This window comes from Pseudomonas sp. RIT-562 (assembly GCF_026241895.1).
Taxonomy (GTDB): Bacteria; Pseudomonadota; Gammaproteobacteria; order Pseudomonadales; family Pseudomonadaceae; genus Aquipseudomonas; species Aquipseudomonas mandelii_F.
In genome coordinates, this window is record NZ_JAPJIV010000026.1 from 57,672 (window position 1) to 105,200 (window position 47,529).

The window sequence follows — 47,529 nt, forward strand, 5'->3', positions numbered from 1 at the left end:
TCGTCACCCATACCCGTATCAACGCGTTCTACGGTACTCCACTGGACACTCTGCTGCGCCAGCTCGACGCCAGGCAATTATTGATCGCCGGAGTCGCCACCCACTCGGTGGTCGAGAGCACGGTGCGACATGCGGTTGATTGCGGATACGAAGTCACGGTGGCCGCCGATGCCTGCGCCGCTGCGCTCCCCGCGACCCACCAGGCAGCGCTCGACAGCATGCGCCTGATCGCGACCGTCACGGACGTCAACAGCGCGCTGGAGTCGATGTCATGAAGACAACCCCCATCGCCAATCTGCAAGGCCAGGTGGCAATCGTCACCGGCAGCACCCAGGGCCTGGGCACCGACATTGCCCGGCAACTGTTGCACGCCGGCGCCAGTGTGATGCTGGTCGGGCGTAACCGCGAAACAGGCACGGCACTCGCCCGCGAGCTGGGTGATCGCTGCCGTTTTGTCGCCTGCAATGTCGAGCTGGATGAGGACATCGACCACTGCCTCGACGAAACCCTGGCCGCTTTCGGGCGCCTGGACATCCTGGTCAATAACGCCTGCGTCTACGACGACCAGGGCTTGTTGTCGGATCGGGCGCAATGGCTGCAGACCCTCAACATCAACCTGGTGTCCGCCGCGATCTTTGTGCAGAAAGCCGCTCCGCACATGGTGGACGGCGGCACTGTCATCAACATCGGCAGCACCGGCGGCAAGTTCGGCGTGGCCGGGCGAGCGCTGTATCCGGCGTCCAAGGCCGGGCTGCTGCAGCTGACCCGCAACCTGGCAGTGAGCCTGGCGCCGGCATCGATTCGGGTGATCAGCGTCTCCCCGGCGTGGACCTGGTCGCCCTCGGTGGCAAGCATGAGTGGCGGCGACCTCGCGGTGGCCGACCGGGTCGGCGCGCACTTTCACCCGCTGGGCCGCGTGGGTCGTGGCGAGGAAATCGGCCAAGTGGTGGCGTTCCTGTGCAGCCATGGAGCGTCGTGGATTACCGGGGTGGACATTCCGGTGGACGGCGGCTTCTCCATTCTCGGCCCGGACCAGGGCCTCTCGCCGCGAGCGTGGTTCGAGCGCTTGCGTGATCCGGCCTGAACAGCATCCATAAAAACCTGATGATGAGCGAGGCAACAACATGGGCAAGATGATCAGCGTGAACGCCGGCGACGGCAGCGGCAGCTTCGCCGGTTACCTGGCATTACCCGCCAGTGGCAAGGGTCCCGGCGTGGTGATCGGGCAGGAGATCTTCGGCATCAACGCCAACATGCGTGAAGTCGCCGATTTTTATGCCGAGGAAGGTTACGTCGCCTTGGTACCGGACCTGTTCTGGCGTCAGCAGCCGGGTATTGAACTTGGTTATACCGAGGCCGATTTCGCCCGGGCGATCGAGCTGTTCCAGGGCCTGGATGTCGACAAGGCCGTTGATGACATCGCCGCCAGCTTCAAGGCATTGCGCGACCTGCCCGAAGTCGAGGCTGTCGGTCTGGGTTATGTGGGCTTCTGCATGGGTGGCAAGCTGGCTTACCTGACGGCGACTCGAACCGACGCTGCTTGCTGCGTGGGTTACTACGGCATGGGCATTGAGCAGTTGCTCGATGAGGCCGACCAGATCAAGGGTCGCCTGGTGCTGCATTTTGCCGAACAGGATGTTTACTGCGATGCCGCTGCCCGTGCGCTGATCAGCCAGCGCCTGGATGGCCGTGACAATGTCGAGATCTACACCTACCCCGACGTCGACCACGCGTTCGCCCGCAACGGCGGCATGCACTACAACAAGCCCGCCGCGTTGATGGCGCACCAGCGCAGCATCGCGGCGCTGCGGCAGGCGATCGGCCCGAACTACAACTTGTCGCAGTTGTGGGACAAGCACATTGAATTCGAGTTTGCAGTGCGCGATGTGCCGGCGACCATGGCGACGATGGTTGCCGAGCCTTACGTCAATCACATTCCGACCATGACCGGTGGCGTGGGTTATCGCGAGTTGAGCCGGTTTTACCAGAATCATTTTGTGCACGCCAATCCGCCAGACATGAAGCTGGTGCCGATTTCCCGCACGGTCGGGGCCTCGCAGATTGTCGACGAATTTGTGATGTGTTTTACCCACACCAGTGAGATTGACTGGATGTTGCCTGACGTGGCGCCTACGGGTCGGTATGTTGAAATTCCGATGCTGGGGGTGATCAAGTTCCGCGGAGATAAGCTTTGCCATGAGCATATCTATTGGGACCAGGCGAGTGTGCTGGTGCAGATTGGGTTGCTGGATCCTGCGGGGTTGCCGGTGGCGGGGGTTGAAACGGCCAGGAAGTTGCTGGATGAGCGGCTGCCTTCCAATACGTTGATGGGGAAATGGGTGGCGTAGGAGCCTGGCTTGCCAGCGATGGCGTCCGCAAGATCGCCATCGCCGGCAAGCCGGGCTCCTACGGATTTGTGCCAATCTCAATCCCGCATACACACCATCCCTGTAGGAGCCTGGCTTGCCAGCGATGGCGTCCGCAAGATCGCCATCGCCGGCAAGCCGGGCTCCTACGGATTTGTGTCGAGCACCGATCCTGCCAACACCCCGGCCTCTGCCTGATAACGGGCAGAGTTTTGGTTATTTACCGCAGCCAGTCTGATGCGGCAACTCGCCAAACCGCTCACGGTAATACTTGGCAAAGCGCCCCAGATGGCCAAAGCCATGCTCCAACGCGACTGCAGTAACGCTCAGGTCACGACAACTCAGCAAACGCTCACGCACCGATTCAAGGCGCAAATTACGCAAGCGCTCCATCGGAGTTTGCCCATAACAGCGCTGGCACAAGGTGTTGAGGCTGCGCACACTCATTCCGGCTGCAGCCGCCAGTTCGCCCAAGGACAGTGCTTCACCCAGGTGACTGCGCATCAAGCCTTCGATCTTGTGCAAATGGCGCAAGGCCTGGCGCTGTGCAGGTGATTCGATCACTGCCAATGGCATCGTGGCCACTTGAGGTGGGTGGGTCAGGAGGAACAGCGGCAGGCTTTCTTCCAGATGGCGCAACCAGTGCGCATGCACCGCAGCGCCCTCGCTTGCGCCAAGCTGTTCCAGCAAGTCATCGACCAGACGCAGCCAGCCACGCGCCTGGCCAGTGTCGAGGCAATAAGCCGCCGGCAGGACAAAATCCGCAGCCAGCCCGCCCTCGTCCACCAAGCGTTCCTGCATCACTCGCAGTAATGAGCGCGGCACCTTGAGCAGCAATTGTTCGCAGCCCTGATGCCACACCAGGCGCGCCTGGCGATTAGGCGAGAGTACCGCCACCTGCCCGGCTTCCAACTCCAGCGCCACTCCATCGCACTCGATACTGGCCCGACCGCGCAGCGGCATCTGCATCAGCACAAAATCGGTAAACGGCCGAGGTCGCACCTCAACCTCGGCGCCATAGCGCAGGACAAATAATTGGCATCGCCCCACTTCAGCGCGAAAGAACGCCGTGTCGACATTGCCCGTGCGCCAGCTCAAGTCGTGCTCGACCAACTCACGGGCCAGCAGCCGATGACTTTCCTGGCGTGAGCGACTGGTGAACACTGGCGTTTGGCACAACCGCGACAAATCGAGCCCCGCGCCTGATAACGCCGGCATGCTCAAAGCGACCGGCTGCGGCGAGCTTCGTTACGCTGCAAGGTGGTGCTCGGTGTTTCGTCGAACAACTTGCGATATTCGCTGGAAAAGCGCCCCAGGTGAGTAAATCCCCAGCCCATGGCGATCACCGAGATATTGCGCGCCGAATTATCTTCGAGGATTTCCTGGCGCACCGCACCCAGCCGATGCTTTTTCAGGTACGCCATGGGCGACATGCCGAAGTACTTCCTGAAGCCTTCAAACAGCTTGAACCTCGACACTCCGGAAATCGCCTCGATGTCTTCCAGGTGCAGCGCTTCGCGAGCGTTCTCGTGGATGTACTGCTTGGCGCGGATCAGGTAGTGCGGCAGCTTCACGCCCAGCACATCGCGCAGTTCCTCGGAGTAGTTGTTCGGCTGGGCAAGGATCAGGCCCTTGATCAGCGAGCTCTCGACATCGCGGGTGAAAAACGTCTGGTCATACAGTTCGCGACTGCGCTCCAGCTCGCCGATGAAATAACGCGCCATGCGCCACCAGGATGCGGAAGAACCGTTGACGGCGTCCATCACCGGCTCGAAACGCAATGGGGTTTCCAGGGGCCGCTGCAACATGTCTTCCAGGGACTTGCGCATGGCCGCTCGAGTGATGACCACCTGGATTTTGCGGCAGTCTCCGTTGATCGCCAGCTCCTGGTTCTCGTGGGGCGAGACGATGATCGCGCAGTCGCGATCGGAGGTCATCTCACAGCCGTTCTTGAGCAGATGCTGCTCGCCCACCAGGGGCAGGCTGAGGCTGTAGCTATTCAGGTGTTCGGCGTCTTCGATGCCCACCGTCACGTCGGTGCCGTACTCGATCACCCCCAGGGTAGTCGACATCGACTTGAGCACATTGCCGCTGTGATGGAATTGAATACGGTTGGGATGGCTGGTCTTGAGCAAGTGGGGGCCGCAGATTCCGGCCATCCACTGGCGCGCGCCATTGAGGTCATAGCGCTCGATACGAATGTCACGAACATGTACATCAGGACTTGTACTCATCACGGGGCACCCACGGCTGTTTTTTTGAACGCGCTCTAACGGCACGCCTCTGCGGGAAAGAGCAATGTTCATGCCGCCAGGGTCCGTGGCAGGCCCTGCCGAAATATGCGGATAACATTCGTCGATTAAGCGGATAGGGACCGCTCAAGATCGCTCTCCTCCTCCCCGACGAACATCCTTCGCGCCCCGCAAACACTGGAATCACGCGGCAAAAAAGCGCACATCGCCATCGACTGCACAAAAGTCAGGCAAGGTGCGCAGGAGTGATTGGGTATTACCTGCCCAGATGGGCAGGCAGGTGTTACCCCGCGCTTACCAGAACTTCCAGGTGTAGGTAGTGATCACGCGGTTTTCGTCGAAGTCATTGGCGTGGCGGAACTTGACGTTGATGTTGCGCAACTCGACGCCGAGGTTCTTCAAGGGACCGTCCTGGATCACGTAGGACAGGTAGATATTGCGCTCCGATTCGCTGCTGTCGCTCAGGGCCCCGCGATCGATATCGGTGCCGCGCAGGTAGCGCGTCATCAGTTTCAAACCGGGCACGCCGACTCCGGCGAAATCGAAGTCGTAACGCGCCTGCCAGGATTTTTCGTTAGGTTTGATGAACGCAATGGCCGACCAGTTCACCAGGTAAGGCTGGGGTGCGTAACCGTTGAGTGTCGGGAATGGACTGTCGCCAAGCATCCGCTGGTAACCCAGGCCAAACGCGTGAGGCCCTTTGCGCAAGGTGGTCATGGCGCCGTAGGAACGGTTGTCGATGCGGCCGTACAGGGCGTCGCCATCTTGCTTGTTGTTGAAGTAGCGCACATCGGTTTTCAGGCCGTAACCGCTGCCCAGATCAGCCAGGTAGGTTCCCCCCAGGTAGTGCTGGCGGTAGATGTCTTCCAGCTGCCCGTAGAAGTACGTGCCGGTCAGCGCTGGCGTGAACGCGTAGCTGGCGCCGCCGAAGTTCAGGCCGTCGCTGCGGCGCTGGATGTCCGGTCCGTTGAACAGGTACATTTTCTCGCTATTGGAAGATTCACGACCGCTGATTTCGGTGAAGCGTCCGCCGGTCAATGTCAGCTTGTCCACTTCCTTGGACTCGATCAGGGTGCCATGGTAAGTGGTGACCAGCTGCCGCGAATCATCCATGTAGGCCACCGGCAGGGTCGGCCGGTGTTCACCGAATTTCAACTCGGTTTTCGAATAGCGCACCTTGGCCGTGTAGCCGCCGCGACCGTACTCGGTGGCCTGCTCCTGCTTGCTGACGCTGTAGGGAATGATGCTGTCTGGCCCCCTGCCGCCACCGCCATCGAGCCGGTAGGCGTACTGCATCGAGGCGTCCAGGCCGAACTGCAGCGGCCCTTCGGTGTAGCCCGAAATGAAACGCAGATCGAAACCCTGGGTCCAGCTGCCAATGCGCGAGTTTTTCGGATTCTCACCCTTGTAGTCACGGTCGATATAAAAGTTTCGCAGGCCCAGGCCCAGGTGGCTGTCTTCGACGAAGTCGGCCATGGCCATCATCGGCGTCATCATTCCGGCCAGGCTGGCCGTCTGCACGCAGCGGGTAAACCAACTCGCTTGAAACATAACTTTCCCCTCCCTTTTAATGTGCGAACACATCAAGTAGCGGCGCGACCAAAGCGATCACCCCAATCGTCGGCAGTTGTTTCTTTATTAAAATAATCAGCGTCAGTCGTTATTAAAGATGTGCGTTGGGTAAAACCCCAACAGGACTGATTAGGCCGTATTAATTCTTGACTCTCTATCCTGTTAATTCGCGAGTCATATCCGTTTACTTCGAATTACCGAGCACCACCCGAGCCCACCGCCAAAGCCGCGAGCCCCGTGCTGGCCGGCCAATTTTATGGACTGTGTTTGCCGACAAAGCGGATAGACCCCGGGCCGGGCAACTTATTTAATAAAGGCACACACCAATTATTTAAATGCACGAATTAGCCCGATGCAACGAGGTATCGATTAATGAACAGTGCAAAAAGCCTGGAACAATGGAAAAGTTTTATTGAGGGCTGCCTGGACTTTCGCCCGGCGGACGGGGTGTTCCGGATTGCCCGGGATATGTTTACCGAGCCGGATTTGTTTGATCTGGAAATGCAGTTGATCTTCGAGAAGAACTGGATCTACGCCTGCCATGAAAGTGAGATCGCCAACAAGCACGATTTCATGACCATGCGCGCCGGACGCCAGCCGATGATCATCACCCGCGACGGCGACGGCCAACTCAATGCACTGATCAACGCTTGCCAACATCGCGGCACCACCCTGACGCGCGTCGGCAAGGGCAACCAGTCGACCTTCACCTGCCCTTTCCACGCCTGGTGCTACAAAAGTGACGGCCGCCTGGTCAAGGTCAAGGCGCCTGGTGAGTACCCGGAAGGCTTCGACAAAGCCACCCGCGGCCTGAAAAAAGCCCGCATCGAAAGCTACAAGGGGTTTGTCTTCATCAGCCTCGACGTAAATGGCAGCGACAGCCTCGAAGACTTCCTCGGCGACGCCAAGGTGTTCTTCGACATGATGGTCGCGCAGTCGCCCACCGGTGCACTCGAAGTGCTGCCGGGCAAATCCACCTACACCTACGATGGCAATTGGAAACTGCAGAACGAAAACGGCCTGGACGGTTATCACGTGAGCACCGTGCACTACAACTACGTGGCCACCGTGCAGCACCGCCAGCAGGTCAACAGCGAAAAAGGCCTGGCCGGTGCCGACACCCTCGACTACAGCAAGCTGGGCGCTGGCGACAAGGAAACCGATGACGGCTGGTTTGCCTTCCACAACGGTCACAGCCTGCTGTTCAGCGACATGCCCAACCCCGCCGTGCGTCCCGGTTACTCGACGATCATGCCGCGCCTGCTCGAAGAGCACGGCCAGGGCAAGGCCGAGTGGATGATGCACCGGCTGCGCAACCTGAACATCTACCCGAGCATGTTCTTCCTCGACCAGATCAGTTCGCAGCTGCGCATTATCCGCCCGATCGCCTGGAACAAGACCGAGATCAACAGCTTCTGCCTCGGTGTGGTCGGCGAGTCTGACGCCGATCGGGAAAACCGCATTCGCCAGTTTGAAGATTTTTTCAACGTTTCCGGCATGGGCACCCCGGATGACCTGGTGGAATTTCGTGAAGCCCAGCGCGGTTTCCAGGCGCGCCTGGAGCGCTGGAGCGACATCTCCCGCGGCACTGGCAAATGGGTCGAGGGCGCCACGCCCAACAGCGAAACCATCGGCATTTCACCGGCGCTGACCGGCACCGAGTTCACCCATGAAGGCCTCTACGTCAATCAGCATGGCAACTGGCAGCGCTTCATGCTCGAAGGCCTGGCGCGCCTGGCCGCCGAAGAGCAACCGTTGAAACTGCGTGAGGTGTGACCATGAATTCGCAACTGCAATACCGCATCGAGCAATTTTTCTATCGCAACGCCGAAGCCTGCGACGCCCAGGATTGGGATGCTTACCTGGCGATGTTCAGCGACGACAGCGAGTTTCACCTGCCGCAATGGGACTCGGAGCACGTCTACACCACCGACCCAAAACGCAGCATGTCGCTGATCTACTACCCCAACCGGGGCGGGCTCGAAGACCGGGTGTTCCGCATTCGTACCGGCAAGGCGGCATCGACCATCCCGATGCCGCGCACCCTGCACCTGATCAGCAATGTGCGCATTGCGCCGCTGGATAACGACGAGCTGGAGGTGCGGGTCAACTGGCACACCCTGTACTACCGACTGCAAACCGCCGAGCAATTCTTCGGCCGCGCGACCTACCACCTGCGACCCGACGGCGATAGCTGGAAGATCTCCCGCAAGCATGTGCTGCTGCTCAACGACACCATCAACTCGGCGCTCGATTTCTATCACCTCTGACTGGCGGAAGTCTGGATCATGAGTCACAAGGTCGCGTTCAGTTTTGCCGACGGAAAAACCCTGTTTTTCCCGGTTCAGAGCAATGAAATCCTCCTCGATGCGGCGCTGCGCAACGGCATCAATATCCCGCTCGACTGCCGGGAAGGCGTGTGCGGCACGTGCCAGGGACGCTGCGAGTCGGGCCTGTACAGCCAGGACTATGTCGACGATGAAGCGCTGTCGGCTGAAGACATTCGCCAACGCAAGATGCTCACCTGCCAGACCCGGGTGCAGTCCGATGCAGCGTTCTACTTCGACTTCGCCTCCAGTCTGTGCAACGCACCGGGCCCGGCTCTGCTCAAGGGCATCGTACGAGCAGTGGAACAGGTCTCGCCGAACACCGCGATCCTGCATCTGGATGCCGGCGCCGATGGCCAGCAACTGGACTTCCTGCCGGGTCAGTACGCCCGGCTGCAGGTGCCGGGCAGCGATGGCAAACGCTCCTATTCGTTTGCCAACCGCCCCAACAGGGGTAACCAGCTGCAATTCCTGATCCGCCTGCTACCCGATGGGCTGATGAGTAACTACATTCGCGAACGCAGCCTGATTGGCGACGAGATCATGCTCGAAGCGCCCCTAGGCGCTTTCTACCTGCGCCATGTCGACAAGCCCCTGGTCTTTGTCGCCGGCGGCACCGGGCTCTCGGCGTTCCTGGGCATGCTCGACGAGCTCGCCGAGCGTGGCGGTTGCGGACACCCGGTGCACTTGTACTACGGCGTGCGCAACGCTGCGGACCTCTGCGAAACCGCACGCATCGCGGCCTACGCCGAGCGCATCCGCGGCTTTCGCTTCACCCCGGTAATCAGCGATCCGACCCCGGACTGGAGCGGCAAGCGCGGCTACATCACCGAGCATTTCGACCTGGCCGAGTTTCGCGATCAGGACCTGGACATGTACCTCTGCGGGCCGCCACCGATGGTCGAGTCGATCAAGCAATGGCTGGCCGGCCAGAGCCTCGACCAGACACGCCTGTACTACGAGAAGTTTACCGATAGCAACACCTGACACTGGAAGCCACAGCCACAACAAAGCTCCAGGCACTCGCACATTTTTTACTGCCCTCCACTAACAACTACGTCTCGCGCGATGCGGACTTCACTAAAGGCGGCATTATGAAAAAACTACTCGTGGGTACATTGCTGGCAGCCAGCTGCGTGGCCAGTCTGCTGGCGCAGGCCCAGGACCCGGTGCGCATCGGTTTCATCACCACCCTCTCGACCCCCGCCGGGTATCTGGGGGAAGACTCGCGCGACGGTTTCCAGCTGGCGATCGACCAGGAGAACGGCAAGCTCGGCGGAGTACCCGTGAGCCTGCTGGTCGAGGACGACGGGCTGCAACCGGCCCGGGCCAAGCAGATCATCGACCGCATGAGCCTGGACGGTATTTCGCTGTACACCGGGGTGATTTTTTCCAATGTACTGGCGGCGGTGGTGAACACCGCGACCAAGGACGGCTTCTACATCAGCAACAACACCGGCCCGTCGAGCCTGGCCGGCAAACAGTGCAAGCCCAACTACTTCGTCGCCTCTTACCAGAACGACACCATCCATGAAATGGCCGGCGTCGCGGCCAACGACCTGGGCTACAAGAAGATGGTGATCCTCGCGCCCAACTACCAGGGTGGACGCGATGCGCTGGAAGGTTTCAAGCGCACCTACAAGGGTGAAGTGACCGAGATCTACACCAAACTCAACCAACTCGATTTCTCGGTCGAGCTGGCCCGGGTACGGTCGCTGGCACCGGATGCGATTTTCGAATTCCACCCTGGCGGAGCAGGCATCAACTTCGCCAAGCAATACGGCAGTTCAGGCCTGGGTAAAACCATCCCGATGGTGGTGCCGGTGTTCTCCATGGATGAGCGCATGCTCGCCGCCACCGGCGACGTCGCCAAGGGCATGAACATCGTGACCCTGTGGAACCCGGCGTCGACCAACCCGGCCAACCAGGCCTTCGTCAAGGCATTCACCGATAAATACAACCGGGTGCCGACCGTGTATGCCGCCCAGACCTATGACACGGCACGCCTGATCGGGGCTGCATTGAAGACCGTGGATGGCAACGTGAAGGACGCCACGGCATTTCGCAATGCCCTGCGCAACGTCAAGTTCGACTCGATCCGCGGCGACTTTGCTTTTGGCAAGAACCAGCATGCGGTCATCGACTGGTATTTGCTGCGGGTAGAAGCCGACGCCAACGGCAAACTGGTCCAGGTGCCGGTGCAGACCATTGCCAAATCGCAAGTGGACAGCTTTGCCGCTGAATGCGCCTTGTAATCCGCGCGCCTGTGGCCAGGTGAGTTCCTGTGGCGAGGGCGCTCGCCACAGGACTGCGCACATTTCCGGCATTTTCCGTAGGATTCCCCATGCTGCTACTCGAACAAATACTTAACGGCCTGCAATACAGCGCGCTGCTGTTCCTGCTCGCCTCGGGCCTGACCCTGATCTTCGGCATCATGGGCGTTATCAACCTGGCCCATGGCGCCTTCTACATGGTCGGGGCCTTTTGTGCCGCCTATACCGCGTCAGCCAGCGGCTCTTTCTGGCTCGCCGGGCTGGCGGCGATTGTCGGTTCTGCGCTGTATGGGCTGCTGATTGAAACCAGCATCATGCGCAGGCTTTACAGCCGCGATCACCTCGACCAGGTGCTGGCCACCCTCGCCGTGGTGTTTTTCACCAACGAGCTGATCACCCTGTTGTTCGGTCGCAGCCCGCCGGCAATGCCGACTCCCGAGTGGTACGGGACTTTCGTCGAAGTCCTGCCCGGCTTGATGTACCCGGTCAGCCGCCTGTTGTTCATCGCGGCTGGAGCCCTGGTGGCGATTGCCATGTGGCTGCTGATCAACCACACCCGCCTGGGCATGTTGATCCGTGCCGGGGCCGACGATCACGAGATGGTCGGCGCCCTGGGCGTGAACATCGCCCGCCTGTACACCCTGGTGTTCGTCTTTGGCTGTGTGCTGTGCGGGCTCGCCGGCTTCATGGCGGCGCCGTTGTTGTCGGTGGAAATCGGCATGGGCGAGAAAGTCCTGATTACCACCTTCGTGGTGATCGTCGTCGGCGGCGTCGGTTCGGTGCGCGGTGCGCTGGCCGGTGCCCTGCTGATCGGCATGGTCGACGGTCTCGGGCGCGCCTATATCCCGCAATTGCTCGACCAACTGCTGCCCGCCGAAGTCAGCGGCACCTTGAGTGGCGGGCTGATTTCCGCCAGCGCCTACATCGTCATGGCCGTCGTATTGCTGGTCCGTCCACGCGGCCTGCTACCGGCCCGTGCCTGAGGAAAACACCATGTCCCGTCGAGTTCTGATCGATCTGCTGTGCCTGGCGACGTTCGCCCTTTTGCCGTTGCTCGCTTCGTTGTTGCACGAACCCTTTTTGGTCAGCCTGTTCACCCGCCTGGCGATCTACGGCATGGCGGCGGCCAGCCTCGACCTGTTGATCGGCTACGGCGCGATGATCAGCTTCGGTCACGCGGCGTTTTTCGGCCTGGGTGGCTACGTGGTCGGCGTGATCGGCTTTCACACTTCCCAGGCGCTGCCGTTGTGGGGCTGGGAAGGCTCCAGCAGCGCGCTGATCGTCTGGCCGCTGTCGCTGCTGGTGTGCGCGTTGTTCGCCGTGGTGGTCGGTTACCTGTCTCTGCGCACCAGCGGCGTGCAGTTCATCATGATTACCCTCGCCTTCGGCCAGATGCTGTATTTCGTGCTCGGCTCACTGTCGCTGTACGGCGGCGATGACGGCATCCTGCTCAGCGAGCGCAATACCCTGCCGGGCCTGGATCTGGACAACCCGGTGCAGTTCTATTACCTGTGCCTGGGACTGTTGGTGGCCTGGCTGCTGTTCTGCCGCCGGCTGGTGAATTCGCGTTTCGGCTACGTGCTGCGCGGCCTCAAGCAAAGCGAGCGACGCAGCGTCAGCCTGGGCCTGCACCCGCTGCGCTATCGCCTGACAGCCTTCGTCATTGCCGGGGTTGGCGGTGGCCTGGCCGGCATCTTGTGGGCCAACTACGCGATGTTCGTCAGCCCGGACATGGGTGCCTGGCACAAGTCCGGCGAACTGATGGCGATGGTCATTCTGGGTGGCGTTGGCACCCTGCTCGGGCCGGTGTTGGGCGCTGCTGTGTACCTGGGACTGGAGCAGGTATTGAGCCTGTGGACCGAGCACTGGTTGCTGATCTTCGGCCCGTTGCTGCTGGTGGTGGTGCTGTTCGGCAAAAAAGGCCTGTACGGTCTGCTCCTCAGTCCTGGACCGCGCTGGCGCAAGTCGCCGGCCGCGCCCGTGATCGTCAATAGCGAGGTGCGTCCATGACTGCGCAACTGTCTACCCAAAACCTGGAAAAATCCTTCGGTGCAGTCAAGGCCACCAACGGCGCAAGTTTCGATATCGCACCGGGTGAACTGCACGCGATCATCGGGCCCAATGGCGCGGGGAAATCCACGCTGATTTCGCAGATCGCCGGGGAGATCCGCCCGGACAAGGGCAGGATTTTTCTCAACGGCCAGGACATCACTGACGTGCCCGCCCACCAGCGCCCTCGCCTGGGCCTGGCGCGAGCCTTTCAGGTCAGCCAGCTGTACCCGGAGTTCACCTTGCTGGAAAACGTCGCCGTGGCGATTGCCGCCCGGGACGGGCAGACCTTCGGCATGTGGCGGCCGCTCGGCACTGACGCCCGCTTGCTGAAACCGGCCGCCGACTATTTGCACCGCGTGGGCCTCGGTTCACGGGGCCAGGCACTGGTCAGCGAGTTGTCCCACGGCGAACGACGCCAGCTGGAAATCGCCCTGGCCCTGGCGCAGGAAGCCTCGGTGCTGTTGCTCGATGAGCCCATGGCCGGAATGGGCGCTGAGGAATCGGCGCGCATGACGCAGTTGCTGCTGGAGCTCAAGGGTCGCTACGCGATCCTGCTGGTCGAGCATGACATGGACGCGGTGTTCGCCCTGGCTGACCGCATTACGGTATTGGTTTACGGCCAGACCATCCTCACTGGCAGCGTCGAGCAGGTTCGCAACGACCCGCAAGTACGCGCCGCCTACCTGGGAGAAGAACATGCTTGAAGTCAGTGGATTGCAGGCCGGCTATGGCCTGAGCCAGGTGCTGTTCGATATGCACCTGAAGATCGAGCAAGGCCAGGTGGTGTCGCTGATCGGGCGCAATGGCATGGGCAAGACCACGACGGTGAAGTCGATCATGGGTCTGCTCAAACCCACCGCTGGCAGCATCCTGGTGCATGGCCGGGAGATGCGCGGCGCGCCGCCCTATCGCATCGCCCAGGCTGGGTTGGGGCTGGTGCCGGAAGGCCGGCGCGGTTTTGGCAGTCTGAGCGTGCGGGAGAATCTGCTCGCTACGGCGACCCGCGGCAAGTGGGATCTGGCGCGGATTTACGCACTGTTTCCACGGTTGCTGGAGCGCCAGGATCAGTTGTCGAAGACGCTTTCCGGTGGTGAGCAGCAGATGATGGTGGTGGCCCGTGCGCTTCTGACCAATCCGCAGTTGTTGATTCTGGATGAGGCGACTGAGGGCCTGGCGCCGATCATTCGTGAAACGATCTGGAGTTGCCTGGCGAGTTTGAAGGCCGAGGGCGAGACGATTCTGGTGATCGACAAGAACCTCAAGGAAATGGCCCGGGTGGTGGACTGTCATCACATTATTGAAAAGGGCCGGCAGGTTTGGAGTGGGACGCCGGGGGAGTTGGCTGCTACGCCGGAGTTGTCTCGGCGGTATTTGGGGGTTTGATGGGGGGCATATTCGGGTTTTTGGTTGTGGCTGATATGGGTTCCGCCCTTACGGCGGGTTACTTGGAAATGGCTACGCGCCCCGGCACCAAGTAACCAAGCGCTTTTTGCCCCACCACTTGGCACCTCGCCTAGGCTCGGTGTGCCCTCACTCCGGCATTGCATCGGCGGCGTTACGTGAACGCGAATTTTTGGCACAACCAAAATCCCCTGTAGGAGCCCGGCTTGCCGGCGATGGCGATCTCGCGAGTGCCATCGCCGGCAAGCCGGGCTCCTACAGGGATTGGCGGTGTGCAGATTTCTGCCCCCCACGGACACTGTGGGAGCTGGCTTGCCGGCGATGGTCGTTAACGATAACGCGTGCTCACAGGACAAACGCGCCGTGACTTACTGCAACGGCGAAAAACTCGCCGGCAGGTAGATCGTCGAATGCATGTCAAGCAGCTGCGGGCCCGAATTTTCCGGGGGCCAGACTCCGTCTTTCACGGCGCGGGTGCGTACGTCCAGGCGCTGTTCGAGAGAGGCGTAGGGCCAGATGTGCAGGTAACGGGGCAGTTGCCCGTCGGTGGCATAAAAAGCCGCATACACCGGTGAGTATTGCTCGGCGGTTCTTGGCCTCACGGCTTTTTCCCAACCCGCTATCGTCGGTGCCAGGCCCGAGGGCACCAGGTCGTACATGCGCAGTTCGTAGAACGGCCCGTGCTGCCCGGCCGGCAATGGCTCGATAAAGGGAAACAAGGTGTAGTTTTCCACACGCATGTTCAACTGGTAAGCCTCGACACCAAACGCGTCCGCGCTCGACAGATAACGTTCGCGCTCGGCCTGACGTGCGGCCTCATCGGTAAAACCGCGCAGCACCGCGATCTGATTCAGCGGGCCGATCTCCGAGGCCCAGCACCCCATCAGCTGCACCCCGGCGTCGGCGTTGTGCAGTTTTTGCTGCAGGCACTCCATGGCAGCGGCAACAGTGCGCACGCGCACGGTGAACGTGATCAGTTCGTACAGCTTCATGACAACCTCGATTCCAGAGTAGACAGGTATTTTTTTACGACTGCTGCGTCCGAACGCGGCCCGAGCCGGACGCAGGCTTCGCCAGCTGCTACATGAGTTGTGTAGCGCAACATGGGTTGTGCGCGCCCTGTAGCAGCTGGCGCAGCCTGCGTTCGGACGGAGCAGGCGCCATGTCAGGCGGCGCGGTGTTCCAGGTCAGGACGTCACCACCGCGCCATTGAACACCGGCGACAACCCCATCAATTCAAGCTTGCGGGTGAACTCACCCAGCCTTTGTAATTTGTAGGCTTCCAGGTCTACCTCGCGGTAGTCATAAAATCCCTCTCCCTCGCGTAGCCCGTTGCGCCCTAGTGCCATGTTGTCGGCGATGACCTGGGGCGGCAGGAAGCGCGGGTCGATGGCTTGCGCCAGGTAGTGCGAGGCATAGAACAGGATGTCGCCGCCGCCCCAGTCGATGAATTCAAGCATCCCCAATACCGAGAAGCGCAAGCCGAAACCGACACGAATCGCCGTGTCGATATCCTCGGCACTGGCCACGCCCTCCTCGACCATGCGCGCCGCTTCATTCATCGCCAGCGCCTGGATTCTCGGCACGATGTAGCCTGCTGCCGGGGAGCACTGCACCGGGACTTTGCCGATGCGCTTGAGCAAGGCCATCAGGCGCTGCAGCACCTGCGGGCAGGTGGCGTCGCTGCGACTGACCTCCACCAGCGGCATCAGGAATGCCGGGTTCAACCAGTGGGCGTTGACGAAGCGCTGCGGGTGCGTGACCAGCGCCGCAAGCTGGGTCACCAGGAAGGTTGAAGTGGTGGACGCAATCACCGTTTCAGCGGCGCACGCCTCGCTCAACCAGGCGAAGGTCTGGGTCTTGAGTTCGAGCACTTCCGGCACTGCCTCGAACACCACTGCAGCTTCTTGCAAACAGGTACTACTGCCCTCGCGGTCGCACAGGCGCACATGGCTCATCGCCTGTTCGGCTTGAGCTGCATCCAGTGAACCGAGGCGCACCAGCGTTGCCAACTCACCCCGCAGATGGTCTTCGACCTCGCGAAAATAACGGGCTTGCGCTGCCGCGTCCCTGTGCTTGATGTCGATCAAGGTCACCGGCAGCCCGGCAAACATGAACGCCAGGGCGATGCCCTCGCCCATGCGTCCGGCGCCGACGATGCAGATGCCTTGCAGGCCGCCGCTCATGCTGGCAACCCCTGGCTCAGGTACTGCGTCATCTGGCTGCGGCTGAGTTGCTCAAGGCCGAGGTTTTCCAGAGTCCGGCCCTGGGCATACAAGTCGATGCCGCTGACCGCCGTAGCCACACTCAGCAGGCCTTGGGCAATCGGGGTCGGCACGCCGGCCCAGCGCCCCACCGACACCAGGAACGACAAGCCCAGGCGCGTGTCTTCGAGCATGTAGCGGTGCTTCTGCAGGTCGATGTCTTCGCGCCAGTCGCCGCTGTCGGTAAGTTTGCCGTGGGCGCCGCGACCGTACATCCATTCATCGCCATCGGTGGCGTAGTGGTCGGCCAGGGGGAAATGCGGTGCGCCGTAACCGAGCGCTTCACGGATTGCGATGCGTTCGGCGTCGAGCGCGTTGGTCACTCGACGGATCGAGGGGACGGTGCCTTCGTTGTGAATGTCCCATGTGTCGAAATGTTCGAGGGGCCCGGCGTTCATCATGATCAACGGCGGATGAATGATCGGCCCGGCGTTCATCAATGCGCCGCTGAGGGCGTCCTCGATCGGCTCGACGCTGGGGTAGGCCTCGCGCAGCACGGCGAACGCCGACTCGCTGAGGCGACTCGGGAAAACCCCGGTCGGCAGGCGAGTCGCGTAGCCGCTGATCACTACCTGGTTATCGCCGTGTTTACGCGCCAGGTAAGGCAAGGTACCGGTTTCGGCGAACGCCACTTCGGCGCGATTGCCGACCCTGACCATCGCCTGGGCGAAGACCATGCTGCCGAACGTGCCCGGTGGCAGGAACACCACCTGGCCGTCGTGCAGCAGCGGCGCGAGTTCAATGGCAAGGTCTTCGTGAGTCGTCGAAGGCAAGGCGATGACCAGCAGCTGTGCATCGACCACCGCGTGTGCCAGGTCGCAGGTCAGGGCCAGGGCGTCGCCGGGCTGGCCGAGGCTGACTTTGCGTTCGCCACGAAAGTCGCGCACCCGCAGATGCCCGAGCCCTTGCAGGGTTTCGAGCGCCGCACTGTCCCTGCGCCACAGGCGCACCGAATGGCCTTTTTCCGCCAACTCTATGGCTGCCGCGTAGCAACCGTGACCACCGCCGATAACACTGATATTCATGGGTTCACTCCTGTAGAAGAGCCTCGATCCTAGCAACGGGGCCAGGGGCTCACTGGCCGAAACGCGCAAGCGTGATTCCGATTCTGCAACGCATTACAACCTGACCTGTAGGAGCGAGCCTGCTCGCGAAAAAACCCAGCGTGGAGTGTCAGGTTTCCCGCGTTATCGTTGACGACCATCGCGAGCAGGCTCGCTCCTACACAGGTGTAAATGTGCAGGTCAATCGGCGCTGGAACAGGCTGTCGCGGTCGAGGTGATTGAGGTGGGTGCAGCCCATCAGGTTCATGCTCCGCGCCAGTTCTTCGCTTAATAAATCCAGGGCGCGGGCCACGCCGGCTTCCCCTGCCACGGCCACGCCGTAAAGCGTGGAGCGCCCGAGCATGACCGCGTCGGCCCCCAGGGCCAGCGCCTTGACGATATCGCTGCCGCGGCGAATGCCACCGTCGAGCAGCAGGCTGAGCTTGCCCCGAGCCTGAGGGGCGATGGCCGCCAGGGCGTCGAGGCTGCTCAGTGCGCCATCCAGCTGGCGACCGCCGTGGTTGGAGACCACCACGCCGTCGAGGCCCAGGGCGATAGCCCGCTCGACATCCGCCGGATGCAGTACACCCTTGAGCAACAGCCGGCCGCTCCATTGTTCGCGCAGCCGTGCCAGGGTGTCCCAGTCGAGCAAGGTGTCCATCTGCTTGCCGATAAACGCCATCGACCCCAGGGCATTGCGTTCGCTCGCCGGCAGGTATGGTTCGAGGTTGCCCATGCCCGGCATCCCCGACGGCCACAGTGTCTGCCTGAGCCAGCGCGGGTGGCGCACCACGTCGAATTTATTGCGCCATGACAGCTGTCGCGGCCTGGCAAAACTGCGCCGGTCCCATTCGCGATTGCCCAGCACCATCGCGTCGCAGGTCAACAGCAGCGTTCGGCAACCGACGGCAGTGGCGCGCTGCAGCAAATCTTTCTGCACCTGAGGATCGCGCATGGCGTACAGCTGGAACCACAGATCAACCCCCGGAACCGCTGCAACCAGGTCTTCAAGTGAGGTGTTGGACGCGGTACTCAAGGTGAACGGCAAACCCCTGGCCGTTGCCGCCCTGGCCAAGTGAATGTCGGCATCGCGGTGCAGCAGGCCGTTGTAACCGGTTGGACCGATCAGCATCGGCATCGGCAACACCTGGCCCAGCAGCAGGCGCGAAGTGTCCGGCGCGTGACACGGCACCATGGCCCTGGCGTGCAGCCCATAACCACTGAAGGCGTCGAGGTTATCGCGCAGCGTCAACTCGGCTTCGGCCCCGCCGTTGAGGTATTCCCAGGCGAAGTACGGCAAGCGTCGTTGGGCCATGTCGGCCAGTTCGGCAATGCTGTGCACTCGATCGAGGTCGGTGCCGGTATGGAAACGGCGCATAGACAGTCCTTTGAACAGAGCAAAAAAATGCCCGGGAGGAGCAATCCGGGCTAAGGAAAACCGTGGTCAAACCGCCCGATGCGCGGGCGGTACTGGAAGCCGCAAGCGACTCGCTCAGAACTTCCAGGTGTACGTGGTGATCAGGCGATTTTCCTGATAGTCCGGGCCGGACGCATTGCCGTTGCCATAACGAGTCTTGACGTCGATGCGTCGCCATTCAAAACCCACGTCCTTGAGCGCGCCGCTTTGCACCACATAACCGAGCACGATGTTGCGTTCGCTTTCGACGTTCTGGTCCAGGGCGTTGCTGCCGCGGTCGATGCCAGTGCCGCGCATGTAGCGGGTCATGAACTTCAGGCCCGGCAAGCCCATGCCGGCGAAGTTGTAGTCGTAGCGCAACTGCCAGGAGCTTTCGCTCGGCTTGACGAACGCCACGGTCGACCAGTTCACCAGGTAGGGTTGCGGCGCATAACCGTTGAGCGTCGGGAACGTCGACTCGCCGAGCATGCGCTGATATCCGACGCCGAAAGCATGCGCGCCCTTTTTCAGGGTGGTCATGAGCCCGTAGGATTTGTTGTCGATATCGCCGTACAGTGCTTTGCCGTCTTCACTGTTATTGAAGTAACGAAGGTCGGTTTTCAAGCCATAACCGGCACCCAGGTCATGGTTGTAGGTCAGGCCCAGATAGTGCTGTTTATAGATATCTTCCAGTTGCCCGAAGAAATACGTACCGGACAAGTTCGGCGTGAATGCATAAGTCGCACCACCAAAATTCAAGCCATCACTACGGCGTTTAACATTGGGGCCATTAAACAGGTACATCTTCTCTCTGTTGGAAGACTCGCGGGAACTGATTTCGGTGAAGCGCCCACCGGTCAGCGTCAGGTTATCGACCTCTTTGGACTCAAGTTGTACGCCATGATAGGTAGTGATCAACTGCCGGGAATCATCGATGTAGGCCACCGGCAACGTCGGTCGAAGTTCACCCACCTTGAGTTCAGTCTTGTTGTAGCGAACCTTGCCGGTCAGCGCCGCGCGCCCGTAGTCGCGGACCTGCTCGCCCTTGCTGGTGTCGTACGGGATGATGGTGTCCGGACCACGCCCGCCGCCGCCATCCAGGCGATAGGCGTATTGGGCCGAGAGGTCCAGGCCGAACTGCAACGTGCCTTCGGTGTAACCCGAGATGGCGCGAAAATCGAAGCCCTGGGTCCAGCTACCGACCCGTGACTGCGGCGCGTCGTGCTGTTTGAAATCGCGGTCGATGTAGAAATTGCGCATGCCCAGGCTGACCTGACTGTCGTCGACGAACTCAGCGTGCGCAAGCAGCGGTGTGAAGACCCCCATCACGGCCGCAGTGGAAAGGCCACGGTTTATCCAGCTGTTCTGAAACATCAAACTTTCCTTCTTTTTTTACATGCGCAAAGGCACGGCTAGTGGAAGCAGATCAATTCAGCAAAGTGCAACTTTGGCAGTCAATCCGCAGTATTGTTTTTATAACCACTTACTGCAAAAAAGTCGTAGCACAGTCATTCGCCGAAACAGCGACAACCGCTTATAGTTATTATTAAATCTTCAACGATATGGGAAAGTTCTATCGTGATCCAAGCACTCAACAGTTCGCTTTGGAAGCATCGCCCAAGCGGTGATAAGCGCGATTGAAATACACTAGGCCTTCCTGGCTCTCGCCATTGCGAATACCCAGGACCTCGCAATAAAAGATGGTGTGCGAGCCGACTTCATGGGCCTGGGCAATCCGGCAGTCGAAACTCACCAGCGCCTCATCCAGCAGCGGCGCACCGCTTTCCAGAGTGCTCCAGGAGGCGCAGGCAAATCGCTGGTCGGTATCGAGGTTGCGATTGGAAAACGCCCCCGACACTTCCTGGTGACCCGCCGTCAGCACGTTGACACTGAGCACGCCGTTGCTCTTGAAGTGCACGTTGGAAAACGACGAGCGATTCATGCACACCAGCAACGTCGGCGGCTGGTCGGTGACGCTGCACACAGCCGAAGCGGTGAAGCCGAAGCGCCCCGCAGGGCCATCGGTGGTGATGACCGAAACCGCGCCACCGAGCATTGCCATTGAGTTACGAAATCCAGTTGTATCGACCATGGTCTTACCCTCCGGTCTATCAGATATCCAGTACCAGCTTCTTGGACTTGGCCCGGGAACAGCACACCAGAATCTGGTCATTGGCGGACTTTTCGTCATCCGTGAGGTAGACGTCGCGGTGATCCGGTTCGCCTTCGATCACGTCGCACAAGCAGGTGCCGCAGACGCCCTGCTCGCAGGACACTTCAATCTTGATGCCGACCGCGGTCAGCGCCTCGACGATGCTCTGGCCTTCGGCAACCTGCACGGTCTTGCCGCTGCGCTGCGCCACCACCTCAAAGCCTGCGCCCGAGGCGTCGACTTCCACCTGGAAGTACTCGCGATGCACGTGATCATCGGCGTAACCGGCTGCCAGGGCCTGGGCAATGACCCAGTCCATGAACCCCGCCGGACCGCAGACATACACATGCACGCCGGCTTGCGGGGTGCCCAGCACTTTGCCCAGGTCGAGCTTCTGCTCGGGTGCCTCGTCATCGAAGTGGGTGTGCAGACGGGCGGCGAACGCCGCGTTGCCGAGCTCGGCGAGAAACGCGCTGCGGCTGCGGGAACGGCCGCAGTAGTGCAGGTCGAAATCGCTGTCACGGGCATTCAACGCATACGCCATGGCGACCATCGGTGTGATGCCGATGCCACCGCCGATCAGGATCGAGCGCTTGGCATCGCTGGCCAGCGGGAAGTGATTGCGCGGCAGGCTGATCTCGATCTCGCGACCTTCCTGCAGCAGCTCATGCACGGCCACCGAACCGCCGCGCGATGCCGGGTCCTTGAGGACGCCGAGGCGATAGGCGCCGGCATTGGCCGGGTCGCCACACAGCGAGTACTGGCGCACCAGGCCGGTCTTGAGGTGGATGTCGACGTGCGCCCCCGCCTCGAAGGCGGGCAAAGGCTGGCCGGCCGGATCACTCAGGTCCAGTACGACCACTCCTTCGCCCTGCTCTTCGCGCTTGCGCACGACGACTTTTAATAATTGATCGCTCATACAGGACCATCCTGAATTTCTGTTCGGGGGACGCCTTTGCGCGCCCCCGCTAGGTGTTCAAAACATGCAACGGTTGACTCAGCGCATGAAGATCCCGCCGTTCACATCCCAGGTCGCCCCGGTCGTGAAGCAGGCGTCTGCGCTGGCCAGTTGCACGATCAGCTTGCCGAGGAACCCGGCGTTACCCAGTTGCCTCACCGGGATCGCCTCGATCAGTTTTTCCAGGCGCTCCGGTGGCACGGCGGCACGCACCGCAGGCGATTCGATCGGCCCCGGAGCGACGGCGTTGACCGTGACTCCGGACGGGGCCAGTTCCTTGGCGAAGATCTTCGTCAGGGTGATGATTGCGCCCTTGGACGCGGCGTAATGCGCACCGGTCGCGGTGCCGCCGTTCTGCCCGGCCAGGGAGGCCATGTTGATGATTCGCCCGTAACCCTGGGCCGCCAGATAGCTGCCGAACACCTGGCAACCGACGAAGGTGCCGCGCAGATTGACGCTCACCACATGGTCGAACTCTTCCGGGCTGATCAGCATCACCGGGGTGGTCATGGTGACCGCGGCATTGTTCACCACCACGTGCAACACGCCCCAATGCGCAACCACAGCCGCCAGCGCCTGCTCGAAATCGGCCTTGCTCGAAACGTCGAGCTTGAGCGCCAGAACCCGCTCGCCAGAGGCATCGAGCTCAGTCGCAGTGGCGTCTGCCGCCTGCAGCGAACGGTCGCTGATCACCACCCGGTAACCGGCGGCCAGCAGTTGTTCGGCGATGCTCTTGCCCAGCCCCTGGGCCGCGCCGGTGACCAATGCAACCTGTGTCATGGCAACGTCCTCAGAGGATGTAGCCGATACCGGCCAGGGTATCGGTGGAGTTGATCAACTGGATCAGCTTGCGCTGGATCTTGAAACTATCGCCGTCGCGCACCAGTTGGAAAGTGACATCGGCGGTGTACTGCTTGAGCACGTCCTTGCGGAATTCGCGCAGGTTCTGCGCACAGCGTACGGTGACTATCCCGTCCTCATCCGACAGCACTCGGAAGCGCGACTGGCTGCGCACGGTACGCGCCCGCGGGGTGGTCGAAATCGACTCGCCGCTGGTCAACCGGGTGACGCGCAACTGGCGCATATGGTGATCGTCGTAGGCGTAGTTCAGGGTGTTCTCGAAATCGGTCTCCAAAGGATCGATCGGGATGATGTAGGTGGCGGTCTCGGTCCACAAGTCGAGCCATTCGACGAAGTCGCCGTGGTCGAGCATGTCCGCTTCCTGCCAGATGAAAGCGCTGACCTGGTTGAGCAATTGCAGATTGATCATGGGGTTCTCCGTCGACTCAGGCCGACATCATCTTTTTCCACTGCTGGTAGCCAGCGCGCATGCCGGTTTCGGCGCTCACATCGCTTACCAGCCCGTCTTCGGATTTGGTTTCGCCTGGCAGACCACGGTTGAGCATGATCCACAGGTCGGTGCCGGCACTGGCGCCACGCTGCACGCGTTCCCAGGCTTCGGAATCGTCCGGGGTGCCAAAGCCCATCGGGCCCTGGAAGTGTTCATGCAGGCGCAGGCGATAGCGGTTGGCCACGGCGGGGCCGCCGTCCATGGTGATCACGGCGTGATGGATTTCGGTCTCGTCCACCGCGATTGGCTGCAACACCCGGAAGAACGCCATGGAGCAGGCAATGTTGGGGAACAGGTTGAGGTTGAAGCCCGACCCGCCCACCGCCCGCACGATGCGCCGCACCGACGATTCGTCCTGGCCTTCGGCGCGCAGCTGGCTGGCCAGCTCTTCGAAACGTTCCGGGATCGGCAGGTCGAGGTTGGCTTCCAGGTCGACCAGGTCGGGGATCATCACCATCACGCTGTGGCCGTTGCCCAGGTCTTCGACGTAGCCAGGCCCTTTGACGAAGTCGAACAACTCCAGGGTCTGCTCATCCACGGACGACAGGAACGACTTGTGCACCAGCGGAAAGTGGTAGGCGTCGGTGGTGTTTTCCAGCTGGATCTTCCAGTTGCCCGGGAAGCGGAAGCGATGCTCGCCACCGACCTTGACCGGGTAGCCGGCACCCTGCTTCATGAACAGGTCGATCCATTTTTTCGCCGGGCCGAGGAAGTCGACCAGGGGCTCGATATCGTCCTTGAACGTGGCGAAGATCATGCCGTTGTACTGCTCGACCCGCAGGCTGACCAAAGGCAGCTCGGATTTGTCCAGGCAGTCGCCGTAGCTTTCCGGATGCGGCACGCCGCGCAGGCTGCCATCCAGGGCGTAGCTCCAGCCGTGGTAAGGACACACGAAGCTGTTGGCCTTGCCCTTCTTGTGTTCGCAGACCGTGGCACCACGGTGGCGGCAGCGGTTAAGCAGCACGTGCACGTCCTTCTTGCGATCGCGCACGACGATGACCGGCTGCTTGCCGACGTAGGTGCTCTTGTAGCTGCCGGACTCGGGAATCTCACTGGCGTGGGCGACCCAGATCCAGGTGCTGTAGAAAATCTTGTCCAGCTCTTGATCGAAGATCTTGGCGTCGGTGTACAGCGAGGTGTGCACGCGGTCAGGCAAGACCAGGTCGGACGGGCTGGTGTCCAGGTTTACGGCGGTTATCAGGTTATTCACGATCACTCCTCGTCGGCTGGCTCGCCGACTCTAAGAATTCTGGTTGTTGCTTGAGGACTGGCCGGACTTGCCGGGTACAGGCAGGTGCGCGGCGCTGTTCCAGCTGTCCACCGGGCGGCTGAACAGGTTCTCGGTCTGGAAGTGCGCCATGCGCCACTTTCCCTGTTCCCGGGCGAACCGCACCGTCAGGCGGGCACTGTTGAGGTGCGAGGCACCCGAGGCAAAGGTCGAGGTCTGCAACATCACCCAGCTGGCATCCGCGGCATCACCGCTGACCCGGATCAGTTCCGAGGTCAGGAAGTGCACGTTCAGCGCAAAGTGCGCCGGTTCGACCATGTAGGTGGCGAACATGGCCTTGATGGCCTCGCGTCCGTGGTAACCACCAAAACTGTCCTGGTACCTGGCACCCTTGCCTTCCCAGATCGCCTCCGCGGTGAACAGCCCGGCCAGCTCTTCAAGCGGCGATTGCACGCCCAGCTCGTCGCACAGAACCATGTAGCGGTTCATGCAGGCACGGATCGCGTTCTCGCTTTCCAGCTGGTCGAGCCGCTGCTCCAGGGTGCGCAAATGCTCTTGTGATGACATGGCGACCTCTCTTCACTCAGCGCTGGATGATCAGTTCGCGGCCGGTACGGGCCTCGACCTTGCAGTACTTCCAGAGTTTGTAAGGGCCGTTGCCGACGTCGGTGGTGCGAAACAGATTGCACGCGGCGTGCACGGTTTCGATGTCCGGGACATCGGCCAGCAGGTACGTGGTCCAGGGCCAGCCGGCGGATGGGCCGACCATGCTCTGGTCGTCGTCCATGTTGCCCAGCACAGTGACGCCCGGCAGGTCGGCGATGCCGTTCCACATGGCGCCGAACGCGGCCCAGACTTCTAGGGCTTCGGGGCGCGGGGCATCGAAGAAGTTCTGGTTGATGCCGATGCAGAACAACACTCGCAGGGCTTTTTTATCGGTCATGGGGTTCACCATTCAGTAGGAAAAAATTTACAGGTAGCCAGGCAACGGCTTGTTGCCGAAGAAGATCGCGCCGGCGTTCTGGTAGGTCATATCGCCCATGAAGGCGTGCTGGGTAATGACTTGGGTGTCGTTGACGAAACGCGACAGCGGACTGGTGCGATACACGCCGCTCATGCCCGAGAGCATTTGCGCGGTGCGCGCGACTTCGGCGGCGATACGCGTGGCGTGGGTCGATGACAGGCGCAGCATGTTGGTCTGCTCGACGCTTACCGGATCGCCAGCCAGGACACTGGCCCAGGCATCGTCGATCGCCTGGTAGAACCACGAACGCGCAGCGCGCAGCGACGCCTCGGCCTTGGCCATTTCGACCTGGGCCAGCGGCCGGTCCGACAACGATGGCGCACCGGTCACGGAAATTCGCCCGCTGGCCATGCCGCTCAACTCGTCGAGCGCGGCCCGCGCCACGCCCAGGCCAACCACCGACAGCACCTGGGTGGCGAATGACAGCGACGGATAACGGAAGAACGGCTCGTCCAGATTCGATGGCCCACCGCGCACGAAGGTCCACTCTTCCGGCACCACCACGCCTTCGACTACCACGTCATGGCTGCCGGTACCCACCAGGCCGACCACGTTCCAGGTCTCTTCGATCCGCACCTTTTCCCGGGGCATGACCGCCAACCGTGGCAGGCCGAGCATGTCGCCGTTTTTCGGGCTGATACCGACGCCGATCAACGAAGCACCCATGCAGCCGCTGGAGAACTTCCAGCGGCCGTTGACCTCCAGGCCGCCTTCGACGAAGGCCGCTGGCTGAGGTGGGAAAATTCCGCCGGCGAACACTACGTCAGGTGAGTCGGCATAGATCTTTTTGATCGTTTCCAGCGGCAATGCCGACAGGTAGACCGGGCTCATGCCGAAGCTGGCCACCCAACCCGCAGACCCGTCGGCGATCGAGATGTCTTCCACCATCTGGCAGAACTCGGCGGGCGAACGTTCGTCACCGCCAAAACGCTTGGGCACCAGGGCACGGTAGACGCCGAGGGTGCGGAATTGCTCGATCACGTCCTGCGAAATGAATTTCTGCTGGTCGAACTCTTCGTTCCGGGCACGCTCACGAATCTCGACCAGCAGCTTCTGAAACGCTTCATTCGCCGTGATCGGCGCGCGGTGCTGTTGATCCAGCTCGCTTGGCGCAGTCATGGTTTTCTCCATAGTCAGCATGTCGATTACTCTTCCAGGCGCCGGACCAGCTCGCGGCCGACTGCACACAGCAGTTCGTCCGCGCCATGGGCGGCAATCAGTTGAAGGCCTACCGGGAGTCCCGAAGCGCTTTCCAGGGGAATGCTCAGAGCCGGGTGACCGGAAAGGTTGAATGCGCGCACCAGGGAGGTCATCCCCAGCGCGGCGCGAGTGTCGGCCGCATCGGCGACCAGCAAGGGAAAATCGGGCATGGTCGGCAGCGCCAGGATCGGCGTGATGGCCAGGGCGGCGTCCACCTCGGCGGTGAACGCACGTCGCACCAGTTCAGCTTCGGCAACGGACTCGGCAGAGGTCAGGCTGGCGGCGCGCAGGCGGTCGGCAACGTCCTGGCCGACCCGACCGGTTTCCAGCAGATGGCCGCACGCAGCCCAGGTTTCGGCGTTGATCACCGCCATACCGGCGCCGTAAGCCGCCGACATGCCAGGCAGTGATTGTTCGGTCAGCGTGAACCGCGAACGCTCCAGCGCCTGGCTCACAACCGCCTGAACCTGATCGTCGGCGGGCACTGCGACCACACCAATGCAGAGGTTTTCCGGGACCGCGGCCACGTTGAAACTAGGATCAATAACGTGCATGGCAGCAATCAGGCTGTCCATGTCCCGCGCCAGCGGACCTACACAATCGAGGGTGCTGCGCGCCGGCATGACACCCTGGCGACTGACCCGGCCGAAGGTTGGCTTGAGGCCGAACACGCCACAGCACGCTGCAGGAATGCGCACCGAACCACCGGTATCGGTGCCCAGCGCGAAGTCGCAAAGGCCCGCCGCCACCGCTGCCGCCGAACCACTGGACGAGCCACCCGGGATGTAACCCGGATAACGCGGATTGGCCGCAGTGCCGGTCCAGGCGTTGAGGCCGGTGGTGCCGAAGGCCAGTTCGTGCAGGCTGGTTTTACCGGTGATCCGGCAGCCTGCATCCAGGACCGCCTGAACCACTTGGGCATGTTCACGGGCGGCGGGTGCATCGGCCAGTGCCTGGCTGGAAGCGCGGGTCGAATAGCCGGCGATGTCGATGGTGTCTTTCACCATGACCGAAGGGCCGCTCCCGCCTAGGGCTAAATCCTCGACAACAATCGACATGCTCTTTACCTGCTCGTTATGTGTCATCAGAACGGACGCCCTCGGCAAGAAGGCGCTGCAATCGCTTAAATCTAAAATCGTAATATTTACGTGAAATGTCAATTGAATTTTACCGAATGAAATAGTGTGTATTTTCGGTGCAGATTTTCCCGACGCGCACCAGCTGCGTGCAATTTGGTAACACCTGCGAAATACGCAAAATCACCGTATAAAACGTTTTTAATCGTTATAAATCATGATCTTATGACACATAGGCAGAACAAACAGGGACAAATATTTCCAAAAATTTCGAGCAAGGTCCCAGGTCAAAAACCGACGCGCAAAAAAATAATTTGGTGAAAATATGGCCGTGCAAAACACCTAAAAAACAGGTGTTTTTTTGAATTTTTTCATGGGCTTTTTTCGACTGATTCCAGGCTTGTTGATTCAGATCAAAGCCTTGTTCGGCATGGTGTGGTGGCTACTTGCCCTGCCCCGAGACAGCGCTTTTGCACCCTGTCAAAACCCTCCTTCTGGGCAGTCTCCAGGCGAGCCCCGTGGAGGCCCCGGTAACACCCGTGGGCGGTGCACCAGAAAATTTTCTGGCATGCAATCTGCTCTTTGGTCTGGCAGCAGTTAGAAAAAAAACAGGGCCGTACCTTGGGCCGCTCTTGCATCACAGGGTGATCAGCGCGGTCGGCCATTAGCCTTTTGCAGCGTTGCAACTCTTCGGAGAAAGTCATGCTTTTCAGAAAAGCCGTGTCCACGTTGTTGTTGAGTGCCGCCTGCGCCGCCGCCGCGCAGGCTGAAGTGAAAATCGGTGTCATCACCTCCTCCACCGGGCCGATCGCACTGGTCGGCCTGCCACAGAAGAACACCGTGCCGTTATTGCCGACCCAGGCCGGCGACCAGACGGTCAAATACATTTCCCTGGATGACGCGAGCGACCCGACGGCGACGGTGAAAGCCCTGAAAAAGCTGATCGACGAAGAAAAGGTCGATGCCATCATCGGCCCGAGCGGTTCTCCCAATGCCATGGGCGTGATCCAGTTCGTCGCCGAAGCGGGCGTGCCACTGCTGGCTCCGGTGGGCACCGCCGCCGTGGTGCTGCCGATGACCGAACAGAAGAAATGGGTATTCAAGACCACACAAAACGATGACCTGATCGCCAAGGCGCTGTTCGAACACATGGCCAAGAAAGGCGTGAAGACCCTTGGCTTCATTGGCACTGGCGACCCCTATGGCGAGAACTGGGCCAAGGTCATGGCCGGCCTGGCGGCGCAGCAGAACATCAAGGTCCTGGCCAATGAGCGCTTCCAGCGCCAGGACACCTCGGTGACCGGGCAGAGCCTGAAAATCCTCGCCGCGCGTCCCGATGCGGTGTTGGTCGCAGCGCCCGGCAGCTCGGCAGTGATGCCGCAGACCACCCTGTTCGACCAGGGCTATCGCGGCCAGGTGTACCAGACTCACGGCGCCGCATTGCCGGACTTCCTCAAGCTCGGCGGCAAGAAAGTCGAGGGCACCGTCCTGGCCGCCAGCCTGATGCTGGTCCTCGATGAAATCCCCGACAGCCACCCTTCGAAGAAAATCGCCAGCGACTACACCGCCGCCTACGAAAAGCTCAACGGCAGCAAACCGGCGACCTTCGGCGGCAACACGTTCGACGCCGGCCTGCTGCTGCAACAGGCGATCCCGATTGCCTCGGCCAAAGCAGCGCCTGGCACTGCCGAGTTCCGTGCGGCCCTGCGTGATGCGCTTGAGCAAAGCCACGAACTGGCCGGCACCCAAGGCGTTTACAACATGACCGCGCAAGACCACAGCGGCTTTGACGAGCGCGGGCGCGAACTGATCGTGGTGAAGAACGGCAACTGGATGTTGTTGCAGGACAACTGACCCGGGCGCACAGCCCGCTGCCCGACCGCCGGCGAGCCGACCTGCGCCGGCGGGCGGGCCTGATATTCAATCTGTAGAAAAGAGCTCTCATTATGAATTTCCAGATAGCCATGCTGCTGGGCCAGGACGGCATGACCAATGGCGCGATCTACGCGCTGCTGGCCCTGTCGATCCTCCTGGTGTTCACCGTGACGCGGATCCTGTTGATCCCCCAGGGTGAATTCGTGACCTATGGCGCCTTGACCATGGCCACTTTGCAAAGCGGTCACCCGACTGCACTGGTCTGGCTGCTGCTCGGCCTGACGCTGATCGATTGCGCACTCGATCTCTGGGGCGCGGCGCGCTCCAGCCAGGCGTTTCGCTTTCCCACCCGTATTGTGTTCAAGCTCGGTTATGCCGGGCTGTTGGCGGTGCTGATCAACACCCTGCCGCTGGCCGAATTGCCGATGGCCGTCCAGGCGCTGCTGACCCTGGCGCTGGTCGTACCGCTGGGCCCGCAGATCTACCGCCTGGTGTTCCAGCCGATCGCGTCGGCCAGCTCGCTGGTACTGCTGATCGTGTCGATCGCGGTGCACGTCAGCATGGTCGGTATCGCGCTACTGCTGTTCGGTCCTGAAGGTGCGCGCACCCGGCCATTCTCCGAGGCCGGCCTGGAGTTGGGCCCGGTGACATTCAACAGCCAGACACTCTGGGTGCTGGCGGTGTCGCTGGGGCTGATCATCGGCCTGTATCTGTTCTTCGAGCGCACGTTGTATGGCAAGGCCTTGCGTGCGACGGCGGTGAATCGCATGGGCGCACGGCTGATGGGCATCTCGCCGACGCTTGCCGGCAAGTCGACGTTCCTTCTTGCCGCGCTGATTGGCACCCTTTCAGGAATTTTGATCGCGCCGATCACCACGCTGTATTTCGACTCCGGTTTTGTCATCAGCCTCAAGGGTTTTGTCGGCGCGATCATCGGCGGGCTGGTCAGCTATCCGGTTGCTGCGCTGGGCGCCCTGGCGGTGGGCCTGATCGAGGCGTTCTCGATGTTCTGGGCCAGTACCTATAAAGAAATCATCGTGTTCACCCTGATCATTCCGTTCCTGCTTTGGCGTTCGTTCACCAGCCGTCATGTGGAGGAAGAAGAATGAATCCGCGTTATCTGTTACTTGCCCTGTTGCTAGTGGTGGGCGTCGCCCCGCTGCTGTTGCCGCCGTACTACGTGACCCTGCTCAACTACATCGGCATGTACGCCCTGGTGGTACTGGGGCTGGTGTTGCTCACCGGCGTGGGCGGCATGACCAGTTTTGGCCAAGCCGCATTCGTTGGCCTGGGCGCCTACACTTCGGCGTACCTGACCACCACCGAACAGTTACCGTCCTGGCTTGCCTGGGCCGGCACCTCGCCCTGGCTGACGCTGCTGGTGGGCGTGGTGCTCACCGCCTCGGTGGCGCTGATTCTCGGTGCGCTGACGCTCAAGTTGTCCGGGCACTACCTGCCGCTCGGAACGATTGCCTGGGGCTTGTCGCTGTACTACCTGTTCGGCACCCTGGAGTCATTGGGTGGGCATACGGGCGTGGGTGGCCTGCCGTCGATTTCGTTGTTCGGCCTGAAACTGGACAAGGGCGAGGACATTTTCTACCTGATCTGGGCACTGCTGCTGGTGGCCATCGTCATCACCCAAAACCTTCTCAACTCCCGCGAAGGCCGGGCCATTCGTGCGCTCAAGGGCGGCCAGGTCATGGCCGAGTCGATGGGCGTGAACACCTTCCGCTCGAAGATGGTGATTTTCGTTATCTCTGCAGTGTTTGCGGCGATTTCCGGCTGGCTGTACGCCCACACCCAACGCTTCGTCAACCCGACGCCGTTTGGCTTGAACATGGGGATCGACTACCTGTTCATGGCCCTGATCGGCGGGGTTGGCAGTGTCTGGGGCGCCCTGCTCGGCGCTGGCATCCTGACGATGCTCAAGCAATGGCTGCAGGACTGGTTGCCGCATTTGCTGGGCAATACCGGCAACTACGAAATCATCGTGTTCGGCATCCTCATCGTGGTGCTGATGCAACGCGCGCCCGGAGGCCTGTGGCCGTTGCTGACGCGGCTGGTACCGGCCCGCTGGCAGGTGCGCGGCAAAGCCCGCAAAGTCGACGCAAACACCACTCCCCTGCCGCGTCGGCAACTGCCCAAGCATGGCGAACTGATCCTTGAAGCCCGGCATGTGACCAAGCGTTTTGGCGGGCTGGTCGCGAACAATGACATGAGCCTGGAGATCCGCTCCGGCGAGATCCTCGCCCTGATCGGCCCCAACGGTGCCGGCAAGAGCACCATGTTCAACCAGCTCTCCGGGGTCGATACCCCAACCAGTGGCGACGTGCTGTTCATGGGTCGCAAGATCAACGGCCTGAGCTCGCGGCAAGTCGCCCGCCTGGGCATGAGCCGCACCTTCCAGCACGTGAAACTGCTGGGCAACATGAGCGTGCTGGAGAACGTCGCCATTGGCGCGCATTTGCGTGGAACCCAGGGCGTGCTGGCGGCCGCCCTGCACCTGGAGCGTCGCGAGGAGGCCGAGTTGCTCGGCGAAGCCCGGCGTCAGCTGGAACGCGTCGGCCTGGGTGAATACCTCCATGCCGAGGCTGGAAGCTTGTCCCTCGGCCAGCAGCGCATCCTCGAAATCGCCCGCGCCCTGTGCGCCGACCCATGCCTGCTGCTGCTCGATGAACCCGCCGCTGGCCTGCGCCACAAGGAGAAGGAAGCCCTGGGCATCCTGCTCAGCCGCCTGCGCAGCGAAGGCATGGCAATTCTGCTGGTCGAGCACGACATGGACTTCGTGATGGGCCTGGTGGATCGCGTGGTGGTCATGGAATTTGGCCAGCGGATCGCCCAAGGCTTGCCCGAAGACGTACAGAAGGATCCGGCAGTGCTGGAAGCCTATCTGGGAGGAGTTGAATGATGAACATGCAAGTGGAACCGCAGCTCGCGCCGCGTAACCAGGTCGATGACGCGGTGCTTGAGATCAAGGATCTGAGCGTGGCCTACGGCAAGGTCGAAGCGCTGAGCAACGCCAGCCTGACGGTGGGCAAGGGCCAGATCGTGACGGTGATCGGCCCCAATGGCGCCGGCAAGACCACCCTGCTGTCGGCGATCATGGGCGTGCTCGGCTCCCGGGGCCAGGTGCATTTCGACGGCAGCCTGGAAACCCTGCCGGAAGTGGAAGTGATGGTCTCGCGAGGCCTGGGCCTGGTGCCGGAAAAACGCGAGCTGTTCACCAGCATGAGCGTGGCCGACAACTTGCTGCTCGGCGCCTTTCAACGGCATCGTCGGGGTGACCGGCGCTACAGCGAGACCCTGGCCGAAGTGTATGAGCTGTTCCCGCGCCTGTGGGAACGCCGCGAGCAACTGGCGGCGACCTTGTCTGGTGGTGAGCGGCAGATGCTCGCGGTGGGCTGCGCGCTGATGGCCAAGCCCAAGCTGCTGATGCTCGATGAGCCGAGCCTGGGGCTGGCGCCCCTGATTACCCGGGAGATTTTCCGCATCATCACGTCCCTGCGCGAGCACGGGGTGTCGATTTTGCTGGTGGAGCAGAACGCGCGCGCTGCGTTGCGGGTGGCCGATTATGCGTACGTCCTGGAGACGGGGCAGATTGCGATGCAGGGCCCGGCCCAGCAACTGGCGGATGATCCGCGGGTGATCGATGCGTATCTGGGGTTGGCGAGCAAGCATCAGGAGATGCTCGCGACGTGACCATTTTGACGCTCCCTGTAGGAGTCGGCTTGCCGGCGATGGGGCCCTTGAGCCGTGCGTCGACCTGGCGGACGCCATCGCCGGCAAGCCAGCTCCTACGGGGATTGCGGTGAGTCCGCTGGGCTGATCATCGCCTGAGTGGGCGCCTTGTTGAATTATGTGGAGCTACGATGAACCCTTCCCTCCTGCGCATCGGCATTGCCGGTGCCGGTGCCATTGGTTGCACCCTGGCCGCGCGACTGGCGGCCTGCGGTCATCAGGTCAATGTGCTGGCCCGCGGTGAAACCCTGGCCGCCATCCGCCGTGACGGCATTCATTTGTCCGATCTGGACGGCGAGCACCACGTGCGGGTCGAGGCCAGTGACAGCGCGGCCAGCCTGGGCGAGCAAGACCTGATTTTCCTCTGCACCAAGGCCCAGGGCCTGGCCAGCCTGCTACCGCAGTTGCAGCCGATGATCGGCGCCGAGACGGTGGTGATCCCGGTGGTCAATGGCGTGCCCTGGTGGTACTTCCATGGCGAAGGCGGACGCTACGACGGACGCCGGGTGAATGCGGTCGATCCACAGTCGGTGCTCAGCCAGGCCCTGGACCTGCGGCACGTCATCGGCTGCGTGGTGTTCATCACCGCACATTGCCCAGCCCCCGCCATCACCGAGTCCCGGACCCCGCACCTGATGATTTTCGGTGAGCCCGACAACCGTCTCAGCCCGCGCCTGGAGCAAGTACGCGCGCTGATCGAAAGCGTCGGAATCGAGGCGCGGGCCACCGACCGCATCCGCGACAATCTGTGGACCAAGATCATCGCCAACATCACTTCCAACCCGCTCTCCGTCATCACCGGCGCCACCCTCGAGCAGCTTTACAGCCTGCCGGAACTGCGCGAGGTGGTTAGCAGTTGCCTGCACGAAACCCTGCTGACCGCCGCCGCTCACGGCGCGCGAGTGAGCATCGACCCGCAGACTTTTCTCGAACTCGGCGCCGGCATGGGCGCCGTGCGCACCTCGATGCTGCAGGACTATGACAAAGGCCGCCCACTGGAACTGGCCGCCATCGGTGACGCGGTGCTGGAACTGGCCGATTGCATGGCGATCCCGATGCCCGTCACCCGCCACCTTATCGCCCTCGCCCGTTTTCGCGGGGAACAGGCTCGCCCCTGAGCCATCCAGAAAAGGAATCCGACATGAACCAGACCGCACAGGCAACACCCCAGCAGTACAGCGACGAAGAATGGGCACTGCGCGTGCAACTTGCGCACTGCTACCACCTGGTGGATTTCTTTGGCTGGACCGAGACCATCTTCAACCATATTTCCGCTCGCCTTCCCGGTCCGGCGCACCATTACCTGGTCAACCCGTTCGGGCTCAATTACACCGAAGTGACACCGGCCAACCTGCTCAAGGTCGACCTGCACGGCAAGAAACTCGAAGACTCGCCTTACGACGGCAACCCGGCCGGTTTCGCCCTGCACAGCGCGGTGCACGGAGCGCGCGCGGACATTCAGTGCCTGATCCACACGCACACCACGCCGATTTCCGCCATCGTCATGAAAAAGGCCGGCTTTGCCCATAACGACTTCTACGGCGCACAACTCTACGGACGGATTGGCTACCACACCTTCGAAGGCATCACCCTGTTCGACGAGGAAAAAGCCCGGATGATCGACAGCCTCGGCGACAAACACATCCTGGTGCTGCGCAACCACGGCATTGCAGTGGGCGAAAGCAGTATCGCCAAGGCGTTCTTCCTGTTGTGGACGGTGCAGCGCGCCGCCGAGATCCAGTGCCAGGCCGGCGCGTTGGGCGGCGAAGATAATCCGCTGCCGGAGGAGATCAGCCACAAGTGTGCCGATCTCACCGCCATGCTGATTCGCGACAGCGGCTTCGCGGTGAAATTCTTCGACGCCATGGTGCGCAAAATGCGCGCCGAACGCGGCCAGTGCTGGTAATCCCAGGAGCGGTCAGTGGCTAATTCAAAGGAGCAAACTGCGCCGGTAGCGCAGCAGGAAATTCCGATTTCGCGCCTCGACACCCGCGGCCATTTGCTGGCCTGCAATGAGGCCTATCTGGCACTCAGCGGCTACGCGCGCAAGGACCTGCTCAACCAACCCCATGAGCTGATCAATCATCCGCAGATGCCCAAGCAGGTGATCGAGCGAATGTGGACGACCCTGCGCAGCGGCGTGCCGTGGACAGCGCCGGTGATGGGCCGCAGCAAACAGGGCGCGACCTTCTGGTGCAATCTCTATGTAGTGCCGCTGCTCGAAGACGGCGAGTTGAATGCGCTCGGCACCGCTTATCACCCGATGAGCGATGCCCAATGCCTGCGCGCGCAACAGCTGTACCGGCGCTTGCATGAAGGCCACGGCCCACTGGGCATTTGCCAGCGGCTACAGGAGCATGCCAGCCGCCAGGGCATCGCCTGGCTGTTGGGGCTGGGGGTCACGGGCGCCTTGCTCGGCGGGCAGGTAGCCCTGACACCGGGCCTGCTGCTACTGGGTGGGGTGATCGGTGCGGCGTGGCAGTGGAGCGGCACATTGCGCGCGGATGCGCGGCGGATCATGGCGCGCCATGACCAGGTCTACAGCGATTCCCTGCTGGCTCCGCTGCAGGACGGCACGGGCTCGATCGCCAGCCGTTTCGACATGGCCCTCAACAGCCAGAACACGCGGATGCGCACGGTAATGGCGCGCATACGCATCAACGGCGAGACCGTGCGCCAGCGTGCGCAGGAGTCCTCAATGCTGGTGCAGGCCCAGTCCGGCCACCTGCAACGCCAACTTGAAGAAGCCGAACAGTCCGCCGCCGCGGTGCACCAGATGAGCGCGACGATCCAGGAATTGTCGCGCAACTTGCAGCACACCGCCCAGGCCACGCAAGCCGTCGATCATCTGGCGCACGATGGCGTGCGTTTGTCCGGGCAGAGCCAGGGCTCGATGACGGGCCTGTGCAATTCAGTCGAGGAAATTGGCCTGGCGGTCAGTCGCCTGGCGGAGTCGATCGAATCCATCAGCGGAGTCGCTAACGTGATTCGCAGCATTGCCGAGCAGACCAACCTGCTGGCCCTGAACGCCGCCATCGAAGCCGCTCGCGCAGGTGAGAGCGGACGCGGTTTTGCCGTGGTCGCCGATGAGGTGCGCAGCCTCGCCACCCGCACCCGCGAGTCGACCGAGCAGATCCAGCGCTCCATCGAACACCTGCGCGACGGCAGCACCCTGGCCCTGGCCACTGCGCAGCGGGGCGAATGCGCAGCACGGGAATCGCGCGCAGATGTGGCGCAGGTGCAAACCGCCCTGCAGCGTATCTGCGAGGAAGTGGGGCAGATTTCCGGGATGAGTTTGCAGATGGCTTCCGCCATCGAACAGCAGGGGCAAGTGGCGCAGGAGATCAACGGGCAGATCGCGCAAATCGTCAGCCTGGCGCAAACCAGTCGCGACGAGTCCCGACGCAACACCCAGATCGGCGAGGAGCTGCATCAACTGGCCAACTCGCAACTGGACCTGGCCCAGCGTTTTGTTCACGGCTGAGCCGGCAGCACTTCAGGCTTCAGGCCTGGCGTCGCAGGGTCTCGGACGGCAGGCAGCCGTATTGCTTGCGGTACTGCATGGCGAAATGACCAAAGCTGGCGACTCCGTGACGCAGCAGGATATCCGTCACGCTGTCCGTCGGCCCGGCCTGCTGCAAGGCCTGGTGCACCAATGCCAGGCGCCGTGTGCGCACATAGTCGCTGGGGGTTTGCTGGAGAAAGCGCGTGAAGCCATTTTGCAACGTGCGGATCGACACTTCGCAGAACTGCGCCAGGCTCGCCAGGGCAATCGGCTCGGCGAGGTGTTGCTCGATATAGTCGCGGGCTTTCTTGACGTGGTGCGGCATCGGTTGGCGCTGGTCTTGCAGCAAGTCGACCGAATAATTGTGCGGCAACTGGGTCAGCAGCACCGACAGCAGATAGTCCGAGAGGCTCGCGCCCATGGTCGGTGCCAGCAGCGACTGGCTGGCGTCGCCGTACAGCTGGCAGATGTAATCCAGGGTGGTGCGAACTGTCGCGATGCCCTGATGTGTTGGGTCGACCTGGATATCGAACACCAGCGGCTGGCGCAAACGCCGGTTGAGCAACACCTGCAATTGACGTTCGAGGGCTTGTCGATCGACTCGCAAAATGAGGTTGCGACAGTCTTTGTCGATGCGGATGAAACTGCGCTCGGACGGCGAGGAAATGGTCAGCCCACCCTTGCGCAAAATCGCCTGCTGCTTGCCCATGCTAACCATGCCGCCGCCTTCGAGGGTGACGCGGATCAGGTAGTAGTCGCTGATATCGCCGGCGTCGATTTCCACCGGTGCGCCGTAGTGCAGATCGAACAGCGCCGAGTTGCCAAAGAACACGCCATACAGTTGCGATTGCAGGGCCCCGCCCTGCTGCATTTTCATCTGGTGGGGCCACAGGTAATGACTGACCCGGTCTCTGACTTCGCCAAATCCGGCAGAACTCAAAAGGCAATGCTCAGGGAGCGAAAAGCGTTGATCGAACATGCGCAAGCGCCTCCAGAAAATGCTGGCGCCGAGTGGCAGGCGCAGCGAAATTTAGTGGAAATGGAAAGCAATTTTCACGCCACGCAAACACTTTCTGCGCGCCCGGAACAGCCTCTGCGCCTGGCGCATAGAGACCCGCGGAACAAGGGCTTAAAAAGGTCCTGCAACAGCCTCATGCCAAGGGATTGGCAACCTGGACCGCACAACAAAACCAATAAACGCACCAGGGCAACGCGCTCAGGTAACGATGGCGTCACCGATGCACCCAACTGCACTCCCTGTTGCACTTACGCGCTGCCGCCGACTGACTGATTGCCAACCCTGAAGGGGCCAACAGCATGACCAGCAAAACGCCTACCGAGGTCACCCGTAAAAGCTATGCCTATGAATGGTACATCGTGGCCATTTGCATGCTGGCGTACATTTTTTCGTTCATCGATCGGCAGATCCTGGCGTTGATGATCGAGCCGATCAAACACGACCTGCAGCTCACCGACACTCAGTTCAGCCTGCTGCACGGCCTGGCTTTTTCGCTGTTCTATGCCTTCATGGGCATGCCCATCGCGCTGCTGGCAGATAAATTCTCCCGCCCGAAAATCATCGCCATTGGCGTCGCGTTCTGGAGCCTGGCGACCGCCCTGTGCGGGCTGAGCAAAAATTTCCTGCAGATGTTCATGGCGCGTATTGGCGTGGGGATTGGTGAAGCGGCGCTGTCCCCGGCGACCTACTCGATGCTCAGCGACATGTTCCCCCGGGAAAAACTCGGGCGCGCCGTGGCCATTTATTCTATCGGCTCGTTCATCGGTGGCGGCGTGGCGTTCCTGATTGGCGGCTACGTCATCGATTTGCTGAAGAACCTCGACAGTGTCGTCGTGCCGCTGCTGGGGGAAATGCGCCCCTGGCAGGTGACGTTTTTCCTGGTGGGGCTGCCGGGTGTGCTGGTTGCCCTGTTGATTGCCCTGACCGTGCGCGACCCGGCGCGCAAGGGCTTGAAACTGGACGCCGCGGGCAAGGTCCACGCGCCCAGCATGAAGCAGGCGTTCAAGTTCCTCGCGGTGCACCGCAAGACGTTCTCCTGCCACTATCTGGGGTTCTCGTTTTACGCGATGACGCTGTTTTGCATGCTCAGCTGGACCCCGGCTTTCTACATGCGCAAATTCGGCCTGGCCCCCAGCGATACCGGTTATATGCTCGGCATCGTGGTGCTGCTGGCCAATACCAGTGGTGTGTTTTGCGGTGGCTGGCTGATCGACTGGCTGGCGAAAAAAGGCTACAGCGACGCGCCGATTCGCGCGGGGGTGATCGGCGCGATCGGCATGGCCGTGCCCGCTGTCGCGTTTACCCAGGTCAGCGAATTGTGGATGTCCCTGGCGCTGTTGGCGCCGGCCATGTTCTTCGCCTCGTTTCCGATGCCGGCGTCGACGGCGGCCATGCAGATCCTGCCACCGAACCAGATGCGGGCGCAGATCAGTGCGTTATTCCTGCTGATTTCCAACCTGATCGGCCTGGGAATCGGCACCACCGCGGTCGCGCTGCTGACGGATCGGCTGTTCGAGAATCCGGCCATGGTCGGCTCCTCGATCTCCCTGCTGAACGCCTTCGCAGTCGCCCTGACCCTGCTATTGCTGATCAAGGGCTGCCGTCACTTCCGTGACAGTCTCAAGCGCGAAGGCCTGGCCTGAGGTACACCGTGGCGCGTCCGCTGGTTTTTTGCAGCGGGCGGCGCGACAATGGCGCCCGCGACCCAACCCAGCTCATCAGAAAGACTACGCCACCTTTATGACCACCCCGAAAAAGCGCCTGAGCCGATACAACCCCGCCAGCGAAGACTTCAAGAAGGAAGAATTCCCCTTCTACTGGCTCGCGCGCCTGCACGGGCGTTACTCCATGGCGATGGAGAAAGCGCTGAAGAAGATCGACATGGACATCCCGCGCTGGCGGATCCTGTTCATCCTCAAGGAAAATGGCGAGTCGAGCATCTCGGAAATTTCCATCCATGCCATCGCCAAGCTGTCGACCATCACCAAGATCGTCTATCGCATGAAAGCCGACGGCCTGGTGGAAACCAACACCAGCGCCAGCGACGGCCGGGTGACCCAGGTCTCGCTGACGGATGTAGGGCGCCATACCATCGAAGAAATCCAGGTGGGCACCAGCGATATCTTCCGCACCAGCTTCAAGGGCCTGACCGAAGCGCAGATCACCAAGCTCAACGGCACCCTGGAAAAGATCTTCAATAATTTGCCGGAAGACTGACCAGGCGCCTCATGCCGGAATCGGCGTCGGCAACGGCTCCCCGGCAAAATGCGCGGCCAGGTTGGCCAGGGTCAGGTCCGACATCGCCCGGCGCGTATCCCAGGTGGCACTGGCCATATGCGGTGCTAGCAGCACATTGTCCAGACCAAGCAAACCCGCGTGCGGCCTCGGTTCATCCTCGAACACGTCCAGCCCCGCCCCCAACAGCCGCCCCTCGGCCAACGCCTGTGCCAGCGCCGCCTCGTCAATCACACTGCCGCGCCCGACGTTGATCAAGATGCCCTGACTGCCCAGGGCATCGAGCACACCGGCATCGATCAGGTGATAAGTCGACTCTCCTCCGCCCACGGCGATCAGCAGAAAATCGACCGCCGCCGCCAGTTCCGTGACCGACGCGTAATACGGGTAATCCACCGCCAGCGGACGCCGGCCGTGATAACTGATCTGCATGTCGAACGCCGCAGCGCGCTGGGCAATCGCCTTGCCGATCCGGCCCAGGCCAACGATCCCCAGGCGCTTGCCGCTGACTTTGCGAGTGAAAGGAAACGGTCCCTGCTGCCAGCGCCCGTCCCGCACAAAACGGTCCGCCTGGGCAATCCGCCGCGCCGTGCCGAGCAGCAAGGTCATGGCGAAATCGGCGACGTCGTCGGTCAGCACGTCCGGCGTGTGCGTGACCGCAATGCCACGGGCCCGGGCCGCCTCGACGTCGATGCCGTCATAACCGACTCCGAACACCACGATCACTTGCAGGTCCGGCAGGCGCTCGATCAAGCCGGCGCGCACCCGCGACTCGCCATTGGCAATCAGCGCACGAATACCGCGCGCAGTTTGCGCCTGCAGCTCCTCGCCGCTCTCGCTGCCCTCCAGCACGTCATACTCGGCATACAGCCGCTCGCTGAGCATGTCGGGCAGACGCGCAACTTTAAGCACGGTTGATTTCATCGAGACCTCCCTGGACAGAAACAGTAGTGACCTTGCGGCTGCGTTTGCCGCCGCCCAGATACAGCCCCAGCATGCCCCCGGCCAGCAACGCGGCGGCGACCAGCAACAAGGCGTAGTCGTAGCTGTGGGTGGCGTCCTTGATCCAGCCCATCACCGGCGGCAGGCCCAAGCCGGCAATGTTGGCAATGGAGTTGATCAAGGCGATCGACACGGCAGCCGCCGGCCCGGACAGGTACTCGGTAGTGGTCGCCCAGAACACCGGCGTCGCCGCCCAGTTCAGGCCCACCGCCACCACCAGCAGCACATACGCCAGCCATTGATTACCGGTGAACACCGCCAGGGCCAACAGCACCCCTGCCGCCAACAGCGGCCCACCCAAATGCCAGCCCCGCTCGCCGGTGCGATCGGAATGCCGGCCGTTCAAATACATGAACACGCATGCCAGGAAGAACGGCATCGCCGACAGCAGGCTGACCACGAACGAACCCTGCTTCGAGACCGACTGCACTATCAGCGGCAGAAACAGCGTGACGCCAATGGTGCCAAACGCCTGCAGCAACCAGAACAGGCTGAGCAACCACACCTGGCGGCTACGAAAGGCCACGTGCCAGGCATCCTTGTGCGAAATCACCGTCGTCGCCTGCTCGGCCTGCATGGTGCGGCTGAGCCAGTCCTTCTGTGCGCTGTCGAGCCAGTGGGTGGAGGCCGGCGTTTCGGGCATGTAGCGCAACACCACATAGCCCAGCACAATCGCCGGAATGCCTTCGAGCAGGAACAGCCAGCGCCAGCCGTTGACGCCAAACAGGCCGTCCAGATGCAGCAAGGCGCCGGACATCGGCAAACCAATCACCGAGGCCAGGGCCGCGCCGATATAGAACCACGACATGGCCCTGGCACGATCGCTGCGCGGGAACCACTGCGACAGGTAGTAGATGATTCCGGGAGTAAAACCGGCCTCGGCGGCGCCCAGCAGCAGGCGCATCACGTACAGCTGGTTAGCGCTCTGGATCAGGCTCATGCCGGCGGCAATGATGCCCCAGGTGATCATGATTCGCGCAATCCAGCGCCGCGCCCCGACCTTGGTCAGGATCAGGCTGCTGGGCACTTCGAACAGGATATAGGTCAGGAAGAACAAGCCGACGCCGATGCCGTACATGCGCAGGCTGAGGCCGAGGTCGGCATTCATCGTCAACGCCGCCACCGAAATGTTCGACTTGTCGATGTACGCCACCATGTACAGCAGCATCAGAAAGGGAATCAGCTTCAGGTTGAGCTTCTTCATGGTGCTGGCGTGCAGACGGCTGTCCAGCGAAGGACCAGTCATGGGGGAATTCCTCTTATTGTCTTTATTCTCGGTGGCCGGACGGCGTCGGGTCACTGGGTTGTGACTGACATTAAACGAGAGAGGAATTAGTTTCAATATGTGAATTATAAACCCATTATGTGGGATATTCTGCTGAAACGAAAAAGCCCGGCCTCAACGGCCGGGCTTTTTGACGACGATCAGTCAGTTAATACTCTGCTTGGGATCGCGATGTCCCTACCTGTCGTATATCACGAAGGCATAACTTTTCTATTGAGCACATAAAAATTGCGGCGTACGCCGCCTTCGAACCCAGTAGCAAAATCAACGATCTGATAGGCTCCAGAGGTCGTGATTTTTTGTACCAGCGCAGGATCGTTTCCGGCATCACCTGAGACCTCCACACGCTCAGTGTCCATCAACAGGCCAAATACTTTCCTCAGCTCAGCTCTCCAGGTAATTCTGCTCTCACCATCCAGTTCATCAGCATTGGCGGGAATTTCGTAAAGAACAGTTGAGTCCCTGCACTCATCGAACGGGTGGACGTTACTTCCTGTGACTACCGGCACTCCCCGCACATCCTCCAGCGTTAGTCCCCGATAAACCCCTTGGGAGATATCAGTTATTTTTTGATGAGTGCGAGGTGATAGCAGGTCCCATTCAACGGTGATTCTGTCTGTCGAACCAGGCCCATAGAGTGTGTAGTTGGTGCCCAGATATTTATCGATAGTTAGTCTGGAAACCGTCCCGCCCAACTTACCAATGCCCAACTTTGCAATTTCACCCCGCAACGGACACTGCGTCCATTCAATGCGCGTGTATCCATTTTCCAAGGCAGTGTATGACTGGAGCAACCGCAGGTAGAACCCAATGGAATTTTGGCTCCTGTATTCTTTTCTGACGCCCAGGAATATCGACTCTGACGCAACGCTGTTCCCACCGAATACAAAGCCGAACCCTACCCACCCTGCATCGGTGAAGCCTTCCTTCTCGGTGTAGGCCACAAACGCCGATCCCCCGGTCTTTGCCATGGTGCTGAGAAGATTTGGAGGCATCACATCGCGCGGATCTTCCATTCCAAAAACTGTTTCCTGCTGCTGAGAAGCAAGCTCCAGAGCGTTCCCGCTATTGGCGTCTTTAAGGCTGGTCAACAGATGTACATGCTCCCAACCCAGGGAGGTAAATATGATCGCGCCCACTTCAGGCAGTGCTTTTTTCCAACCTCCACCGTGTTTTTCAAAACCGAAATTTTTCGGATCAAAAAAATCACGTGCTGCTTTGATTTTTAGAGTGAGTGAGGTTTGTTCAAATCTTGACATAATTAAACTCTGTATATTTATCAGCAGCATAGTCTGCGCCGCCTCCGCACTAGAAGTACACCCTGAGTGCGCGACAAAACGCGAATCAAATTATTGCGATTAGTTGCTGTTGCTCTTTATAAAAATTATGTAACAACCAGCAACGAACAAAATTTAATTAATAGTTAATTAACTTATGGTTGCGCAGCTCAACTGTGGGAGCGAGCCTGCTCGCGATCAGTCACAAACACCGCATTTATCCAGGCTTCACGCGTTACCTTTGACGTTTTTCGCGAGCAAGCTCGCTCCTACAATGAGGCCGCGTGTGGAGGATTTGAGTTTTGCGCTGGAAAATTGCCTCGAGATTCGCTGGCAAATGAAGCAGATTGTTTATTTCAACTGGCAAACCTGATTCGTGTCAGGCAACAGGAAATCTACCTCATAGATACCCCGCGCCGCGCGCACGATCACAGGCGGTGTGACGGGCCTTATTTCAGTCAGCTCCCAGGCCAGCCAGCCTTCCTCAAAATATGTGCCACAGGCCGCTTGCATGTCAGCCAGCACGAATGGGCGTACAGCTTTTACCCGCACTATCGCGACGGCAATACCGTCAGCGTCTTCGTCACCCTCCTGATGGAGAAATCGCCCGTTTTCGACAATCAGGAGATCTTCGGACGGATCTATATCTGGGTACCAACGACGGACTTCGAGGGTTTTCTGTCCAGCAGCGATTCGACCGCCATTGGGCCGCACGATTGAAAGAGCCTTGATAGTTATCTCCTCGAATTAGAGGTTTGGGAAATTTGGCTGCTACAGACTGATGCGGCAACTGCGCTACGGCGGATGTTAAGGCATCGAGATGATTTCGGCTGCACCGATGCGCTGCCTAAGGACAAATCAAACGCAGCCCTAATCACCGAATTAAACGGCCGCCCAAAGCCCATGTTTAATAGCCATGCAAATTACTTCCTGAAAGCTACAGGACCTTGCGCCGTTGCCTACGCGTACGCCAGAATCCGCCGGCTTGTGCGCCTTGAAGCCGCTCGGTAACTTGATTCCCGTCACTGCTCATCAGTGATCGGGTTTAGCAGCCCGAGGTATTACGAAGCGCATCAGCACTCTGACGGCCAGGTAATTTAATGCCTGCAGTTCATGGTAGCTGTGCGTAGGGCGCCCTCGGGCGCGCCGGTCTCGTACTCCCCGGTCTGCTAACCTGCGCACAGCTGCCACCCTAATTCGTTTAGCAGCGATTGGGTGACGGCATCACGTTTGGAGTACCTGAAAATGATAAAGCCTTCACCCAACCCGCCAGATTACATTCCAATCACCCCGCCTGAATCTGATCTGCCCAGCCCCAATAACTTTACCGAACAAGCTCCGGACTTCCGCGTTCCCTCGACTGCCGATATCAATGCCACGCCGCGTATCCCCAGTGCTCTGTTTACTATTGACCCACAGGCTTCGACCGAAACACTGATGGTGTATCTGGTCGAAACGCTGGCCTCGGTCGACGTGATGGTTCATCACTTGGTGGATCACATGGAAGGAGGACCTCGGCACGCCCTATTGGGTATTTCCAACAGCATCATGCTGGCCGAAATTACGGCCAATCGAATGTTGGATCAGATTGATCCGCGTGAGTAGGTGCTGGTTACGTAAACGCCCGTGATAGCGCAGCGGTCCTTTTTTTCAGGGGCCGCATTTATGCAAGTTCATACGACAAATGGCTGCACCCACGGATAGCTCATTCGGGCGCAGGCCCGCCGTCTCGGAAGCGTCCTACGCGAAACAACGAAACGTCTGATATTCCTTCTGTAAGTCCTTCGCTTAGCGTTCCTGTCCCTGAATAAAAACAAGGACACATAACGCATGAGGCGCTATCACATCACCGTTGGAGCCAAGACCACCGTCGACGGCACAGTCCGCACAGGCTGGGAAGGCAGCAAAATCAATGACCAACCCATGGCCCGCGAAGGCGACGACGTTTACTGCCCGGAGTGCGATAGCACCGGCAAGATCGTCCTGGACGGACCTCGCCTGAATGACCGCATGGAGGGACGCCAGGCCGCGCTTGAAGGCGACCTTTGCAGCTGCAAGTGTGATCCACCGCCCAAATTGATCGCCAATCAAACCCTCCGTGCCCAGTGGATCGAAGTCGCTGCAGCACCGCAGGCCAGAGCGGCCACGCAACCTGCCGCTACACAGCCAACGGCCCCTTCCCAGACCACTCCACGCAACTCCGGTTTTGCGCCTCGGCCTTCACCAAATCTGGATGAAGCGTCAGGTCTGTCCTGTGAAAACCTGTGGCGCACTTACCAGCGCCAAGCCGAAGCCATCGTCGCACCGGGTGGAGTTCTGATTGCAGATCCCAAGGCACGTAACCGTGCGATCAACGCCGCGTATGCCCGGCTGTGGCTGGAGGACAATCGTTTCCAGTGGGCTGGGCTTGCAGCATTTGCTTCCAAGCAGGTCGGCTGTGGGCTGCTGCATGCTGCGGATTCGATCGAGAACATTCAGACCGAATATGAATCGGAACAACGGCGCGATGAAAGTGCCAAGCGCGCTTTTTTCGGCTTGGTGGGTAGCCCAAGTGAACGCGAGAAGCAGGCGAAATTACAGGAGTACGAGCAGAGACAGCGCGACTACGATGAAGCCCTGCGCGACAGCCCCATTTGGGGCAGCAAAGTAAGGATTGGGGATGACCCATTGTCGATCGTACAAAGAGCAGTCCTGTTCGTGCATGACATGCTGGCACTGGGCAATACCACGCTGTTTCTGGACGTCTATCCGCTGCATGCGTTCTATAAAGAGCGCGGTTTTTCAGCGCTCAAGACTTGCCTGTCTCAACGCAAAGATATCTACGGGAATGCTCAGCACCCCGTGCTGTGGCCGGTGGCGCAAGAAACGCTTAGGTTTGGTATAGGTCACGAAGAGATCTTGCAGGCTTTCATCGCTATTGAAGCAGGCAATATTGCCAAGAGTGTCGAACTACTTGCACAACATGAACAGGTCAATATATTGCAGCCGGTGATGTACGACAGCTTGCTACTGGACGGCGCGCTTCGCAGCAACCACTTTGTTTACGTCACCGGGTTTCTCTCTGGAACTACACAGGCGATCGAGCTAACTCTGGCTAGTCAATGTAAGCGTATCGACTTCAGCCGCACCATTCGTTTTAGTGACGACCGTTTCGCCGATCTATCCGACATTGGTCAACGTATGCCTTTCGTACTTAGGGCTGCTGAGCAGTTTAATTCACTGCTACAGGATCGGAATCGCTATCTGATCGAGCAAGCGATTCAAGACATCGCTGCCGGTCGTGGCGTGAGATGAAATCACTCCAATGGCTGGGCTGGCGTCGTAGCTTGTTTGCCCTAGCAATAGTCGCCGTCTTATCAGCGACGTTAATCCAAACGCTATCGGACGACCCTGAAATTGCGCTGGTGATTGGCGAACCCTGGGAGGACATGCGCCATCGCTCCAGTGCCACCATTGACCCGGCCATTCCTGGGCGCTCTTGGTTCATGATTCCGAAATCCGACGCTCGACTTCGATTCACAGATTCCCAGTACGGGTTCGTGACGCCATTAGCGCGCTTTTTTGTCGTAACGTTCTCTGATGAACTAATCAGAAGCGTTCGCATGTCCCCGCAAATCGAGCCCCTGTTGCTCGACGATACGCTCAAGGTCGTCCTCGAT

The 47,529-nt window shown here is 60.7% G+C and carries 44 protein-coding genes and 1 pseudogene (1 of these 45 cut by a window edge); 23 read left to right on the forward strand and 22 right to left on the reverse strand.

Annotation, left to right across the window (positions count from 1 at the left end; translation table 11 throughout):
* The 3 genes in view from ORL50_RS24965 to ORL50_RS24975 are tightly spaced (at most 40 nt apart) and all read left to right on the forward strand, a layout consistent with a single transcriptional unit that may run on beyond the window.
* Positions 1-275: the 3' portion of a cysteine hydrolase family protein gene (locus ORL50_RS24965; RefSeq protein ID WP_266018938.1), read on the forward strand. 319 nt of this gene lie to the left of the window's left edge; the window shows 275 of its 594 coding nt (coding positions 320-594); its start codon lies beyond the left edge, outside the window; it ends in the stop codon at positions 273-275.
* Positions 272-1,084, forward strand: coding sequence for an SDR family oxidoreductase (locus ORL50_RS24970; protein WP_266018939.1), 813 nt, complete (start codon positions 272-274; stop codon positions 1,082-1,084). The genes ORL50_RS24965 and ORL50_RS24970 overlap by 4 nt, the downstream gene beginning before the upstream one ends.
* Before the next feature lie 40 nt (positions 1,085-1,124).
* Positions 1,125-2,348, forward strand: coding sequence for a dienelactone hydrolase family protein (locus ORL50_RS24975; protein ID WP_266018940.1), 1,224 nt, complete (start codon positions 1,125-1,127; stop codon positions 2,346-2,348).
* A 234-nt stretch (positions 2,349-2,582) separates the two neighbouring features.
* Here the strand turns inward: ORL50_RS24975 and ORL50_RS24980 are convergent, their stop codons facing one another.
* From ORL50_RS24980 to ORL50_RS24990, 3 genes are all read right to left on the reverse strand, one after another.
* A complete protein-coding gene (locus ORL50_RS24980; protein ID WP_266018941.1) occupies positions 2,583-3,584 on the reverse strand; it encodes an AraC family transcriptional regulator in 1,002 nt (333 codons plus the stop codon).
* A gap of 2 nt (positions 3,585-3,586) precedes the next feature.
* The gene (locus ORL50_RS24985; RefSeq protein WP_266018942.1) at positions 3,587-4,600 is read right to left on the reverse strand and encodes an AraC family transcriptional regulator; all 1,014 of its coding nucleotides are present in this window, start codon (positions 4,598-4,600) and stop codon (positions 3,587-3,589) included.
* Positions 4,601-4,912: 312 nt separating this feature from the next.
* Positions 4,913-6,169: an OprD family porin gene (locus tag ORL50_RS24990; RefSeq protein ID WP_266018944.1), complete on the reverse strand. Its 1,257-nt coding sequence runs from the start codon at positions 6,167-6,169 to the stop codon at positions 4,913-4,915.
* A 393-nt stretch (positions 6,170-6,562) separates the two neighbouring features.
* Here ORL50_RS24990 and antA point away from each other — a divergent pair, with 393 nt between their 5' ends.
* The 8 genes from antA (at position 6,563) to ORL50_RS25030 (ending at position 14,225) form a co-directional block, all read left to right on the forward strand.
* Complete coding sequence (antA, locus tag ORL50_RS24995) at positions 6,563-7,966, forward strand: anthranilate 1,2-dioxygenase large subunit (RefSeq protein WP_266018945.1); 1,404 nt, start codon at positions 6,563-6,565, stop codon at positions 7,964-7,966.
* Between the two features lie 2 nt (positions 7,967-7,968).
* Positions 7,969-8,460, forward strand: a complete 492-nt coding sequence (gene antB / locus ORL50_RS25000; RefSeq protein WP_266018947.1) for an anthranilate 1,2-dioxygenase small subunit — start codon at positions 7,969-7,971, stop codon at positions 8,458-8,460.
* A gap of 18 nt (positions 8,461-8,478) precedes the next feature.
* Positions 8,479-9,504: an anthranilate 1,2-dioxygenase electron transfer component AntC gene (antC, locus tag ORL50_RS25005; RefSeq protein WP_266018949.1), complete on the forward strand. Its 1,026-nt coding sequence runs from the start codon at positions 8,479-8,481 to the stop codon at positions 9,502-9,504.
* Positions 9,505-9,611: 107 nt separating this feature from the next.
* Positions 9,612-10,772: an ABC transporter substrate-binding protein gene (locus ORL50_RS25010; RefSeq protein WP_266018950.1), complete on the forward strand. Its 1,161-nt coding sequence runs from the start codon at positions 9,612-9,614 to the stop codon at positions 10,770-10,772.
* A gap of 89 nt (positions 10,773-10,861) precedes the next feature.
* Positions 10,862-11,773, forward strand: coding sequence for a branched-chain amino acid ABC transporter permease (locus ORL50_RS25015; RefSeq protein WP_266018953.1), 912 nt, complete (start codon positions 10,862-10,864; stop codon positions 11,771-11,773).
* 10 nt (positions 11,774-11,783) lie between these two features.
* Positions 11,784-12,800 (forward strand): branched-chain amino acid ABC transporter permease, encoded by a 1,017-nt coding sequence (locus ORL50_RS25020; protein WP_266018955.1) that lies wholly within the window; start codon positions 11,784-11,786, stop codon positions 12,798-12,800.
* On the forward strand, positions 12,797-13,546 hold the full coding sequence (locus ORL50_RS25025) for an ABC transporter ATP-binding protein (protein ID WP_266018956.1): 750 nt from the start codon (positions 12,797-12,799) through the stop codon (positions 13,544-13,546). Before ORL50_RS25020 ends, ORL50_RS25025 begins: the two co-directional genes overlap by 4 nt.
* Complete coding sequence (locus tag ORL50_RS25030) at positions 13,539-14,225, forward strand: ABC transporter ATP-binding protein (RefSeq protein ID WP_266018957.1); 687 nt, start codon at positions 13,539-13,541, stop codon at positions 14,223-14,225. The genes ORL50_RS25025 and ORL50_RS25030 overlap by 8 nt, the downstream gene beginning before the upstream one ends.
* Before the next feature lie 386 nt (positions 14,226-14,611).
* Here ORL50_RS25030 and ORL50_RS25035 read toward each other — a convergent pair whose 3' ends face one another.
* From ORL50_RS25035 to ORL50_RS25100, 14 genes are all read right to left on the reverse strand, one after another.
* Complete coding sequence (locus tag ORL50_RS25035) at positions 14,612-15,235, reverse strand: NIPSNAP family protein (protein WP_266018958.1); 624 nt, start codon at positions 15,233-15,235, stop codon at positions 14,612-14,614.
* 195 nt (positions 15,236-15,430) lie between these two features.
* Positions 15,431-16,429 carry a 3-hydroxybutyryl-CoA dehydrogenase gene (locus ORL50_RS25040; protein ID WP_266018959.1) on the reverse strand — a complete coding sequence of 333 codons (999 nt, stop codon included), beginning with the start codon at positions 16,427-16,429 and terminating at the stop codon, positions 15,431-15,433.
* Positions 16,426-17,532 carry an NAD/NADP-dependent octopine/nopaline dehydrogenase family protein gene (locus tag ORL50_RS25045; RefSeq protein WP_266018961.1) on the reverse strand — a complete coding sequence of 369 codons (1,107 nt, stop codon included), beginning with the start codon at positions 17,530-17,532 and terminating at the stop codon, positions 16,426-16,428. Before ORL50_RS25045 ends, ORL50_RS25040 begins: the two co-directional genes overlap by 4 nt.
* A 196-nt stretch (positions 17,533-17,728) precedes the next feature.
* The gene (locus tag ORL50_RS25050; RefSeq protein ID WP_266018962.1) at positions 17,729-18,928 is read right to left on the reverse strand and encodes an alpha-hydroxy acid oxidase; all 1,200 of its coding nucleotides are present in this window, start codon (positions 18,926-18,928) and stop codon (positions 17,729-17,731) included.
* Positions 18,929-19,042: 114 nt separating this feature from the next.
* On the reverse strand, positions 19,043-20,320 hold the full coding sequence (locus tag ORL50_RS25055) for an OprD family porin (RefSeq protein ID WP_266018963.1): 1,278 nt from the start codon (positions 20,318-20,320) through the stop codon (positions 19,043-19,045).
* A 217-nt stretch (positions 20,321-20,537) separates the two neighbouring features.
* Complete coding sequence (locus tag ORL50_RS25060) at positions 20,538-21,038, reverse strand: flavin reductase (RefSeq protein ID WP_266018964.1); 501 nt, start codon at positions 21,036-21,038, stop codon at positions 20,538-20,540.
* Positions 21,039-21,057: 19 nt separating this feature from the next.
* Positions 21,058-22,017 carry a PDR/VanB family oxidoreductase gene (locus ORL50_RS25065; RefSeq protein WP_266018965.1) on the reverse strand — a complete coding sequence of 320 codons (960 nt, stop codon included), beginning with the start codon at positions 22,015-22,017 and terminating at the stop codon, positions 21,058-21,060.
* A gap of 78 nt (positions 22,018-22,095) precedes the next feature.
* The gene (locus tag ORL50_RS25070; RefSeq protein ID WP_266018966.1) at positions 22,096-22,836 is read right to left on the reverse strand and encodes an SDR family NAD(P)-dependent oxidoreductase; all 741 of its coding nucleotides are present in this window, start codon (positions 22,834-22,836) and stop codon (positions 22,096-22,098) included.
* A gap of 10 nt (positions 22,837-22,846) precedes the next feature.
* Positions 22,847-23,323 carry an aromatic-ring-hydroxylating dioxygenase subunit beta gene (locus ORL50_RS25075; protein ID WP_266018990.1) on the reverse strand — a complete coding sequence of 159 codons (477 nt, stop codon included), beginning with the start codon at positions 23,321-23,323 and terminating at the stop codon, positions 22,847-22,849.
* 19 nt (positions 23,324-23,342) lie between these two features.
* A complete protein-coding gene (locus ORL50_RS25080; protein WP_266018967.1) occupies positions 23,343-24,617 on the reverse strand; it encodes an aromatic ring-hydroxylating oxygenase subunit alpha in 1,275 nt (424 codons plus the stop codon).
* A gap of 30 nt (positions 24,618-24,647) precedes the next feature.
* Positions 24,648-25,202: a nuclear transport factor 2 family protein gene (locus ORL50_RS25085; protein WP_266018968.1), complete on the reverse strand. Its 555-nt coding sequence runs from the start codon at positions 25,200-25,202 to the stop codon at positions 24,648-24,650.
* Between the two features lie 16 nt (positions 25,203-25,218).
* Positions 25,219-25,578 (reverse strand): IacB protein, encoded by a 360-nt coding sequence (locus ORL50_RS25090; RefSeq protein WP_084317862.1) that lies wholly within the window; start codon positions 25,576-25,578, stop codon positions 25,219-25,221.
* 27 nt (positions 25,579-25,605) lie between these two features.
* The gene (locus tag ORL50_RS25095; protein ID WP_266018970.1) at positions 25,606-26,778 is read right to left on the reverse strand and encodes an acyl-CoA dehydrogenase family protein; all 1,173 of its coding nucleotides are present in this window, start codon (positions 26,776-26,778) and stop codon (positions 25,606-25,608) included.
* A 26-nt stretch (positions 26,779-26,804) separates the two neighbouring features.
* On the reverse strand, positions 26,805-27,917 hold the full coding sequence (locus ORL50_RS25100) for an amidase (protein WP_266018971.1): 1,113 nt from the start codon (positions 27,915-27,917) through the stop codon (positions 26,805-26,807).
* 720 nt (positions 27,918-28,637) lie between these two features.
* On the opposite strand from ORL50_RS25100, the gene ORL50_RS25105 reads away from it, so the two are divergent.
* From ORL50_RS25105 to ORL50_RS25135, 7 genes are all read left to right on the forward strand, one after another.
* Positions 28,638-29,789: an ABC transporter substrate-binding protein gene (locus tag ORL50_RS25105; RefSeq protein ID WP_266018972.1), complete on the forward strand. Its 1,152-nt coding sequence runs from the start codon at positions 28,638-28,640 to the stop codon at positions 29,787-29,789.
* Positions 29,790-29,881: 92 nt separating this feature from the next.
* Positions 29,882-30,919 carry a branched-chain amino acid ABC transporter permease gene (locus ORL50_RS25110; RefSeq protein ID WP_266018973.1) on the forward strand — a complete coding sequence of 346 codons (1,038 nt, stop codon included), beginning with the start codon at positions 29,882-29,884 and terminating at the stop codon, positions 30,917-30,919.
* Positions 30,916-32,718, forward strand: coding sequence for a branched-chain amino acid ABC transporter ATP-binding protein/permease (locus tag ORL50_RS25115; protein WP_266018974.1), 1,803 nt, complete (start codon positions 30,916-30,918; stop codon positions 32,716-32,718). The genes ORL50_RS25110 and ORL50_RS25115 overlap by 4 nt, the downstream gene beginning before the upstream one ends.
* A complete protein-coding gene (locus ORL50_RS25120; RefSeq protein WP_266018975.1) occupies positions 32,715-33,509 on the forward strand; it encodes an ABC transporter ATP-binding protein in 795 nt (264 codons plus the stop codon). Before ORL50_RS25115 ends, ORL50_RS25120 begins: the two co-directional genes overlap by 4 nt.
* Before the next feature lie 170 nt (positions 33,510-33,679).
* On the forward strand, positions 33,680-34,666 hold the full coding sequence (locus ORL50_RS25125) for a ketopantoate reductase family protein (RefSeq protein ID WP_266018976.1): 987 nt from the start codon (positions 33,680-33,682) through the stop codon (positions 34,664-34,666).
* A gap of 23 nt (positions 34,667-34,689) precedes the next feature.
* Positions 34,690-35,454, forward strand: coding sequence for a class II aldolase/adducin family protein (locus tag ORL50_RS25130; protein ID WP_266018977.1), 765 nt, complete (start codon positions 34,690-34,692; stop codon positions 35,452-35,454).
* Between the two features lie 15 nt (positions 35,455-35,469).
* Positions 35,470-37,032 (forward strand): methyl-accepting chemotaxis protein, encoded by a 1,563-nt coding sequence (locus tag ORL50_RS25135; RefSeq protein WP_266018978.1) that lies wholly within the window; start codon positions 35,470-35,472, stop codon positions 37,030-37,032.
* 19 nt (positions 37,033-37,051) lie between these two features.
* On the opposite strand, the gene ORL50_RS25140 is transcribed toward ORL50_RS25135, so the two are convergent.
* Positions 37,052-38,032, reverse strand: a complete 981-nt coding sequence (locus tag ORL50_RS25140; RefSeq protein WP_266018979.1) for an AraC family transcriptional regulator — start codon at positions 38,030-38,032, stop codon at positions 37,052-37,054.
* A gap of 338 nt (positions 38,033-38,370) precedes the next feature.
* On the opposite strand from ORL50_RS25140, the gene ORL50_RS25145 reads away from it, so the two are divergent.
* Both ORL50_RS25145 and ORL50_RS25150 read left to right on the forward strand, forming a co-directional pair.
* On the forward strand, positions 38,371-39,714 hold the full coding sequence (locus tag ORL50_RS25145) for a spinster family MFS transporter (RefSeq protein ID WP_266018980.1): 1,344 nt from the start codon (positions 38,371-38,373) through the stop codon (positions 39,712-39,714).
* A 97-nt stretch (positions 39,715-39,811) separates the two neighbouring features.
* Complete coding sequence (locus tag ORL50_RS25150; RefSeq protein WP_266018981.1) at positions 39,812-40,288, forward strand: MarR family winged helix-turn-helix transcriptional regulator; 477 nt, start codon at positions 39,812-39,814, stop codon at positions 40,286-40,288.
* A 9-nt stretch (positions 40,289-40,297) separates the two neighbouring features.
* On the opposite strand, the gene ORL50_RS25155 is transcribed toward ORL50_RS25150, so the two are convergent.
* From ORL50_RS25155 to ORL50_RS25170, 4 genes are all read right to left on the reverse strand, one after another.
* Positions 40,298-41,230 (reverse strand): 2-hydroxyacid dehydrogenase, encoded by a 933-nt coding sequence (locus tag ORL50_RS25155; RefSeq protein WP_266018982.1) that lies wholly within the window; start codon positions 41,228-41,230, stop codon positions 40,298-40,300.
* Positions 41,211-42,554 (reverse strand): MFS transporter, encoded by a 1,344-nt coding sequence (locus ORL50_RS25160; protein ID WP_266018983.1) that lies wholly within the window; start codon positions 42,552-42,554, stop codon positions 41,211-41,213. Before ORL50_RS25160 ends, ORL50_RS25155 begins: the two co-directional genes overlap by 20 nt.
* Before the next feature lie 230 nt (positions 42,555-42,784).
* Entirely contained in the window at positions 42,785-43,882 is a 1,098-nt protein-coding gene (locus ORL50_RS25165) for a hypothetical protein (RefSeq protein WP_266018984.1), read from the reverse strand.
* 339 nt (positions 43,883-44,221) lie between these two features.
* The gene (locus tag ORL50_RS25170; protein ID WP_266018986.1) at positions 44,222-44,584 is read right to left on the reverse strand and encodes an ASCH domain-containing protein; all 363 of its coding nucleotides are present in this window, start codon (positions 44,582-44,584) and stop codon (positions 44,222-44,224) included.
* A 531-nt stretch (positions 44,585-45,115) separates the two neighbouring features.
* Here ORL50_RS25170 and ORL50_RS25175 point away from each other — a divergent pair.
* The 3 genes and pseudogenes from ORL50_RS25175 to ORL50_RS25185 all read left to right on the forward strand — a co-directional run.
* Positions 45,116-45,475 (forward strand): DUF6124 family protein, encoded by a 360-nt coding sequence (locus ORL50_RS25175; protein ID WP_266018987.1) that lies wholly within the window; start codon positions 45,116-45,118, stop codon positions 45,473-45,475.
* Between the two features lie 225 nt (positions 45,476-45,700).
* The gene (locus ORL50_RS25180; protein WP_266018988.1) at positions 45,701-47,164 is read left to right on the forward strand and encodes a PAAR domain-containing protein; all 1,464 of its coding nucleotides are present in this window, start codon (positions 45,701-45,703) and stop codon (positions 47,162-47,164) included.
* Positions 47,161-47,529: pseudogene (locus ORL50_RS25185) on the forward strand (hypothetical protein); the annotation flags it as partial. The gene ORL50_RS25180 and the pseudogene ORL50_RS25185, both read left to right, overlap by 4 nt.

Bases quoted from the DNA above. Each gene is read 5' to 3' on its own strand.
- ORL50_RS24970 (WP_266018939.1), top strand. From the start codon at position 272: ATGAAGACAACCCCCATCGCCAATCTGCAAGGCCAGGTGGCAATCGTC.
- ORL50_RS24975 (WP_266018940.1), top strand. From the start codon at position 1,125: ATGGGCAAGATGATCAGCGTGAACGCCGGCGACGGCAGCGGCAGCTTC.
- ORL50_RS24980 (WP_266018941.1), bottom strand. From the start codon at position 3,584: ATGCCGGCGTTATCAGGCGCGGGGCTCGATTTGTCGCGGTTGTGCCAA.
- ORL50_RS24985 (WP_266018942.1), bottom strand. From the start codon at position 4,600: ATGAGTACAAGTCCTGATGTACATGTTCGTGACATTCGTATCGAGCGC.
- ORL50_RS24990 (WP_266018944.1), bottom strand. From the start codon at position 6,169: ATGTTTCAAGCGAGTTGGTTTACCCGCTGCGTGCAGACGGCCAGCCTG.
- antA (WP_266018945.1), top strand. From the start codon at position 6,563: ATGAACAGTGCAAAAAGCCTGGAACAATGGAAAAGTTTTATTGAGGGC.
- antB (WP_266018947.1), top strand. From the start codon at position 7,969: ATGAATTCGCAACTGCAATACCGCATCGAGCAATTTTTCTATCGCAAC.
- antC (WP_266018949.1), top strand. From the start codon at position 8,479: ATGAGTCACAAGGTCGCGTTCAGTTTTGCCGACGGAAAAACCCTGTTT.
- ORL50_RS25010 (WP_266018950.1), top strand. From the start codon at position 9,612: ATGAAAAAACTACTCGTGGGTACATTGCTGGCAGCCAGCTGCGTGGCC.
- ORL50_RS25015 (WP_266018953.1), top strand. From the start codon at position 10,862: ATGCTGCTACTCGAACAAATACTTAACGGCCTGCAATACAGCGCGCTG.
- ORL50_RS25020 (WP_266018955.1), top strand. From the start codon at position 11,784: ATGTCCCGTCGAGTTCTGATCGATCTGCTGTGCCTGGCGACGTTCGCC.
- ORL50_RS25025 (WP_266018956.1), top strand. From the start codon at position 12,797: ATGACTGCGCAACTGTCTACCCAAAACCTGGAAAAATCCTTCGGTGCA.
- ORL50_RS25030 (WP_266018957.1), top strand. From the start codon at position 13,539: ATGCTTGAAGTCAGTGGATTGCAGGCCGGCTATGGCCTGAGCCAGGTG.
- ORL50_RS25035 (WP_266018958.1), bottom strand. From the start codon at position 15,235: ATGAAGCTGTACGAACTGATCACGTTCACCGTGCGCGTGCGCACTGTT.
- ORL50_RS25040 (WP_266018959.1), bottom strand. From the start codon at position 16,429: ATGAGCGGCGGCCTGCAAGGCATCTGCATCGTCGGCGCCGGACGCATG.
- ORL50_RS25045 (WP_266018961.1), bottom strand. From the start codon at position 17,532: ATGAATATCAGTGTTATCGGCGGTGGTCACGGTTGCTACGCGGCAGCC.
- ORL50_RS25050 (WP_266018962.1), bottom strand. From the start codon at position 18,928: ATGCGCCGTTTCCATACCGGCACCGACCTCGATCGAGTGCACAGCATT.
- ORL50_RS25055 (WP_266018963.1), bottom strand. From the start codon at position 20,320: ATGTTTCAGAACAGCTGGATAAACCGTGGCCTTTCCACTGCGGCCGTG.
- ORL50_RS25060 (WP_266018964.1), bottom strand. From the start codon at position 21,038: ATGGTCGATACAACTGGATTTCGTAACTCAATGGCAATGCTCGGTGGC.
- ORL50_RS25065 (WP_266018965.1), bottom strand. From the start codon at position 22,017: ATGAGCGATCAATTATTAAAAGTCGTCGTGCGCAAGCGCGAAGAGCAG.
- ORL50_RS25070 (WP_266018966.1), bottom strand. From the start codon at position 22,836: ATGACACAGGTTGCATTGGTCACCGGCGCGGCCCAGGGGCTGGGCAAG.
- ORL50_RS25085 (WP_266018968.1), bottom strand. From the start codon at position 25,202: ATGTCATCACAAGAGCATTTGCGCACCCTGGAGCAGCGGCTCGACCAG.
- ORL50_RS25090 (WP_084317862.1), bottom strand. From the start codon at position 25,578: ATGACCGATAAAAAAGCCCTGCGAGTGTTGTTCTGCATCGGCATCAAC.
- ORL50_RS25095 (WP_266018970.1), bottom strand. From the start codon at position 26,778: ATGACTGCGCCAAGCGAGCTGGATCAACAGCACCGCGCGCCGATCACG.
- ORL50_RS25100 (WP_266018971.1), bottom strand. From the start codon at position 27,917: ATGTCGATTGTTGTCGAGGATTTAGCCCTAGGCGGGAGCGGCCCTTCG.
- ORL50_RS25105 (WP_266018972.1), top strand. From the start codon at position 28,638: ATGCTTTTCAGAAAAGCCGTGTCCACGTTGTTGTTGAGTGCCGCCTGC.
- ORL50_RS25110 (WP_266018973.1), top strand. From the start codon at position 29,882: ATGAATTTCCAGATAGCCATGCTGCTGGGCCAGGACGGCATGACCAAT.
- ORL50_RS25115 (WP_266018974.1), top strand. From the start codon at position 30,916: ATGAATCCGCGTTATCTGTTACTTGCCCTGTTGCTAGTGGTGGGCGTC.
- ORL50_RS25120 (WP_266018975.1), top strand. From the start codon at position 32,715: ATGATGAACATGCAAGTGGAACCGCAGCTCGCGCCGCGTAACCAGGTC.
- ORL50_RS25125 (WP_266018976.1), top strand. From the start codon at position 33,680: ATGAACCCTTCCCTCCTGCGCATCGGCATTGCCGGTGCCGGTGCCATT.
- ORL50_RS25130 (WP_266018977.1), top strand. From the start codon at position 34,690: ATGAACCAGACCGCACAGGCAACACCCCAGCAGTACAGCGACGAAGAA.
- ORL50_RS25140 (WP_266018979.1), bottom strand. From the start codon at position 38,032: ATGTTCGATCAACGCTTTTCGCTCCCTGAGCATTGCCTTTTGAGTTCT.
- ORL50_RS25145 (WP_266018980.1), top strand. From the start codon at position 38,371: ATGACCAGCAAAACGCCTACCGAGGTCACCCGTAAAAGCTATGCCTAT.
- ORL50_RS25150 (WP_266018981.1), top strand. From the start codon at position 39,812: ATGACCACCCCGAAAAAGCGCCTGAGCCGATACAACCCCGCCAGCGAA.
- ORL50_RS25155 (WP_266018982.1), bottom strand. From the start codon at position 41,230: ATGAAATCAACCGTGCTTAAAGTTGCGCGTCTGCCCGACATGCTCAGC.
- ORL50_RS25160 (WP_266018983.1), bottom strand. From the start codon at position 42,554: ATGACTGGTCCTTCGCTGGACAGCCGTCTGCACGCCAGCACCATGAAG.
- ORL50_RS25165 (WP_266018984.1), bottom strand. From the start codon at position 43,882: ATGCTGCTGATAAATATACAGAGTTTAATTATGTCAAGATTTGAACAA.
- ORL50_RS25175 (WP_266018987.1), top strand. From the start codon at position 45,116: ATGATAAAGCCTTCACCCAACCCGCCAGATTACATTCCAATCACCCCG.
- ORL50_RS25180 (WP_266018988.1), top strand. From the start codon at position 45,701: ATGAGGCGCTATCACATCACCGTTGGAGCCAAGACCACCGTCGACGGC.